The following is a 54,313-nucleotide window of genomic DNA, read 5'->3' on the forward strand; positions in this document are numbered from 1 at the left end:
GAACCACAAAGCGTTCGACTTGCATGTATTAGGCACGCCGCCAGCGTTCATCCTGAGCCAGGATCAAACTCTCAATTTGAAGTTTGAGTATAACTCAATTTTTGTTGTTTAACAGAAGTTAAACGAATTTACTAGCGAATTGACTTCGCAAATGTTTTTGCATCAAGCTTAGCTTGATGACCCTACACATTTGTTTCATCGAAACGATATTCAGTTTTCAATGACCTACGTCGTCGCCTTGACGACTTAATACATATTACAGAAGAAAGAATGAAATGTCAACAACTAATTTCAATCAATTTTCATATGTCGTTCATAAGTATCAAATACCCCGAAGCGACTTAATATATATTACAGAAGACTTAACCGATTGTCAACAACCAATTTCAACTTCTTTTTATGAATCACAACCCATTGATCGAATACATTTTGTACCGCTCATTTGAGTGCTTAAATAATATACCCCATCCACGAACGTTCGTCAACTACTTTGTTATATCGAATTTTTCCGAACAATCCAGAGATGCAAAAAAGCACCTCAGCAAGTGCTGAAGTGCTTTCGTACTATTGTTGTGCTGCGTCGTCAGTTGGTGTTTCTTCACTTGAAGATTCACTACTTGAAACAGCTTGTTGAATTGTTTGTGGTTGTCCACCTAATTCAGGCGCATCCGTCACATAGTCACTCATTGTAGACGTGTGGTTGTGCTGATCAATCAAAGTCGTATCGCTTTGCTTATCCATCTTCTTCAAGAGAGCAAGTCCATCGGCCTTCTTATATGAGTAGTCCTTCTTATTGACCTTCTTGAATCCGTCTGGTGTGTAGAAGCGTAGCAAGTCACCTGTTTGCACATCATCTGAGTACGTTAGCATCTTATCTACGTATGCTTGCGTCTCATCGATAATTTGCTTAGTACGTGGATCTTCCTTTGGCTTAATCTTTGTACCAGTCGTTGTAACGTAGTAATTACCACCATACTTCATGTATTCAGCGGATACCCAGTCACCGTTACGGAATGGCACAACTTGCTTGCAGTTAGGTGCTAACAAATCTTGACCAAATTGCACATTATCTGACGTTGAAACACCAAGCAAGTGCAAAATTGTTGGCATCACATCGATTTCACCACCATACGTGTGGTTAATACCGCCTTGCAAACCAGGTGCGTGCACAATGAATGGTACCTTTTGCCAGTTCGCCAAGTCGTATGAGTTAACAGAACTCTTCCCCATCAACTTTGCAATCGCTGCTGGGTGGTTCTCTGAAATACCATAGTGGTCACCGTACAAAACAATCATTGAGTTATCGTACAAACCTGACTTCTTCATCCAGGCTAAGAATTCACCGAAGGCTTGATCAAGATAACGTGCCGTTTGCACATAACCATCAACAGTCTTGTCGCCAGTCGTCGTCTTCTCAATTGAAATATTTTGCTTATCCAAGTCATATGGATAGTGGTTCGTCACTGTAATAATCTTTGAATAGAATGGTTGTGGCAGTTGCTCAAGATACTTAGCAGAATCCTGCAAGAAAATCTTATCCTTCATACCATAACCAATGTTGTAGTTCGCGTTATCCGCATCCTTGAAGTATGGCTTACTAAAGAAGTAATCATATCCCCAAGACTTATACGTGTTATCACGGTTCCAGAATGAGGCAACGTCACCGTGGAAGGCGGCCGTCGTGTAACCCTTCTGGTCCAAAATAGCTGGCACGGCTTGGTACGTATTAGATGTACCGTAGTTAACCATTGCTGAACCAGAAGCGGTACCAAACAATCCCGTCTCCAACATTGTTTCGGCATCGGCCGTCTTACCTTGACCAACTTCGTTATAGAAGTTATCAAAGGCCAATGTATTTTGATCGTGATAGAACGCATTCAAGTTTGGCGTTACTTCAACGTCATTTACTTTGTAATCAATCAAGAATTGTTGGAATGACTCCAAGTGGAACATAATAACGTTCTTACCCTTCTCCTTACCGAAGTAAACAGAGTTTTCCAACGTCTTGTTACCATCAACAAACTTCTTAATCTTATCAAGGTCTGATGCCTTAGCTTCTTTCTTAACATCCGCAGTCTGCTTCGTCTTGAAAATGTTATATGCTGCATACTCATTCAAACCAAGATACTTAACGATGTAGTTGTTATCAAACGTACGCGTCAAAAGTCCTGAACGGTCCTTAGAAGCAATACCATAACCAACAAACATCAACAAAACACCGAATACAGTCACCAAAGCAGCAAAGCGCTTTTGGGCCGCCGTCTTATCGACCTTAATAACCTTCGTTAGCAAAAGGACGATCAAGACAATAATATCAACAAAGACCAGGAAGTCAGATACGTGAATAATTCCCGCAATTGACTTACCCAAGTTATTTTCAACTGACCCACCAGACCCCATGATGTTCAATGACAAGAAATCAGAGAACTCACGGTAGTACAACATATTGGCGAATAGCCAAATTGATTGCACAAGGTTAATTAGCAACATCAACCAGTAAGCGATACGTCCACGGAAGTACAACGCAATTCCGAGCAAAATAATTGCCGTTGGAATTGGGTTCAAGAACAACAAGAACTCTTGTAACGTTCCTTGTACACCCAGTGAAAAGTTAGTCTTATATGCCCAATACGTCTTCAACCATACCAAGAAGACCGATAGCATAAAGAAGCCTACAGTTGAGTTGAAGTCTGGCCACCATTTCTTGATGACTGAAACTACTCGTTGCATTTTATTACGCTCCATTTTCTCTCTAGGTCCATTTGACCTTAAAAATTACAATATTCAGTATACCGCTCTTCCATTAAAGAAACATAAAATCGTCTTAAATAATCGCGCATGTGGGCAACTATTTAAAAGGTTTCCTTAAAGTCTTGTAGCGCCTCATAAATATCAATCGCGACTAAATCGGCATCGTCAAATGCAAAGCGCCGATTATTATCACGTAGACCTTCAACCGCAAAGACCTTTGATGGACGGTCGTAGACTACTGTCACCACCGTCACCCCAAACGCGTCAAAATGGCGGGTTTGGATTTCTTCACGATCGTCAATCATCATGGCACGAATGCGTTGTGCAATCTGTACCAAATCACTTTCTCGACTCATGTTTATTTCCTTCTCTTCGCTGCATTCAGATTAAAGGCAACGATACCTGCAAACATCCCCAGGTAGTAGGTAATCAAACGCCAAATCATCATGGCGAATAGCAATACAGATGCAGATGGCAAGAACTGTGAGAACAAGACTGCAAAGCCTGCTTCCGCTCCACCAGTCCCACCCGGGATTGGGAACAACGAAATTACCATCACAATTAGCACGTGTAATGCCGTCACCAAAACAACATTAATTGGCGATACCCCTAATCCCAACAAAATGAAGTACGGGATTAAGTAGTAAAACGCCATCTGGAAGAACGTGATCACAATCGCTTTGACCAGTGCTGGCCAATCATGACTCATGCGGACACTTTCACGATGAAAATTATCAATCTTCTCGTCAACAACGCCCTTCCACTTTTCAACTAACGCTGGTCGGAACCAGCTGATTGGTTTAAACACTAGCAAAACCATCGTGCGCGTCAATGTCGGCCAGTACATTACCAACAAAAGTCCCACAATCACTGCTAAATGAATCACAAAACCAATTAAAACCAAAATTGCCCACGCATGTAGTTTGTCGGCAATGTAGTGGTAACCAATTGTTAAGGCCATCAAAAAATTAACGACAATCATGCCTTGATAAACCACAAACTTCATTAACAAAATCGAACCCGCACGCCCAGGATCAATGCCCGCTTGTGCAAGGGTAATCATTTGCATAGGTTGCCCACCAGTAGCGAACGGTGTAATACCATTCCCTAATTGTTCAACCAAGGGTACTCGAATAGCATCACGCCAACTCAGCTTTTCATGAGCATCGTCAACAAATATTTTAATCACAACCGCTTCTAACAACAGATAGACGACCATCGCGCCAACCGCAACAATCAGCCACCACCAATTCGCGTTTTTAACTTCCGATGCAAATTGCGTCCAACTGATCTTACGGAAAGACCAGTAAAAAATCCCCAAACCAATTAGCATCATAATGGTAAAAACAATGCCATTCCGTCTCGTCATTGACTTACCCCTTGTTTTTCAAGCTCGCTTGCTCGGTATAGAATTGCTCCCAAATACCTGCTACATAATCAGCAGAGTAACGCTCAGACGCAGCCAACGCTTGCTTTGACAGTTGTTCACGTAGTTCAGGTTGGTCATGCAACGCTGTTAATTGCGCTTGCATTGCTTCACGGTCTGAACCCGCGAGGTAGTAGCCATCGATAATAGCGCGGTACAAGTCCAAATCACGCAAGACCGTTGGCGTTCCCGTGCTAAATGCCTCTAAAGCAGACATCGGGAACAACTCCGTATAACTTGGCAATAGGAAAACATCTGCCGCATTGTAATAACCGTTGATAACTGCACGATCAACAATTCCTGGGAATTTTAGGTTAGCTGGTGGATTTGCCAAAACCTTTTTTAGCTCGTCGTAACCAGCAGTGATTGACCCAAATGAGAACCCACCAACCCAAACAAACGTCCAGTCGGGGTTATCTTTTGCCATGGCAATGAAATCCCAGATACCTTTACGCTCTTGAATTTGACCAACCCCCAAGACAACAAACGCATCTTGGTCAATCCCAAATTGCTTTCGTAGTGCCACCTTTTGATCATCTGGCAGCGGATGGAATTGCGTCTTCGTGACAAAGTTTGGAATGTACGTGACTTTTTCACGCTTAACCCCTAACGCCACCAGTTTATCGATGAACGTTGGGTTAACGACAACAATGTGATCCATGCGCTTATAAAACGCCATCACATACCAATAAAAAATATTCTTAACCGGCCAGTGAAGATTAATCGACCCCTCTAGCGTCTCGGGAAGAAAGTGCACATAGCCAATGCGACGGCCACGGCCAGGCAAGAACGTGTTCAAATAGAACCAAAAATCAATCGTGTGGTAGTGACTGATATCAGCCGGTACCAAACTATTAATGCGCACCTGAAACTTATCTTTAAACCGCGCTGTCAACAAATTTATCAACTCACGATAAGCTGATCCAACACCTTGACCAGGCACCGTTTCAGCTGAAGAAAACATCGTAATTCTAATCATTAATCATCTCGTCGGAATGGATTCCGAAGCAGGAATGTCTTTGAGTACTCCACATCGTTTGCTTCGGCAGCTTCCGTATCCTCCTCTTCGTGATAAACAGCCAACGCTTCTGCATAGAAATCAATAACATGTTTACCAAATGTTCGTTCGTCAATCTCATGCAACACAGCTGCCCGCGTCTCAGGATTGCCAATCGTCTCACCCGTCGCCTTAGCCTTAAGATACATGACCATCGGCTCAATTAGTCCAAAACTATCATCAACCAACGTTCCAATGTTTTCATCAGTCACGATGGTATCAAGATATGGACTGTGAATAGCAACAACTGGTGTATCAGCGGTCATTGCTTCAATGAAGGTTAGACCTTGCGTTTCAGAAACTGAGGCTGAAACAAAGACATCCCCCATCTTATAGTAACCGTAGACATCGTTGTGATTGACCTCTCCAGTAAAAATAACATGGTCGTCAATCTCTAATGCTGAAACGTGCTCTTGCAAAGCTGACATTGCTGGGCCACCCCCAACGATGACAAACATCGCATCCGGCACCTCTTCCAAAGCTTCAGCAAATACTGATAGCGCATCATCAAGGTTCTTTTCAAAAGCAACGCGTCCCAATGATAATACCACTGGTGTCTCTGGCTTAAGACCTAATTTTTCACGTAGGGCAACACTCGTGTCTTCTGCCGGCGAGTGAAGCACATTAACACCGGTTGGAATAATCTCAATCGGCGCCTTCACCTTATACTTCATCAACGTATCGTATGTCTGACGTGATGGCGAAATAATACCGGTCATACCTGCCATAAAGTTGCGGGCAATCACAGCCACACTACCTGGGCGAATAATCTTACCGTTAGCAATGTAGTGCAAGTAGTCTTCATAATTCGTGTGGAACGTATGTACAACTGGAATCTTCAATTGACGTGCAACAAACTTTCCCATTACGCCGAGCGAAAACTCAGTTTGTGTGTGTACGATATCAAGTTGTAGTTTTTTAGCTAATTGTACGGCCTGAATCGCACCACGATATGTAATGCGTCGATCCTTAAATCCAACGAATGGCAAACTTGCAAAACGATAGATATTCGGTTCAAGCGTCCCCTTTTTTACCTTCGGATCGGTAGACGTAAAAATATAAACCTTATGTCCGTTAGCTTCCAATTGACGTCGCAACGTTTGAATCGATGTTGCGACCCCGGAAACCTGCGGGAAATAGGTATCCGTGAATAGTCCGATATTCATGATTTGTCACCTTTCACAATTTGTCTCATCTTACATTCTACCAACAATCATCCGGTTTTGGGATAGGTAGTCGTGATGGCTTTGTGAATTTTTATCACAGCAGCTGTTGGTCTACCCCCTGACTTTAGTCAGGCGCAAGACCAAAGACGCACCTGATAAGGGCGACTTGGTCACGTCGGAGGTCTAAACCTCCGACATTCCTAGTCTACTTTATCTTCTGAAATTTTCGCGCAAAAAACCGCCGGCACGTTGGCCCGCGGTAACTTTAGCTATGATTTGCGACACATAGCTAGGGAAGCGCTACTCCGCCACCCTGTATTCAATTGTAAAGGGACCACCTTAGAGAACTAATCTGCAGCTTTAGTCGTCTGTCGCTAAGGTATGGTCACAACCAAATCTATAGTCTCATCTCTACCGCAACCAAGCTATTTGAACTATTTCATCAAACCGTGTCGGGAGCGGCCTCCGATCTCTGAACAAGCTTACATCCATCACTGGATTATCGTCCGTCGTCGAAGTAACCGATGCTAATGATCGCAAGAGATATCAAATCATGACTACCGTGTTTTATCTCTTAAAAATGATACGTGTTGTTATCTTGCGTCATTACTGTGACACGCCCGCATGGATTGCGGTAGATGATGGCACTACTGTGGTTGAAATAATTGTTTCTCCCAAAGTTATCATCTACCTTTCTTCCTTTGGTACATGTTTATAATAACGCATCTTGTAAGCGGTTACAAATATAAACACTCGAAAATTCAAAAAGTTTTTTCCGGGTGCTTATCTATCCATTATCCGCGCGCTTCACCCCATGCCTTTGGGTCTTGGCGCCAGGCTTGTAGGGTCTCCAGATCAGCATCATCTACTTGACCTGACGCAATCGCTGCATCGATCAAAGCTGAGTAAGTCGTCAATGAAGCAAATGGTGTCTCAGCTGCTGCGAAGTTTTCATCAGCCGCTGGTAGTTCGTATGAGAAAATCGAGACAACGCCCAATACATCTCCACCTTCACGACGAGTTGCTTCAACGGCACCCAAAACTGATCCACCCGTTGAAATCAAATCATCGATAAGCACAACCTTTTGGCCAGCCGTTAGCTCACCTTCGATTTGCTTACCAGCACCGTGGTCCTTGGGCTTTGAACGGACATAAATCATTGGCAATTCTAATTCGGCTGCCACCCAGGCTGCGTGCGGAATGCCAGCTGTGGCAACGCCACCGATAACTTCAACTTCTGGGTACTCATGCTTAATCAAATTAGCCAATCCCTTCGCAATCAACTTGCGCACCTTTGGGAAAGCGATTGTCTTACGGTTATCCGTATAAATTGGACTCTTCAAACCTGATGCCCACGTGAAGGGATCATTTGGTTGTAGCTTAATGGCCTCGATATCCAACAAGGCTTGGGCAACTGCCGTTTTGTAATCTGTCATAAGTTTTCTCCGTCTTAAGCGTTAAATTCTGTTTCAATAAGTTGATATGCAGCAACTGGGTCCGTTGCCTGCGTAATTGAACGGCCAACCACAATACCATCGGCACCCATTTCGGCAGCTCGTGCTGGTGTGACAACACGGCTTTGATCACCAACCGCATCCCCAGCAAGTCTGATACCCGGCGTAATTGATAAGAAGCCAGCTGGCGTGTTCGCATGAATATCTGCTGATTCGAACGCCGATGAAATCGTTCCTGCGACACCAGCTTCGGCCGCTAGTTGGGCCAAGTGGATAACTGAGTCACGCATTGAAACCGTCACAAGTTGGGTTGTCTGCATTTCTTCCTCCGAAAATGAGGTCAGTTGTGTGATGGCCAACAACTTGGGCGCCATCACGCCAGCCGCGTCGGCCCCTTCTTGCGCACCGTTCTTAGCCGCTTGTAGCATACGCACACCACCAGCTGCGTGAACCGTCAAATAATCCACCCCCAGGCGGGCAACATTTTTCGCCGCCTGTTGCACTGTGTTAGGAATGTCATAGAGCTTCAAATCAAGAAAGACGGTGAAGCCTTGTTCCTTCAAAGCGGTAACCAAGGCTGGTCCCTCACGGTAGAACAACTCCATCCCCACTTTAACCGCTGGACGGACATTCGCTGGGAATCGATCCAAGAACGTCCACATTGTTTGGGCGTCTGGAAAATCTAAGGCAATAAATACTGGCTTTGTCATCGGTTAATTGTCTCCTGGGTGATTAGCTTCCCATGCCGTTAAAGGTGCTGGGAACTTTTGTAGCACCGTCGGAATCTCCCGAACTGACGCAAAGTTATATTTGTCTAAGGCTGCTGGCAGTTCATCAACAAGCTTGCTGATGAAGAGTGGGTCCTCGGCATTCATTGCCCCAACTTGCACGGCAGATGCACCAGCTAACATCAACTCTAGCGCATCGTCCATTGAACGGATACCACCAACGCCAATGATTGGAATATCAACAACTGATGCTGCTTCCCACACCATGCGGACGGCAATTGGGTGAACTGATGCGCCTGAGAGGCCACCCGTACCACGGTAAAGACGGACTTGGTGTGATGCAATGTCCAAACTCATTCCCACCACTGTGTTAATCAGCACTAGTCCATCAGCACCCGCGGTTTCGACAGCTTTTACAATTGGCTTAATGTCAGTAACATTTGGTGATAGCTTGGCGTAAAGTGGCTTATCCGTCACTTCACGAGCCGCAGCAACAACCTCAGCCACGCTATCTGGATCAACTCCGAATTCCATGCCACCCTTATCAACGTTTGGGCATGACGAGTTAAGCTCCAATGCCTTAATGTAATCGAACTTATCAAAGACCTTTGCCAAGGTACGATATTCAGCCACTGACTCACCAGCGATTGAAATCATCACTGGCAAGTCTGGCAATTGCGTTTCCAACTCAGGCAGAATTTCAGTTGCTACCTTATCCATCCCTGGATTAGCCAACCCAACTGAATTCATGATGCCGGCTTGTGTATTGATAATCCAAGGTTGCGGGTTACCACGACGTTCATCAACCGTTGTTGTCTTCAAAACCAACGCACCCATCTTGTTCAAATCAAAATCCTTCATGTGGTCAAGTCCGTAATAAAAGGAACCTGATGACGGCATGAATGGGTTCTTCAAATCCAAACCTGGTAGTTGTACTGCAAATCGATCTTCAGTCATGATAAATTCTCCCTCTTTCCTATATGTATCCCAGCCGTAGCCGGGTATTTTTTATCTGTTAGGCCATTGGCGTAACAGCGAATGATTGTGATTCCAAAACGCTCAACAAGGCCGCCACCGTATCGAATGCCGTGAACAATGGCACCGCATTTTCAATGGCTGCGTTACGAATCAAACGACCATCTGACATCGTCGTTCCGTCTTGACGCGTGGTGTTCACAACGATTTGTAGCTTACCTTCACGCATTGCCGTCACAGCATTGTTATCAGTTTCGCTAATCTTATCCAACACCTCAACACGCAAACCGTTCTGCGCGAAGAATGCGCCCGTTCCAGCCGTAGCAACCAGTTGGAAACCAAGGTCATCGAAGCGACGTGCCAAGGCCAAGGTTTCACCCTTGTCTTCGTCAGCGACCGTGAACAGCACGTTACCAAATGTTGGCACCTTAACATTTGATGCCACGAATGCCTTATACAACGCCTTTTCGAAAGTTGAATCCGATCCCATGACTTCACCAGTTGACTTCATTTCTGGTCCAAGCAATGAGTCAACATCTGGCAACTTCGTGAATGAGAAGATTGGTGCCTTCACGTGAACTGTCTTTGGCTCAGGAATGACACCCGTTTCAAAGCCCATGTCAGCCAATCGCTCTCCTAGCATGACGCGCGTTGCCAATTGCGCCAACTTCAAGTGCGTCACCTTTGAAATGAATGGCACTGTACGTGAGGCACGTAGATTAACTTCAATAACGTATGCCGTATCCTCATGAATAACAAATTGGACGTTCATCAAGCCGACCGTGTTCATTGCCTTAGCCAAGTCGATTGACGCAGCCACCATCTCATCCTTCACCTTTTGTGAAAGCGTTTGAGCTGGATAAACTGACATTGAGTCACCTGAGTGCACACCAGCACGCCCAATGTGTTCCATGACACCAGGAATAATCACCGTTTCACCGTCTGACAAAACATCGACTTCCGCTTCTGAACCCATCAAATATGAGTCAATCAAAACCGGGTGATCATTTGAGACTTGCACGGCACGTCCCATGTAATCCGTCAATTCGTCTGGGTTCGTCACAATTTCCATGGCGCGGCCACCCAAAACGTATGATGGACGTACTAGGACTGGATAACCAACTTCATCCGCTGCAGCCAATGTGCCAGCCACAGTTGTTGCCGTCTTACCAACTGGTTGTGGCAAACCAAGTTGCTTAATCACTTGGTCAAACTCTTCACGATCTTCAGCGCGGTCTAGGTCCGCAACCGTCGTTCCCAAAATTTGCACACCATGTTCAGCAAGTGGTGCGGCCAGGTTAATCGCCGTTTGACCACCGAATTGCACGACAACACCCTTTGGTTGCTCTAGCTCGATAACGTTCATCACATCTTCCAACGTCAATGGTTCGAAGTACAACTTATCTGAAACTGAGAAATCAGTTGATACCGTTTCAGGATTTGAATTCATGATAATGGCTTCGTAGCCCGCGGCTTGGATCGCCTTCACCGCATGCACCGTCGCATAATCGAATTCAACACCTTGTCCGATACGGATTGGTCCAGACCTCAATACAAGGACGCTTTCCTTATCCGTCACAACTGACTCATTTTGCTGTTCATAAGTTGAGTAGTAGTACGGCGTTTGTGATTCAAACTCAGCCGCCACCGTATCAACCATCTTGTAGACCGGTTGGAGCCCCATTGCTTGGCGCATTGCGCGCACTTCAGCGACTGTCTTGCCCCAGAATCCAGCAATCGTCTTATCTGCAAACCCGTTACGCTTGGCCAATTCAAGTGTGTCAGCATCCCCAACGTTTTGCTTCAACGCTTGTTCTAGCTCGACCAAGTGCAATACCTTATCCAAGAAGAAATAATCAATCTTCGTGCGGTTGTGGCCATCATCAATTGACACACCGCGGCGGAACAAATCTGCAATCATGAACAAACGATCATCACGTGCTGGCATCAACGCATCTAGCAAATCCGCATCCGTCGTGTTATCAAACGTAATGTCGCTCAAGCCTGTCGCACCAATTTCTAGTGAACGAACGGCCTTGTTCATAGCTTCCTCGATGTTACGACCGATGGCCATCACCTCACCAGTTGCCTTCATTTGCGTTCCCAAATGACGGTCAGCTGTCGCAAACTTATCGAATGGCCAGCGTGGAATCTTAACGATAACGTAGTCCAAAGCTGGCTCGAACTCAGCCATTGTCGTACCCGTTACTGGGTTAATGATTTCATCCAACGTCAATCCCACCGCAATCTTGGCTGCCATCTTGGCAATTGGATAACCCGTTGCCTTTGACGCCAAAGCAGATGAACGAGATACACGTGGGTTAACTTCGATAATGTAGTACTTAAATGACTCAGGATCCAAGGCCATTTGGATGTTAACCCCACCCTCAATCTTCAAGGCACGGATAATCTTCAAGGCCGCATCACGCATCATTTGTAACTCGCGGTCAGCCAACGTTTGTACCGGCGCAACCACGATTGAATCACCTGTGTGAATCCCAACTGGATCAAAGTTTTCCATCGAAGCCACAATCAAGGCGTTGTCAGCGGCATCACGCATCACTTCGAATTCAATTTCCTTGAAACCGGCGATTGAACGCTCAATCAACACTTGCGTAACCGGTGACAATTCCAAACCGTTCGCTGAAATTTCAACCAATTGTGCGTGGTCGTTGGCGATACCACCACCAGTTCCACCTAGCGTGTAGGCTGGACGCACGATCACTGGGTAACCGTGCTCGTCGGCAAACGCCACCGCTTCTTCAACTGTCGTCGCAATCGTTGATTCGGGCACCGGCTCATTTAAGCGATCCATCAAGTCCTTAAACTCTTCGCGATCTTCAGCCTCTTGAATGGCTGATAGCTTCGTTCCCAAAAGTTCGATGTTCAACTCGTCCAAGATGCCTGCTTCAGATAAATCCTTGGCCATATTCAAACCGGTTTGACCACCCAGCGTTGGCACGATGGCGTCAGGACGTTCCTTGCGCAAAATGCGTTCCAAGAATTCCAATGACAACGGCTCGATGTAAACCTTATCTGCCATCTCAGTGTCAGTCATGATTGTAGCTGGGTTTGAGTTAACCAAAACTACTTCATAACCTTCTTCTTTCAATGACATCGCCGCTTGCGTACCTGAGTAATCAAATTCAGCCGCTTGTCCAATGACAATTGGTCCTGAACCGATAACCAAAACCTTCTTAATGTCCTCGCGCTTAGGCATGTGCCGCCCCCTTCTTCTCTTCAGCAATCATATCCAAAAATTGGTCAAACAAGTATTCAGCATCGTGTGGACCAGGCGCAGCATCTGGGTGGAATTGCACTAAGAATGCTGGGTGGTTCTTCAAACGAACGCCTTCAACGGTGTGGTCGTTAATTTCTTCGTGTGTGATTTCAAGGTTCGTTCCAACAATTGATTCAGCTGAAACAGCGTATCCGTGATTTTGTGACGTGAAGTCAACGCGACCGTTCGTAAAGTTGCGCACCGCGTGGTTAAAGCCATGGTGACCAAACTTCAACTTGTACGTTTCTGCCCCGTTAGCGAGTGAGAATAGTTGGTGACCCAAGCAAATTCCCATCAATGGCAAGCGGTCTTGCAACGTACGAATGACATCTAAGACACCTTCAACTGATTCAGGATCACCAGGTCCGTTTGAAAGCAACACACCATCCGGATTCATATCCAAGATTGTCTTCGCATCAACGTCAGCCGGGAATACCATGACATTCACACCACGCTTAGACAACGCACGTAGAATTGAATTCTTCAAGCCAAAATCAATCATCGCAATTGAGACACCTTCTGTTGGATTCACATAAGTTGTCTTCGTCGTTACTTCGGCAACTTGTTGGTTTGAAAGTTGCGTTGCTTGCAAGTCAGCAACCGTTGTCTCCGTTACTTCGTCAACAATCGTCGCCTTCATAACACCGTAATCACGGAGTTCCTTCGTCAAAGCACGCGTATCAATACCCGTCAAGCCTGGCAAATCCATCGCTTCGGCCCATTCCGCAATTGACATTTGTGAACGCCAGTTCGATGGGCGACGCGCAATTTCGTGCGTGACAATCGCCGATGCAGCGGGCTTCAATGATTCAAAATCATCACGGTTAATCCCGTAATTACCAATCAATGGGTACGTAAACGTCAAAATTTGACCGTGATAAGACAAGTCAGTAATTGATTCTTGGTAGCCTGACATGCCTGTGTTAAAAACCAATTCTCCAATAACTGGCTTCAATGATCCGACCCCTTCGCCGGCATACACTGAACCATTTTCCAAAACCAGATAGCGCTTCATGTTCTTCCCCTTATGCTTCATAGACAACGTCGCCGGCAACTACCGTCAACACTGTTTGTCCGTAAATTGTTTTCCCGATAAATGGTGTATTCACACCCTTTGATACAAATTCATCTGCCGTAATTGTGTGGGCCGTCTCTAAATCAAACAGCGCCAAGTCCGCGATTTCGCCGACAGCTAGTGTCGTTGGCGCTGGCAAATTGAACACCTTGGCCGGTTGCGACACCATCCAGTTTAGTAGCTGTTCCAAGCTCGCAATTCCTGGCTTAACCAAGTGCGTGTATAGCAATTGGAAACTCGTTTCAATGCCAGTAATACCAAACGCAGCCTCAACAAATGAACGTTCCTTTTCTTCGACGCTGTGTGGCGCATGGTCAGTCGCAACCATATCAATCGTGCCGTCTAGCAATCCTGCGATTACAGCAGCGCGATCTTCTGGCGCACGTAGCGGTGGGTTCATCTTAAACAAGGCGTTGTCACCATTAATATCGTTTTCATCCAACAACAAGTGGTGTGGTGAAACTTCCGCTGTCACCTTCACGCCCATTTGCTTTCCCATACGTACCAAGGCAACTGATTCCTTCGTTGACAAGTGAGCGACGTGGTAATGCACCCCAGCAGCCTTGGCTAATACCAAGTCACGCGCTAGTTGTGATGATTCAGCCAATGGGTCAATCCCGGGTAGACCAAGTTCTTCAGAACGCTTGCCAAGGTTCATCACCCCACCGTTCATCAAAGATTCATCTTCCAAGTGCGCCACCAATGGACGGTTAACAGATGCAGCCGCCTTCATTGCCGTTAGCATTGTGGCTGCGGTTTGAACGCCCTTACCATCATTCGTGAAGGCAACCGCACCGGCATCGGCCAACGCTTGAATGTCGCTCACATCATCTGAGGTCAAGCCTTCCGAAATCGCAGCATATTGTTCAATGTGCACAACACCATCACTCGCATTCTTAGCTTGGACTTGTTGGAACGCCGAAACCGTTGCTGGTACTGGATTCAAGTTTGGCATTGCTGCTACTGTCGTAAATCCGCCACGCGCTGAGGCCTTTGACCCAGTTGCAATTGTTTCCTTATATTCAAACCCTGGCTCACGGAAGTGCACGTGAATGTCAACCAAACCTGGCGTTAGCAAAGTGCCCTTTGCATCAATCACGCGGTCAGCTTGTGCATCCAAAACCACGTCAATCGCTGCAATCTTACCATCCACAACCAATACGTCTTGGTTAATCAATTCATCATCATGTGACACAACTTGTGCATTCTTAATTAGCAAACTTGCCATGTTATTTCTCCTCAGTTAAAGCGTTCAAAATCGCCATGCGGGCATAGACACCGTTTGTCATTTGTTGGAAGATACGTGACTTACTTGCCTCAACCAATTGATCCGCAATTTCTACCCCGCGGTTAACTGGTGCTGGGTGCATCACGATTGCTGAATCCTTCAATGTGTTATAGCGTTCTTCTGTCAAACCGTATTCAAAGTGGTACGTAATTGGTGAAAAGTCTGCATTCTCAACGGTTGCAATGCGTTCGTGTTGCACACGTAGCAACATCACGACATCCAAGTCGGCTAAATCATCATCAAACGTCGTATACGTGCCGAACTGGTCAAAATCTGCTGGGTACCAGTCTTCCGGACCAGCAAATGAAACCGTTGCGCCTAGTCGTTGCAAAATTTCAGCATTCGAACGAGCCACGCGTGAGTGTGATAAGTCACCAACAATGCGGACCTTCAATCCTTCGAACTTACCAAACTCTTCATAGATAGTGACCAAATCCAACAGGCTTTGTGATGGGTGTTGGCCGTTACCGTCACCAGCGTTAACAAGCTGTGGCATGTAAGGTGTTGCTTCCTTAATCAGTGGCGCATACCAGTCATTGATCTTGTGGCGCAGCACCACAACGCTTACCCCGATGGCTCCCAGCGTCTTAAGCGTATCGCTCAAGCTCTCACCTTTTTGAGTTGAGCTGGTCTGTGGGTCAATCATGACCTGGTGCCAACCTAGGTTCGTTTCGGCAACTTGGAAGCTCGAATGTGTGCGCGTTGAATTTTCAAAAAAAGATTGGCGACCAATCGATTTGACTGTTCAACACCCTTTGATCCGTTCTTATAAGCCAACGCATCTGCAATCAAAGTCATAATCGTCTCGGTTGGTAAATCGTTCAAGTTAACAAAATGCCGCATGTGCCACTCCTTTTCTGCAATAAAAAAGCCTCGTGAATCCAGTGATTCACGAGGCTGTGCTTCTGATTAGTCTGGTGGTAGTCCTTCCCCATGCGAGTGTTGAATTTCCCCTGTACCCCTAATCAACGCAACCCTTTGTAGCCTCACGGGACTAAAAATTTAAAAGGTTATTTGTTGTTGAAAATACTATAGCACGGGCATTTCATGACGTAAATATGTGGCAGTAGCACTTAGCGGTTTTACCGCTTAGTGCTACAAGGGGTAAAGGTGTACGCGGCAAAGCCGTGGACTCCGCCCGCCACTATTTTGACACTCCTCGTTTAGCGGGCCAAAAGAAGCCCCCAGCCACTCCGGCCGACAGGACGGACACAAACCACCCACCAACGAAAAAACACCACAACCCGAAGATTGCAGTGCTTGTGATTAGCTAATTTGTGCTTCTTGTTCACGGGCCATAAAGACGTCGTCATTGACGCGGATCATGTGTCCACGCAATTGGAACTCTTCAACACCCTTTGAGATAAACTTGGTCAATTGCATCTTACCAACGTGGAGGTACGCAGCTAGTTCAGCTTGCGTGCGGAAACGGTGTTCACCGTCGACTTCATAACGCCACTCGTTGGCTGCTTTTTGCCATTGTTCATGTGCCCATGCCACTACTTCAGGGTGATCCAAATCACCACCGTACTCGGCCGCGCGCTTCATCATCTCAGGAATCCAATTCATGTCTCCACCTCTCACTTTCTATCTCTTCTTTTTTTCATTTGCCCCTTGGCTATGAACTAAGATTAAGACATAAGTGCGGGTATCTACCTAAAAGTGCCAGAATTGACACAAATATCGCAACTTTTTTTATTCGTCAAGCGAATCGTTTTGCATTTGTTCAATTCCGTTAATCAAATTGAAGTGATGACGAAGCGTATCGGCAATGAAATTCCGTTCGTTTTTAAAGAGTTGATTCCCCGTTAGGTGCTGATAGTCACAGACGAAATCCTCGAAAGCAGCTAAACCGACTTCGGGATAGTCGAAGAACATTTGATAAACCCGGTAATCATCTAGGCGCCAGCGCCAGGTTGCAAACGTGAAAATACGTGGGTCACGTTGGACCTCGCCTTCCGCGATTTTTAGAATGCGGTCAAAGGCTTCGCGATTGTCTTCAAGCAAATACTTCAACAATACAAACTCAGTGTTATTTAAAATCGAACTAATTGGTGCACGGAATACCTGGCGATTATGCATATACTCATCCGCAATCCCGAGTCGTTTGATGATGAGGTCGATATCATCCAAATCAACAAACGAATACGTCACCAGGCGATGTTCTGCTTCATGCCATTCGTCCAAATGTAGTAAGTAATCCGTAATGGTTTTGGCCAAGTCAATTTGGATAATGCTCGTTGGATCAAAATCGGACAGTTGCTGATTCACATAGACCTGGAACTCCAACGCCGTTTCATAATCGGCATGATTACCCGTGCGACCATACTCAGCGAGTGCCTGTTCAGCTACGGTTTGATAGTCGTACGGATTAACATCAAAGGCTGCAAAACGATTTTTAGCCTTGGGGTTTGGGTTCACCTGGAAAAACACTGTTAAATCCGCTGGCAACAATCTCAAGTACTTCATCATATCGAACAAGTCTTCCAAACGAATCGCCACTTCTTGGTGAATAATCCGGTACAACTTGGAACGCGTGACCCCATACTGCGTTAATTCACTACTATTGATATGTTTGCCCTTAATCAAATAACGCAGGGCGACCCCAAAACTATCTGGCATTTCCGCCTTGGGTAAGTCATCATACGTCGTTGAAAACATACTTGGTGCGTCGTGTTTCATGTGGTGTCGCTTCATCGTGAGCGCTTGCCAGAGTCCAGGGAATGACATCGTGTCATATGTCATTCGTACTTCCTGACTACCTCGCTTAACAGCCACTGCAATCCATTCCGCGAATTGGCGCTCAGCTGCCGGACTATTTTCAATGTAATACGACTTCAGCATCTTGGCGAATTGACGGACCATAAACAACTCAACGTTCGATGGTCGCGCTGGCTGGTTAATAATGGCATCCAACACAAACAGCATCGTCGGTAACGATTTCAGCGTTGGGCGCATCAAATGTACGAGCGCATAATAATGAATACGCAAAATCGTTAAGTAGATTGGTATTGGCATGTAGCCTGCGAATATCCCGATACTCTTAGTGAAGATTTCATACATTCGATAGAAACGCTTTGGGGTCAACTTATCCGCGATAATTGAAAACAGTTGAATTTCAAAGAACGTAAACAACTGATAATCTTTCAGTTCTTCATAGATAGCTGTCACAAACGGTTTGCAGTCTACGCCCTGCTTATGCGCAATCAGATATTGAAACGCCTGATTATATTGGAAATAAGCCACCAATTGCGTACGCTGGTATTTTTCCCACAAAGCTTTTTGGTAAACCTCTAATTCAGTTAACGTCAAATCACGGGCACGCAGTAAATTCAATGTAAACGGCGCCTGCACAACATCAGTATCCACAACTAGTTCGGCAAATGAAATCGTCAGCACATCCATTAAAATCTGCAGATCACTGATTGCCAAATCACGTTCGCCGCGAACAAAAGCAAAATATTTACTTTTCGAAATCCCGTTATCCACAATTGTTTGGACAGAAACGTTCTTGTTTTTACGAATTTCATTAATCCGTTCGGCAATCATCTGCGTCATGGTGGCTTCTCCTTTCATCATTTCCTTCATGATACCCACAAACTATGAAAAAAGCGGGCGATTTTGTCTCATTTTTGATACTTTCCGTTAAATGGGACTTACAGCTAGCTATACTAATAACATCAAGAGAAAAGAGATGAGGATTTTCATGAAGAATTTGATGCCAAACTGGATGTTGACACAAATGCCCGCCACTACGCGCGCAACATACGAAGCACACGTTGAGACGACTAAGAAAGCCTTGAAGAAGTAGCAAAAACGACCCGCACAATTTTGTGCGGGTCGTTTTTTTAGGCTAGACCATATATGTCATTGATGTCGTTAAGCAACACTTGGTATCGTGATGTGATGAATGCCTTGCCTGTTAACATCTGGTAATCCGTAAAGAAACGTTCTAGTTGGCGCATTGCCTCAACCGGATCATCGAAAAATGTCGCGCACAAATTATTCACTGCCATTCGTGTGCGCCAATTTGCCCACTGCATAATTTTACTGTCGCCAGCAGCGGCCCGGTTCATAACGGTCAAAATCTTCTCAAAACGTGTTTGATCTCGCTTGAGTAGCGCCTGAATCAAGACCGGCTCCAAGTCGTGGAGCACCACATTAAGCGGCGTCCGGAAGATGTCGCGATTTTCCACGTGACGACTTAAAAATAGTGCCCGGTAAATAACATCTTCAATATCCTCGCAATCCAGCATTGCCCAACGCGCAACACGGTGATCGGCTTCCTGCCAAACTTGTAGACTATCCAGATAGCCTTGTACGTCGCGCGCCAACTGGGCAGCATTATCGGATAGTAACCATTTATCCACTAGATGTTGCCCTGCTAGGCCTCGATAGGTAAAACTATTCAACAAGTGACGCGGATTTTCAGTACGTTCATACGCATCTTCTTCCGTTTGAATCATCGTTTTAAAATCATCGGCCGTGCAAGCGGCGAACGAGTCATTCCAGTCCACGCCAGGTGTCCGAACGGTTAGCTTGGCATATACCGTGATATCAGTCGGCTCAACTCGTAGAATATGCATCATCTTAAGCATTTCCGTCAACGTCATTAATTCCGGTTGGTCAACAATCGTATCCAATCGTTGCTTGGAAATACCGAAACTCAGCAATTCATCTTTAGAAATGCCCTTCACCTTGCAAATATCCGCCACACTATCACGAATATTTTCATTCAACGAGACAAACGTTTGATCTTCATACGGCTTGGTAAACAAACTCTTGCCATCATTTTTCAAGTGACGACGCTTAGACGTGACCACTTGCCAAATGCCAGCTAAATCAAATGTCATTTCACCAAATGACATTAACGCAACTTGTCGGCGTTGTGCCGCTTCAATGAATATCCGGAACTCATTTTCCGCATGAACCGGATTGCCAAAGAAATATTCTTCTAAGAGTTCAGCATAATGAGCCAGCATGCGTAATTCCAAGTTACCCGCGTTATTCGGTTGCTTGGAAATGGCATGCAAAACAAAACGCATTGTTTCAACCGAATTCACTGAGTCATGAATCAACAACACCAAGGCACGATAATGAACGCGCAGCACAAGCTCACCGACCCGTTGTGGAATGTAACTCGTGAATTCTGGAACGCTACGGATAAAAATTTCATACAGCGGGTAGAATTCAGACGCCCGCAACACTGGTGCGAGTTGTGAGAATACCTGCATTTCAAAATGAGTAAACATATGATAGCGCGACAGCTCAGCCAAAATAGCATCTAGTGGCTCACGATATGATTCCTGCACACGTCGCTTATACAAAATATCGAACGTCAAAGCAATCAAATGAAAGCCCTTATAACCAGTATTACGATACTCTTGTTCTGTCTTATCACGCTTTTGTGACAGTTCTTCAGCCGACATCGTTTGCGCGCCATCTAGCTGTACACCATGGGTGTCATCCCATTCATCCGTATCCATCCACAGCTCGGCAAATGACATCGTCAACAAATCAAGCATCGTTGTGATTTCCCCAAGCGTAATGTTGTCATTACTATGCACAAACTGGCGATAGCGATCAGCCGAAATACCATTTAGGGCAACAGTTTCAAGCGAAACGTGCTTGGCATTTCGAGCCGTATTTAATTTTTCAACAATTGTAGCCAAGTTACACCCCTCCCCAAGGTTTAAGTTCTTTAAGGATATGGTAACTATACAAAAAAAGCAACAATCGCACTGGATTGTTGCTTAGATGGTTAACTAACCTGATTTTCAGTGAGGATTTTCTGAATGACCTCATCCATTTCTGGTGTTTTCGTCCATTCAGTGTATTCCTTGATGGCTACCATCTCTGGAATTTCAAAATTCTCATTTACATACTTTTCATACTTTTCAACGTTTCCTGAGTGCGGAATATTAATCTTAAGAATGCGGACACTCTTAATCATCCCCTGCTCAGCCGCGTACTCAGCTTGACCATTATGCAATAGATTTCCAATTTCTTTGTAGGTCGAGCCATCATTACGCGTAATTTCTTCAATGATATCAAGCGTTTGATACTCTGCAGCCATTATTAGTCTACCCCAACTTCTTTACGTACAACCGCAACGATACGGTCAACGTACTCACCAACAAGTTCTTCAGTTTGTGCTTCGGCCATGACACGCAACAAGTCTTGCGTACCTGAAGGACGAACTAGAACACGACCATTGTCGCCCATCTCAGCTTCGACTTCAGCAATCACTTGCTTGATAGCTTCGTTTGCCAACGCAGCCTTCTTGTCTTGTACCTTCACGTTAACCAACTTTTGTGGGAATACCGTCATCTCAGCCGCAAGCTCTGACAACTTCTTACCCGTTGACTTCATGACGTGCAACAATTGCAACGCCGTCAACATACCGTCTCCAGTCGTTGACCAGTCCAAGAAGACCACGTGACCAGATTGCTCACCACCAAGGTTGTAACCTGACTTCAACATCTCTTCAACAACGTAACGATCACCAACCGCCGTCTTAACAGATGAAATGTTGTGCTCAGCCATCGCCTTGTACATCCCAATGTTTGACATAACGGTCGTCACAATTGTGTCTTGCTTCAAACGACCGTGCTCTGACAAGTACTTACCCGTGATAAACATCACCTTGTCACCGTCAACGATGTCACCGTTTTCGTCAACGGCAATCAAACGGTCACCGTCACCGTCAAAGGCCAACCCAACTTGGGCACCATTTTCAACCGTGAACTTAGCAATTGCTTCTGGGTGTGTTGAACCAACGCCCTTGTTGATGTTCAACCCATCTGGTGATGTTGCCATCGTAACGAAATCGGCACCCATATCAGCAAACAAGTTTGCGACAAGACCTGATGTTGCACCATTGGCAGCATCAATGGCAATATTCATGCCATCCAAGTTATCAGGAATCGTTGTTTGCAAGTACTCAAGGTACTTGGCAGCGCCTTCTGGGAAGTCTGAAACAGTTCCCAAACCTTCAGCAGCTGGACGAGGCAACGTATCCTCTGGTGCATCCAACAACGCTTCAATTTCAGCTTCCAATTCGTCTGACAACTTGAAACCATCAGCACCAAAGAACTTGATACCGTTATCTTCAGCAGGGTTGTGTGACGCTGTGATTTGTGCACCAGCATCAGCCTTTTGTGCACGAACCAAGTAAGCAACACCTGGCGTTGAAATAACGTTCAAACGCAAGATTTCAATTCCAACAGAAAGCAAACCAGCAATCAATGCATGTTCAAGCATTTGACCAGACATACGTGTATCACGTCCTACCAACACACGTGGGCGACGTCCTTCAGCGTGACGCGTCAATACCGCACCACCCATTCGTCCTAGTCGAAAAGCCAACTCAGGCGTTAGCTCCTTGTTCGCGATACCGCGAACCCCATCTGTTCCAAAGTAATGTAATTCAACCATGTCTTAATTTTGCTCCTTCGGCGTAATTGTAATCGTTACTGTCGTTGGATCAACGCTGTCTGTACCTTCTGGCGTGTTAACAGTAATCGTCTGTGATGACGCACTTGTAACGCCAGACAAATCAACAGTAACTGGAATTTCCTTTAATTTGTTTAATACATCAATCTTACCACGAACCGTGATTTCATTCACAGAGCCTGTAAGATCGAAATTATCGGCATTGCCGTTCTTTGTTTTAATTGCAATCGGCACTTGCTTCGTGCCTGTTCCAGCAGAAACTGGAATCTTCACCGTCGTCACTTGTGGTGAAATCGCCACGTCAACCACGTGACCATTCACATCAAGCGCTTGCAGATTAACTTCCTGTGAAATAGATTTCTTCGTATCACGTTGCAAATTAACCGCAGCGACAACGCTTGCAACTGAATCAATTGCACTTTGACGTCCCATCAATTGCACGTTATTCACTGAAGATGTCACCGTACCAACTGTGTAACCATCAGCAATCGCATCCTTATTGTAGTCCGTGTGGACCGTGTAATAAGCAGACGTACGCTTGTATATAGTAATCGTTAGTTTCTGCTTCGCTAGCTTATAAGTCAAATCGCGATTCAACCCTGAAACTTTCAAAGCAACTGTGTGCTCACCATCAGTCAACTTCTTCAAATCAGCATAGACTTGGAAGTTCTTAGTGTTCTTAGCGGCCGTTACTAACGCTGATGAACCCGTTAGCGTCACATCAACCGTATCCGGCACCCCGTTAATGTAATAGTCATCTGTATCAATCCCCGTCAATTGCACAGGTACTGCGACAGTTTCCGTTTTAGAGGATACCATCCCTTTGAGCAACCCCGTGGTAGACTCGCTCGTCGCAGTCTTCGTACGCGTTGTCCCATTAGATTGGCCGTCCGCGTAGGCCGACATTAAGATGGCAACAAGCAAAGTCGCAACAACATAGACAATTTTGTCATATCCTTTTTTCATGTTACTTCTCACCTCGCTTACCAAATGGCATCACGCGTGACCACCATGTCTGCTTGACATCCCCATCAGCTGGCACCAACTGACGTGTTAAGTACTTGCGATAGTCTTCGCGAGATAGTGATTGCATCAATTCCGCATTACGCGTGATTGAGACATCCCCTGTTTCTTCCGACACAACAATCGTTAGGGCATCCGTTACTTCCGAAATACCCACTGACGCACGGTGACGAGTTCCCAATTCCTTGGGAATCGTTGGATTATCAGACAAAGGCAAGTAAGCCGCAGCTGCTGCCAGTCGTGCGTCCTTAATGATAACCGCGCCATCGTGCAACGGCGTATTCGGGATAAACGTATTAATCAATAATTGACTTGAAACTTCAGCATCAATTTTAATACCCGTTTCAATGTATTCTTCCAAACCGGTTTCCATTTCAATTGAAATCAAGGCCCCGATATGACGCTTTGACATATATTGAATGGCATCATCCAGTTCATTAATCAAACGCGTTTCTTGTTGGTAAGCTTGCTTTTGCTTGAACAAAGCTGAGCGTCCCAAGTGTTCCAAACCACGACGAATTTCTGGCTGGAACACAACCACCAATGCAATAACTCCCCAATTAATGATTTGATCAGTCAACCAGGAAATGGTCGTCAAACCAACATACCAACTGATTAGCTTAACCGCGATAACGATACCAACACCACGTAGCAACGTGACGGCTTTCGTTCCGCGAATCAACATCATTAAGCGGTACAACAGCCACCAAACGATGACAATATCGATAATACGGACGACGCTAATAGTTTTTATGAGTGATTCAAAATCAATGTTCATAACGTCCCCCTATTCTTCTTCATCAGTCAACATACCAGCTTCAGCAAAGTTAATCATCTGACGAATATTCAACCCCGTCTCCGCTGAGATAAAGTGTGCGTCGTACAAATGTTGCGTCGCTTCACGTTGGGCATTCAAACCGGCAACTTCTAGGTCCATGCGAACCAAGGCTTCTTGTTGCGGACCACCATGGTCATGCTTGTCGTGCTCAAGGCGTGAACGGTACGTAATAATCAAATTGTAAGCTGCCGTTTGATCAGTCTTTGAAGCTTGACCAGCTTCACTCTCAAGATAATCCGAAATCGCAGCAATCGCTTCCTTAGCCGCCTCATGACGGGCGACCTTGTACTCGGCAATCAAGCGATCAGATGAATCATCACTCAACCAAACACGAATTGAACGTCGTGTCATGATAACAAACCGCTTCAACTGACGCCACGTGCGCTTGCGCTTATCGTGCGTCACCAAGTCGTCCAAGTCAGCTTCCATACGATCAATACGACGGTTTTCACTCGCAAAGACCAGTGGCGTAATACGCTCTTCAACTAATAGCTTTCGTAGCGCACTACGCTCAGCATCCAACGCAATTTCACGTAGGTTGATTTCAGCCTTCAAAATTGGGCTCAACTTATCCGCCTTCATAAAGCGCATCTGCAACTGACGAATTTGCATTTGGTAACGCAAAATAATTTCGTAGGCAATCGCTTGATTTGATTCACGACGACGTGTCTCAATTTCACGAACCGCTGACTGCAACACATAAACACGCGCACGTGCTTCAGACATGTGTTGGGCAACGACCGGATGCGCTTCTGTGTCACCAGGTGGCACCTGTGTCTTTGGCTTTTCAGCCAACAGTGGCAAGAAGACAACCGCAGCCAACAACGAAATGATAATCGCAATCGCAGCAATAAATAGCATCAGTGAACGTTGTGGGAATGGTAACCCTGAGTCTGTCATCAATGGCACAGACAACACACCGGCCATTGTCACGGCACCACGGACACCTGATAATCCTGACAACAACGCCACACGCCAAGAAGCGGTTTCGTTCTTGTGGTTCTTCAAGCGAACCCATTGGTTAATGTATGTCCAAATCACACGCATACCGAAGATGACCAGCCACGTAATGACAGCATATAGCAACGCCATTGGTAGTGAAACTGAATTTCCGAGGTTCGTCGCCAATGGCAATTCAATTCCCAAGATAACGAAAATATAGCCATTCAAAAGATAACCAAACACGTTCCAGGTATTGATACCAACCACGTGCAACTCACCAGAATAATCTGCGTCATTCTGCGTGTGCAAATTCTGGACAATAGCAGCCACCACGACTGCGATAACACCAGATGTGTGTAATTCTTCCGCCAAAAGGTAAACCAAGAATGGTGTGAACAGTTGTAACACCACGCGGAAGACAACATCAGTATTACCGTGAGCTGATAACCAGTCGCCCAAGGTGTTCAATGCAAATCCCAATACTAATCCAACAACCGTTCCCATCAAAGAGATGTATAGGAAGTTAGATGTTGCGGCAAAAAGTGAGAACGTTCCCGCTGAGGCAGCTGCGACAGCAAACTTGAATCCCACCAAACCACTGGCATCGTTAATCAAACTTTCACCAGCAACCAAGTGCATGATTGATGGTGGTAATTTAGCCTGCTTGGCAATCGCTGCCACGGCCACCGGATCAGTCGGCGACAAGATAGCCGCGATGGCCAAAGCGACCGGTAATGGTAGCTCCGGTACCAAAGCATAAATAATAAATCCGCCTAAGATTGTCGTAATAAATACCAATAAAATGGCTCCGCGAAGCTCCCAAAGTTCTTTCTTTGGAAAGCGCCAAGCATCGGAATACAAAAGCGGTGCAATAAACAGCAACAAGAACCATTCTGTCTCTAACTCAACGTGTAGATTAAAAAACAAAGCGGCCAGCAGACCCAAAGCGATTTGGATCAAGCTGACCGGCACACGTTTGAGGAAGTGAGACAAAATATTACTAATGACCACCAATGACGTTAATGCCACTATGGTTTGTAATAACTCCATAAATCCTCCCCTAATTCAATTACAAATTACAATCCCAAAATGCGCACTTCAGTTTCCAAATCAACGCCAAACTTTTCCTTGACGACTGATTGCACGTGCTTAATCACGTTGATGTAATCTGAACCGGTTGCATCCCCACGATTTACAATGAAGCCTGCGTGCTTTGTTGACACTTGTGCGCCCCCAATTTGGAAGCCTTGCAAGCCAGCATCCATAATCAATGTGCCAGCAAAGTAACCTTCTGGACGCTTGAACACAGAACCGCAAGATGGGAACTCCAAAGGTTGCTTACTTGCACGCTTTTGGTTGAAATCTTCCATCTTGGCTTCAATTTCAGCACCATCTCCTGGTTCCAACTTAAATGTTGCGGCCAAGATGACATCGCCGGTTTCTTGTACCAAACTGTGGCGGTAGGCAAATGCCAATTCTTCGTTTGTGTACGTCTTAATTTCACCAGTTGGCGTCATAACGTCAGCTGATTCAAGCCATTCATCAACCTGACCACCGTAAGCGCCTGCGTTCATGTAAACGGCACCACCAACGGAACCGGGGATACCTGCAGCCCACTCGATACCTGACAAATCATGTTCACGAGCTACTTGGGTCACATCAATAATGGCAGCTCCAGCATGGGCTTTAATGCGCGTACCAGATACTGCGATGTCAGTCATCTTAGTCAAGAAAATAACTAAGCCCACTAGACCAGCATCCGTAATAATCAAGTTAGACGCATTTCCAAGGACTGTCACCGGCATTTCATTGTCGTTGGCGTACAACAAGACATCACGTAACTCTTCGTCATCATGTGGCCAGAATGCCCATTCGGCATTTCCACCAACTCGTGTGTTTGTGTATGCTGACAAATCAACGTTTTGTTGAATTTCTAGCCCTGGAAAGGCTGTCTTTAGTTGTGTTGTCATCACTCTTTCTCCGCTAAATAACTTTTACTAATTGTTTCAATGGATCAACCCCGAATTGCTCAGCTTGTGTCACCAAGATGCGTGCTGCTGCAACCGTATCATCCAAAGCGTTGTGGTGGTGTTCCAAATCAATGTTCAACGCAGCTGCAACTGTGTTCAGCTTGTGATTTGGTAGTTGGGGATACAACTTGTGTGAGGTACGGACAGTGTCCAACGACAAATAATGTGGCGCTGAAATACCATAGTGTCCTAACGTCTCACGCAATACCCCATTATCAAATGGCGCATTGTGCGCAATCACTAATTGATTTGGTGTATAAAATTGCTTGATGTGATCCCATACTGCTGGAAACTTCGGTGCATCAGCAACATCCGCTTCCGTAATACCGTGAATTTTGGTATTGCGGGCATCGAAATATGATTCCGGCTTAATTAACGTATAAAATTCATCAACGAGTACATTGTCGCGCACCACCACAAGTGCCATTGAAACGGCACTATGACGCTGTGCACTCGCTGTTTCAAAGTCCATTGCGACAAAATTCATGTTATCTATTCCTCAATTGTTAGTTTCTAATGTCGAGCATCATATCAAAGGCTGCTACCGGCTTGCCTGCACCGTCAAGGACGATTGCATCAGAACCAGCTACGCGCTCAAAGCCAAACTTCTCATAAATATGAATAGCCGGCGCGTTATGTGCTTGCACCGTCAAACGGATGATATCGACTGAGCTATAATCAGTTGCCCAATCCAACATTTCCGCAATCAAGGCTTGGGCCAAGCCAAAGCCTTGATAAGCTTCAAGTACTGCCACACCTACTTCCACTTCGCGTGGTTGATTTGGTAACGCAGCCGCTGAAATAATGCCAAACAAGTCACCTTCGTCACTAGCTGCCAACAAAATAATGTTGTTGGTCGTTGATTGTAAGTAGCTGATATTATCGGCCTCGGTTACATCATCAACTTTGCCCAAATCCTGAGCCACCATGAAGGTCGTTGATTCTGATTGCAACTGATGCAACAACGCCAACATTGGCTTAGCATCTTGACCTTCAGCTGGTCTAATCATGACATCCATTACGCTTCTCCTTCGAAAGCTGCTAATAGTGCCTGGCTACGAGGGCCTTTTGCACTACCCGTAATTGTGCGTTGGTTACCTGTCGTGTCTGATGCGACACGATCCAAGTCAATCGTTAACACATCAGTTGGCAATTCAGATTGGATAAACTCTGACCATTCAATCAAAGCAACACCCTCACCGCCAAAATATTCAGCTAGGCCTAATTCTTCAGCCCCACCTTCTTCACCCAAACGATAAACGTCCAAGTGGTATAGTGGGAAATTTTCTGTTTGATATTCACGTACCAATGTAAATGTCGGACTCTTCAAAGGACGCTTAATACCAAGCGCCCTGGCAAATCCTTGGGTAAAGGTTGTTTTTCCGGCACCAAGGTCACCGTTCAATAAGATCGTGTCCCCTGGTTGGACATTGGCCGCTAGTTTAGCAGCCAATGCTTGTGTTTCTTCTACTGTATTCACTGCTAATCTCATAGCTATAAGTATACCATTTTTGACAGACAGATTACAGACGAAAAAGGAAGCCGTTTCCCATTAGCGGGACTACGTTTTTAGGCGTTTCTCTCGCCAATTTGGGAACAAAAAAACTCACGGACCAATCGATCCATGAGTTCATTTTCAATCTTTAATTAGGCCATTGCTTGGGCTGCCGTGATGATGGCTACCTTGTAGACATCTTCTTCGTTAGCACCACGTGACAAGTCTGAGATTGGCTTTGCCAAACCTTGCAAAACAGGTCCGATAGCTTCGAAACCACCCAAACGTTGTGCAATCTTGTAACCGATGTTACCTGATTGCAAGTCAGGGAATACGAAGACGTTAGCGTGACCAGCAACCTCTGATTCTGGCGCCTTAACGGCAGCAACTGACTCTACAAAGGCAGCGTCGAATTGCAATTCACCATCAATAGCCAACTCAGGAGCAGCCGTCTTAGCCAACAACGTTGCTTCAGCAACCTTATCAACTTGTGGCGCCTTAGCTGAACCCTTCGTTGAGAAGCTCAACATTGCAACCTTAGGATCGATTCCAAATACCTTAGCCGTGTTAGCTGATTGGATAGCAATTTCAGCCATCGTTTGTGCATCGATGTCGATGTTGATAGCAGCATCGGCAAAGATGTAACGCTCATCATCGCGTTGCATCACGAATGCACCTGAGATACGTGATGAACCTGGTGCCGTCTTGATGATTTGCAAAGCAGGACGTACAGTGTCACCAGTTGGGTGAGTTGCACCTGAAACCATACCGTCAGCAACACCAAGGTATACCAACATCGTTCCGAAGTAGTTTACGTCTTCCAACCACTTTGAAGCAGTAGCTGCGTCTGTCTTACCGTTACGACGCTCAACCAATGCATCAACCATCTTCTCACGGGCGTCAGCTGGATACTCAGCTGGGTCCACGATTTGAACACCTGACAAGTCGAAGTTGTTTGCTGCTGCAGTTGCTTCGATTTCAGCCTTGTTACCCAACAAAATTGGCTTTACCAATTCTTCGGCAGCCAAACGAATAGCTGCGCCTTGGATACGTACGTCTTCCCCTTCAGGGAATACCAAAGTCTTACCTTGACCCTTAATTTGTGATGACAATTGTTCAAAGAGTTCCATGATGGAAAACCTCCACATTTAAAATCGTTATTTATATTACAAAACCTATTATTACAAATAATCAGCCCATTTACTAGTGAAAAGGGGGAAATATTGTGATTTTTTTCACATCAAGCCCAATTAATTGGTTTAACGCCGTTTTCACGCAGAAAATCATTCGTTTGACTAAATGGCTTTGACCCGAAAAAGCCACGATAAGCTGACAACGGACTTGGATGCGGCGCTTCTAAAATCAAATTGTGTTCACCGACAATTAGCTTGCGCTTGGCCTGAGCCTGCTTGCCCCAAAGAATAAAGACAGTTGGCTGCGCTTGCTGGGCAACTAATGAAATAATGGCATCAGTTAGTGGTTCCCAAATTTGGCCAGCATGCCCACCTGCTTGATGGGCTGGCACAGTGAGCACAGTATTCAACAATAAGACACCCTGTTCTGCCCAACGATGCAAATCACCATCAGCTGGCACTGCACCTTGCAGATCATCCGCCAGTTCTCGATAAATATTGATTAAGGATTTAGGCAAGGCCATTTCAGCCGGTACCGAAAAACTTAACCCCTGCGCCTGACCTGGATTTGGATACGGATCTTGACCAAGGATCACAACTTTGACATCAGTTAGAGGTGTCGCAACAAGTGCTGCAAAAACATTTGGCAAGGCCGGATAGACCTCACCATGTGCATAAATATCCTTCAAAAATGTTGCCACACGTTCCCAATATTCGGGGCCCATAGCAGTTTGCAACGGTCCCCACCAATCTGTTTTTGATAATTTCTCCATGTTAATCACCGCTTTTCTTCTGTGAATTCTATATAATAGTCATAAGGAGGACTTTGGGATGCGTCAATTACGATTAACACAAGTTACCCACTCGGCAACTGGCATGAGTCTTGTAGCAGACGCTACCGGAGCCATCGCTTATTATATTACCGGAGAAATGGGTCAAAAGGGTAATACCCTTCGAATACTTAATCAAAGCGCAACGGTCTTAGCCGAACTCGAACAGGCTTCATTAGGTTTTCTGCCCCGTTTCACAATGACAGTTAACGGGCAGCAAGTAGGTTCAATCGGCCTATCATTGCAACTACACGAAATATCATTTGTGAGTGGTTTGAATTGGTTAATTCTGGGTAATCTGGACAAACAAAAATTTCAAATCACCCACCTACACCACCAACTGGCAATCACGCAGCCAAAGAACGATGGTCGTTTGGCCATCACCATTTATGATGAGCCAAATGAAGCGCAACTCGTTTTGATTGCTGCCTTCTTGGATCGTTGGCAATTTATCGCCAGTGGTCGCACAGCTCCTTGGCTGTCATTCTTCGCAACACCCCAGCGCATGCTCGGGTCGTCTTACGAATTGCATACCGAGTTGCCAGGTCAAACCCAGTCTGATAGACTGGAATCATCAATTAAATCGCATTAAAAAGTTTGCTAGGGTTCCGCACGTAGTGGTCTGGTCCAAGAGCAAACGCGTGCTTTGCACGTACACGGAAGGACAAAAGCCTGGGAGTTAACGACAAATGTGCCGCTAACTCCCAGGCTTTTCTTGTTTTAATGCGTCAAGGAGATTTATATGAAACTATCAAACCCCTGGCTAAAAGTCGCCGCAGCGGTTGTCTTAGAGCCCATGTGGGTGCTTGGTATGAAGCACTCTGAGACTTGGCCAATGTACCTGCTCACAGCCGCTTCACTGATTCTGTCATTCTTTATGATTTTGAAAGCCAGTGACGAGTTACCAGTCGGCACTGTTTATGCCATCTTCGTTGGCCTAGGGACAGCTGCCACAATTGTTGCAAACTGGATGTTCTACGGTGAGGCCATGAACGCCATTCAACTATCATTGATTGCCGTTTTGCTATTCGGCGTAATCGGTTTGAAGCTTATGGAGGATGCCTAATATGTCTTGGTTATTTATTATTATCGCTGGACTTGGTGAAACGAGTGGTGTTGTGATGATGAACGAATGTCACCGTCGCCGTCACTGGGGTGCTATTGTCGGATTGTTACTTAGCTTCGGCTTTAGTCTGTCATTCCTATCGCTCGGTATCCGCGACATTCCATTGGGAACCGCCTATGCTGTTTGGACGGGAATCGGAACAGTTGGTGGTACCCTAGTCGGTATGCTCTTCTACGGCGAATCCCGCGACTGGAAGCGCATCTTGTTCATCGCTTTGATTCTAGCAGCTGCTGTTGGCTTGAAGTTGACAGAGTAACCCCATTTAAAACTAAAAACCGCGTACCCACCAAATCAGTGGATACGCGGTTTTCATTTGCGCTTAAACATTCAAGACCTTGTCCAAGAATTCCTTCGTGCGGTCATCTTGTGGGTCGTTGAATACTTCTTCTGGTGTGCCTTCTTCACGAATGTAACCATCCGCAAAGAATACAACACGATCTGCAACTTGCTTGGCAAAGCCCATTTCGTGGGTTACGACAATCATCGTCATCCCCTCTTCAGCAAGTTCCTTCATAACACCCAAGACATCCCCAACCATTTCTGGGTCAAGGGCTGACGTTGGTTCGTCAAACAACATAATCTTAGGATTCATGGCCAACGCACGCGCAATGGCGACACGTTGCTTTTGTCCACCTGACAAAGTGTTTGGCTTAACATCTGCCTTGTCTGCCAAGCCAACGCGGGCCAACAACGCACGCGCTGTTTCTTCTGCTTCAGCCTTCGTTTGACCAGCCACTTCGACCGGTGCCAACATCATGTTTTGCAAAACCGTCAAGTGTGAGAATAGGTTAAAGTGTTGGAACACCATCCCAATCGTTTCGCGGGTCTTATCAATGTTGTTCTTTGGATCAACCAAGTCCCAACCATTAATCTTGATTTGACCAGAATTAATTTCTTCTAGCTTGTTTAGTGAACGCAAGAAAGTTGACTTACCTGAACCAGAAGGCCCAATCATAACGACAACTTCGCCTTCTTCAACGTCCAAACTAATGCCCTTTAGGACTTCGTTTTTACCGTAACTCTTGTGGACATCTTTAACTTCAACAATCGCTGCCATTAGTTAATCCTCTTTTCTACCAAGTTAGATAACCACGTCAACAACGTGATGACAATCAAGTACAAAACGGCAATCATCAACCAAACCTTGAATCCTTGCAAGTTACGCGCAATGATCAATGTTCCAGTTTGCGTCAATTCGATAATACCGATTGCTGACAAGATTGACGTATCCTTCAACGTAATGATGAATTGGTTAATGAAACTTGGAATCGTCAAGCGAATTCCTTGTGGCATCACAACCTTACGCATCGCCTTACCGTATGGCATTCCCAATGAACGAGCAGCTTCCAATTGACCAGGGTCAACTGACTTAAATCCACCACGCACGAACGCACCAATGTAGGCACCTTCATTCAAAATCAACGTGATCACACCAGCCGTAAATGCTGGAATCTTTTGACCCGTTAAGTTAGGAATTCCGATGTAAATAAAGAACGCCAAAACTAGCATTGGTAGACCACGAAAGATGTAAATAATCGTTGATGAGATACCACGAACCAACTTACTTGGCGCAACACCCATCACACCCAACAAAACACCCCAAATGGCGGCCAAAACGATACCAACAACCGTTAGTTGCAACGTCTTAATCAAACCATCCAACAAGGCGGCCTTGTTTTCTTGAATCAATGACCAAATTGATTGGTCGGCAGCTGACTTAGCAGCCGCGTTTTCCTTGTAGTTGTAACCACCTTCACCAAGGTAACGGTTAACAATCTTATCGTAGGTTCCGTCCTTAACAATCTTGGCATAACCTGCGTTGAACTTCTTCAACAGCTCAGCGTTATCACCCTTCTTAACACCAAAACCGTACCAGTTTCCATCAGCCGGATCCGTCACGATTTTCATCTTCGTACCTTGTTGAATGGCATAGGCCATAACCGGTTGATCTTCAAACGCCGCTACTGTGTTACCAATGATAACGTCATTGTACATCGTGTTTGAGTCATTGAAGTACGTAATCTTAAAGTCGTACTTCTTAGCCATGCGTTGCGCATACATTGCACCGGAACTACCCGTCTTGGCCGCAACCGTCTTCCCCTTCAAGTCATCCAATGAATCGACCTTAGACTTGTTAGCAACAGCCATGACAATACCACTCTTGTAGTATGGCGTTCCGAAATCAAACGTTTGCTTACGTTCATCAGTAATTGACATACCGGCCAAAATACCATCGACTTGACCAGCTTGCACCGCCTGCACACCAGCGTTGAAACTCATTGGCTTCAACGTGTAAGTGAAGTCCTCGCGCTTCGCAATTTCCTTCAGCATGTCCATATCGATACCACGGTAGTCACCACCTTGAGTTTGGAACTCAAATGGCGGGAATGTCGTATCAGTTGTAATGGTGTAGTGTGATGCAGCCTGTGCGTTTGGTGCCCCAGCTACTAACCCCATGATTGTCGCAGCTAGTACTACCAAACCTGTCAGCCATTTATGCATGACGTATTCCTCCTAAATCACCCTAGTTCTTCTATATGCTAGTATCTTACTATCATTCCCCAAAAAGATGTTGTGTGATGTCATGTTTCCTCACATTACCGATTTACTGGCCGCTGTTCGCCACACATTTACGATAAGTGCGACAAGTGATGCAAACACTGCCACATAAAAGACGACGCGACTCGCATGCAAATAGGTCGCTCCTAATCCGCGGGTAATGTGCTTTACACCAGGAAGTTGCGCATATAAGAAATTTGTTGCAAAACTAATTCCAACAGCCATCCCAATTGTGCGGAACAAAGAATTCATTGACCCAGCAACACCGGCCAGTTTTGGCGAAACTAATCCCATTGTGATTGAATTATTCGGCGTCAATGTAAATGCCATCCCAATCCCATTCACAATAATGGGCCACAGGATGTACCCTAACTCAACTTGGCCACCGTAAAACGCATAACCAATTTGCGACACTAGCAACATAATCAAGCCAATCGTGACCAAACGTGGGCGCCTTGCAGGGTTTGCAGCCAAGCGACCAACAAACGGCGACAGCATGAGCATTACCACTGATTGGACAGCGACAATCAGACCACTTTGGCCAGGTGAAAATGGCAAATAATCTTGTAGGTAGAACGGCAGTAAAATGTTTGAAAACGAATTAACAAACATCGCTAAGAACAGCACACTAGTCGACGTTAAGAACGTCACGTTTCGTAGCACCTGCGGATCAATCCAGGGCGATGGTGCAAAGTCATCCTGTAGGAACGACAACGCTGTGACGATACCACCACCAATGAGGAAGACCATTAGATTTGTAAATTGATCCAAGCCTGGAATTTTAATCCAGCTACTGCTAAACATGAGTACAATACCGATTGAAAAAATCACTTGGCCAACCCAGTTCACACGCGACGCTTGTTCACGAATCGCAGCAAGTGATACTTTGGGGCGTGGAAAAGCATTCTTTGCCCACACCATAATCAAGATGGCTACGGGAACGTTCAGCAAAAATATCCAACGCCACGACAAGATTGACGTAATTAACCCACCAACTGCTGGTCCAGAAATTGATCCAACCGAAATAAACATCGAGTTATACGCGAGGGCTTTTGAGCGTTCTTTGTCTGAAAAGTGCTCATTAGCATTCGCCATAACCATCGCCGAACCAATCGCTTGAATAAAACGACCGACTAACACACCCATAAAACTAGGTGCTAATCCCGTTAGTAACGAACCGATGATAAACACCCATCCCCCAGCACGATAAACGGCATTTTTAGAAAAAACATCCCCTGCATGACCAAACATAACCAGGAAGATGACCGTCGTAATCAGCCCCACTTGCACAACTTGTGTACTCAATGTCGCGCTGACATCAAACGCTTGCGCCATTCTGGGCAATGCTAGTGTGACACTGGCACCAGATAAAGCCGTCACGAAGGAAAACGCCCCTAGAGAAGCCGTAATTGACTGCGTCTTTTGTCCATCTGCCATCACTAATCACCTAATTCTAGAACGCGAGTGACAAAGGCAATTGAAGCTGGCAAGGCATCATCCATATAGCCTTCACCATGACGACTACCAGGTAGCACCATTGTTTCGACGCCCACTCCTAAAGTAATCAGGCGATTCATCAACGTCGCTACTTCTCCAACTGGTACGAGCTCATTCATCGAATTCGCAATAAAGACCGGCTTTGTTGCCGTCGTTAGCCGGTCATAAATTGTCGCATCGGCATATGCTACTTGACCATTCGCGGTTAAATTATCGACCAACCACTTGTAATAAGCTTGATTGTCGCCATCTTGATCAATGTCTTTTGACTTCACGTCCGCACCGATAATCAGCTTCTTGCCAACAACGTTAGGATGGTTTGCCATAAAACCGGCCAAATCATTGAGACCAGACCAAGACACAGTCGGTACGTTTAAGATTTGTGCTGCTTCAAGTGCAATGTTCCCACCTGAAGAAGCGCCCCACATGACCAATTTATCGAGTCGGAATCCAGCATTCTCAACCAACCAATTAACCGCCATCACTGCATCTTCACGTTGCGTTGGAAAAATATTCTCGGCCTTCTCGCCATCCGCCAATCGGTAGTTAATGGCTGCGACGCGAAAATTAGCTGCAACCAATTTTCCAGCTAATTCATCTTCTTTGCGCTTATCACCTTGCCACCAGCCACCACCGTGCACGAGTACGATATCCGCAATCGCATTATCAGGCGCATAAATATCAAGCTGGTGCATAGCGTCTGTACCATAGCTCAAGTCCTTCTGAATTTTCATAATCATTTACCCCCAGATATACAGTCATTATATCCCTTTGAATACCGATTACATGCAAAAACGAGCCGATATTTGTCATATCAGCTCGTTTTCATTATCGGACCTTTAGGCTGCGACGCAAATCGCGGTCTTGATCACGCTTTTTAATTGTTTCACGCTTATCGTAGTTGTGCTTACCAGTCGCAACGCCAATCAATACCTTGGCGAAACCGTGCTTCAAGTAAACGCGCAATGGCACAATTGTTTTACCTTGTTGTGCCGTTGCTTCACCTAGCGCTTTGATTTCTTTTTTGTGCAACAACAATCGACGACTACGCAAGGGTTCGTGATTGAAACGGTTACCTTGCTCAAATGGACTAATGTGAACATTGTCCAACCAAGCTTGGCCGTCACGAATTTGAATGAACCCATCCGCAATTGTAATCTTGCTGGCACGAACTGACTTGATTTCTGTTCCTGTCAGTTCAATACCGGCTTCATACGTTTCGCCGATAAAGTAGTTGTACTTTGCTTTATTGTTTGTTGCCAATGCACCATCTGCATTTGACTTCTTCTTGGCCATCTTTAACGACCTCCTAAAGCTTTCTGTTGTAAACTCCTGCCACAACTTTGGACACCACTACGTTAAGTCAAAAATTTTCTGCACGCTTGCAGCGTACCGAGAAATTTTCGTCTTAACTCCGGGTACCCAATTTTCTCGTTTCACGAGAAAAACGTTGCTCTATGCTCTTGTTTAGTGACGTCCCTTGCGGTTAGTATTCTGGTGCTTTGATTCAGGCTTGCGGTCTGACTTTGCACCGAATGGCTTTCCACCGTTGTGAGTCTTACCACCCTTGCTTGAGCGGTTGTTCTTGTCGTTGCTACGGCGCTCACCGCGGTTGCGACCACCAAAGGCACCGCGACGGTCCTCTGGCACCTTAATGTCAGTGATTGGAGCAGCATCTGGATCAACCAAAACGAAGTCCAAAGCTGATTGTTCCTTATCAACACGAATCAAACGTACCTTAACCGGTTGTCCGATTTGGTAGATGTGGTGGAAACGGCGGCCAATCAAAGCCATGTGCGCTTCATCGTAGACATATTGGTCATCTGTGAAGTTTGACGTGTGAATCAAACCTTCAACCGTGTTCTCCAATGAAACGAACATACCAAACTTCAAGACACCGTTTACCACTGCCTCGAATTCGTCGCCAACCTTGTCCTCCATGAACTCGGCCTTCTTCATGGCATCCGTATCACGTTCAGTATCAACGGCACGACGCTCACGAACCGACGTATCCTCACCAATTTGAGCCAACTTATCACGGTACTTGGCTTGTGCCTCTTCACCCAAACCGTTCTTCTCGTACCACTTAATCAAACGATGAACCGTCAAATCAGGGTAACGACGAATTGGTGACGTGAAGTGTGTGTAGTATTCAGCACCAATACCAAAGTGTCCCAATGGTTGGTCTGAGTACTTGGCTTGCTTCATCGTACGCAACATCATGGTTGAAACCATTTGTTCTTCTGGACGACCCAAGAAGAAGTTGTGGATGGCTTGCAAGTCAGTTGACTTAATGTTTTCTGGGTCAATCTTAACCGGTGCACCAAGGGCCTTCACAAAGTCAACGAAGTTTTGAACACGGTCAGCATCTGGTGACTCGTGAATACGGTACAAGAATGGCACGTTTGCTTGATCAAAGTGCATAGCAACCGTTTCGTTGGCTGCCAACATGAATGACTCAATCATACGTTCTGACAAACCACGCTCACGCAATTCGATATCCGTTGGCTTACCCGTTTCATCAACGATAATCTTTGCCTCAGGCGCATCAAATTCGATTGCACCACGTTCCGTACGCTTAGCGGCCAACGCGTTGTGCAATTGTTCCATTTCCTCAAACATTGGCACAAGGTCACTGTACTCTGAACGCGTTTCTTCATCACCAGCCAAGATAGCATTAACTGCCTTGTACGTCATACGAGCGTGTGAACGCATAACTGAGGTGTGCAAACGGTGGTTCACCAAATCACCAGCTGGTGTGAATTCCATTTCGGCAGACATGGCCAAACGGTCAACACCAGGGTTCAATGACGCAATTCCGTTAGAGATGTTACGTGGCAACATTGGAATGACACGGTCCGTCAAGTAAACTGACGTACCACGATTGTAAGCTTCCTCATCCAATGGTGTGCCTTCAACAACGTAGTGTGACACGTCGGCAATGTGAACACCCAAGTGGAAGTTTCCATTTGGCAACTTCCAAACAACAACGGCGTCGTCCAAGTCCTTAGACTCAATGGCGTCAATCGTTACAAGTGGTTGGTCTGTGATATCTTCACGGCCCTCACGCTCGAAATCTTGCACTTCATCAGGAATCTTGTTTGCTTGTTCCAACACAGCTTCTGGGAAGACGTGTGGCACATCGTGGTTGTACACGATTTGTAGAATGTCGACACCAGGATCATCCTTGTATCCGACCTTCTCCGTAATCGCACCCGTGAAGCGCTTTGGTGCAACGGCTGAAGGGTATTGGTCAATTGAGGCCACAACCACTTCGCCGTCGGTAGCTGAAACGCCACCTTCCTTAACCAAGAATTCGAATGACGCAAACTTCTTATCCGTCAAACGAATACTTCCAACGTAGCCCTTGTATTCTGAACCAAATGTGAACTCACCAACCACGTGCTCACGAGCGTGGGTAATGATTTCAGCAACCTTACCTTCAGGTCCACGACTAGTGTTTGCATCACCCTTCGTCAATAACTTCACACGAACTTCATCACCTTGAACGGCAAACATCGTGTTATCAGGATTAATAAAGACGTCTTCTTCCTTGTCGTCATAGTGAACAAAGCCGAAGCCCTTGTCATTAGACTTGAAGACACCAATAATCCCTTCCTTTTCGGCGTCATATTGGAATGCGCCTTCATCATTAACCTTTACCTTACCACCACGTTCCAAAGCAGCTAGTGCTTGAACGACCTTCGTAAAGGCGTTGGCATCATCCAAGCGCAAACCATCAGCCAGCGTTTGTGCTGGATAGGCTTGCGTTGGATTCGCCTTCAAGAACCCAAATAATTGGTCCTGCAAATTTTGTGCGTCCATTTAAATCTCACTCTTCTTAAATAATCAAAGACCCCTCGTAACAAGTCACGAGAGGTCATAGCGCTGTTAGTGTTTAGTGTGAAGAAAGGTAAACTAGTGCCAATCCCAAAATAAACCAGATAGCTCCAAGAATAGCCGTGATTCGTTGCATCACTGCCTCGAACCCACGTGCCTTTTGCGTTGCGAACAAATCTCCGCCGCCACCTGACAAGGCTGACAAAGCATCTTGTTGCTTCGATGGTTGCATCAACACTGCCAAAATAATCAACACACCAACGACAATCATCGCTGTCAACAATACGTTGTACATGTGGGCGCCCTCCTCTTCATTTTCGTTTAAACGAATTACCCCAGCCCTGGGGTTTTATACCTAACTAGCATACCATAGGAACCGGCCACTCTCAACAAAAAACGAGATATTCGAATTTCGAACATCTCGTGAATTTTTTTAAAATTACTTCGTCGCACGACGCATCAAGACACGATAGAACGTAATGATGAATGCGATGACCAACAAAACGCCGGCAACCGCAAAGGCAACGTGCATTCCGAAGACAAAGACTTCAGGGTTGTGCGTTGGATACGTTGTGATTGACTTGCCCAACTTAGCACTCATTGCTGCGTACAAAACTGACGTAACCAATGTTGTACCAGTAATCATTCCCAAGTTACGTGACAATGCATTCAATGATCCGGCAACACCCAACTTATCTTGGGGTGCGTTTGACATAATCAACGCATTATTTGGTGATTGGAAGAAGGCCATTCCAAATCCTGAACCAGCCAACAACAAACCAATCAACAACATTGGTGACTCACCATCAACGAAGAACCACGTAAACATTACAATCGCCAATACCGTCAAACCAAACAAGGTCACGTACTCACGATCCATCTTGTCAGCCAACGTACCTGACAAAGCGGAGAACACCAGCATAGCTACCGGCCATAGCAACATGTACATGCCTGATGTACCAGTGCTCAAGCCACGCAAATTCTCAAGGTAGAATGGCATCAAAACATTAATAAAGAAGTTTGTGACGAACACTAGGAACGCCGTAATCAAACTGATTGTAAATAGCTTTGATGAGAAAATCGTCAAATCAAGCAATGGCTTCTCAGCATGCAATTCGTGACGAATAAACAAGATAAACAGAATGATGGCAATGACAATCAAAGCCAATGGCCAAGCTGCCAAGAACCCTTGCACTTGTGCCACATTTAATCCAAGGAACAAAACGGCAACGAACAAGAACAATGACACAGCACCGAACCAATCAATTTGAGGCGTTACACCCTTCTTTGATGACTTTGGTAGCAAGAACGCACCTGCTACGATAGCAATGATACCGATTGGCACGTTAATCCAGAAGATGTATGACCATGACAAGTGTTGTAGCAACAGCCCACCAAGCGCTGGGCCAAGGATTGAACCAAGTGATACCCAAGCAGCGATGAATGACATCGCACGACCACGTAGGTTTTGTGGTGCAAGTGTCGTCGTAATTCCAAATGAATTACTCATCGTCATTGATGCACCAACGGCTTGTACAAAACGGGCAAACAACAAAAATGGCAAATCTAAATCAATTCCCGCCAGTACAGAACCGAGTGTGAAAACAATCGTTCCAATTCTAAAAATCTTAATCTTACCGAGTTGATCACCCAAGTTACCAAACAAAGCCAACAATCCAGAAATAACAATCAAATAAATTGAGACCGTCCACGTTGCTTGATTCATTGGGATATTCATCTCTTTTGACATAACAGGCAATGCAATATTAACAATTGACGCGTCCAAGGTGCTCATAAATGTGAACAACCCAACTGCTGTCATTGATAACCATAGCTTCAAACCGTTTTGACTCTCTTGCATGATATCCTTACTTCCTTATCTTTTATCAACAGTTAGTATAGCACCCTGACAAATCAATGGCAGAATTTAGGACTCCAAAACAAAAAAGACGAAACCAAATCTTGCGAATTGGTTTCGTCTTTAATTAATCTATCAAATTGACAGATGCTAGTGATTAGCGCACGTAGTTAACGATTGCTTCACGAGCTGACTTGTCAATGTTGTAGAAGCTGTTGATACCCTTGTATTCAGCAACCTTTTCAGTCAACAAGTCTTCGATGCGCATCAATTGGTTGTACTTTGCAATACGGTCAGTACGTGACATTGAACCAGTCTTGATTTGACCTGCGTTCGTAGCAACAACCAAGTCAGCGATCGTCGTGTCTTCAGTTTCACCTGAACGGTGTGAAACGATAGCCGTGTAACCAGCTTCCTTAGCCATTTCGATAGCTTCCATCGTCTCAGTCAAAGTACCGATTTGGTTAACCTTGATCAAGATTGAGTTAGCGGCACCCTTTTCGATACCCTTAGCCAAGAACTTCGTGTTCGTAACGAAGAAGTCGTCACCAACCAATTGAACCTTCTTGCCCAAACGGTCAGTCAACTTTACCCAGTTATCCCATTGCTCTTCATCGTTCAAGTCCTCAGCTTCTGCTAGAGGGTCTTCGATTGATACAACAGGGTACTTGTTTACCAAGTTCTCCAAGTAGTCGATGAACTCGTCAGTCGTGTATTCCTTCTTATCAGGCTCACCTGCCAACGTGTAGATCTTCTTCTCGTGGTCGTAGAATTCTGATGAGGCAACGTCAAAGGCAATTGCGATGTCCTTACCAGGCTTGTAACCAGCACGCTCGATAGCGTTCAACAAGAACTCGAATGGCTCTGCGTTTGAAGCGAAGTTAGGTGCAAATCCACCTTCGTCACCAACAGCAGTTGAGTGACCTGACTCCTTCAACAATGCTTGCAATGCGTGGAAAGTTTCTGAACCCATACGGATAGCTTCAGCAACAGTCTTTGCACCAACTGGCATGATCATGAATTCTTGGAAGTCAACAGAGTTGTCCGCGTGGGCACCACCGTTAACGACGTTCATCATTGGCGTAGGCAAAACCTTTGAGTTGAAACCACCAAGGTAGTTGTACAAAGGCGTTCCCAACTCGTCAGCAGCTGCACGAGCAGCGGCGATTGAAACACCAAGGATAGCGTTGGCACCCAACTTACCCTTGTTTGGCGTTCCGTCCAATTCGATCATCGTACGGTCCAACAAAACTTGGTCAGTTACATCCATACCAACCAACTTGTCCTTGATAACCTTGTTAACGTTTTCAACGGCCTTCAAAGTTCCCTTACCCAAGAAACGACCCTTGTCACCGTCACGCAATTCAACGGCTTCGTTAACACCAGTAGAAGCTCCTGAAGGAACGATTCCGCGACCGAAACCACCCAATTCAGTGTAAACTTCAACTTCAACAGTCGGGTTACCACGTGAGTCCAAGACTTCGCGTGCGTAAATATCAGTAATTGCAGACATGTTGTCTTCTCCTTACTTATTTTAAAAGTATAGTTATCTGGGAATATCCCTTGTCATATATTGTAACATAATTCACACGTTATGTTGCATTTAATCGGCTTTCTTGCGTTTTGTTTGAACCGTCTGTGAAACGCTATCTTGCCGGAACAACAAAAAGCACGCCCCACATGAGACGTGCTTTTAGATTTTACCAGTGTTCACGAACAGCTGCGATTTCTGATTCGTTCACCGCATAACGGACCTTGCGACCACCAGCATTGTGTGATCCCAAAATCATACCTTCTGCTTCCCCGTTAATTTCATTCAAAATGAATGACTCCCCTGACGTTAGGTAGACCTTTACAAAGCTACCATCAGACAAAATCTTTTCCATGAACTTAAACATGTGTCGATATCCCCCTATTACATATACTATTATCAACTCTACTCTGATAGTATATCGGGCAACTTCGACAAAACTACGATGCTTTTATGCGTCTTTTCGCAATGTTCTTTTAGCTTGTTGTGCAAGACTAACTAGCTCAATAAACGTTGACGCATCTAAAGCTGCATCCCCAACCAAAACACCATCAATATCCGGTTGTGACAAGATATCATACACATTCGTCGGCTTCACAGACCCACCGTACAAAATTCGCAAGTTATCTGCCACGGCTTGATTAAACATATCCGCAACCGTTTGACGAATAATCCACAAACTCTTTTGTGCGATTTCTGGACTCATCGCCTGACCTGAACCAATTGCAGCTGTTGGTTCATATGCCAGCATAACATTCGCCATATCGGCTTCTGTCACACCTTTTAATGACTCAACGACTTGATTAACGATCCAGTGGGCATGGTCGTTACTTGATTCTAGTTGCACTGCTTCATCAATCGCAATAATTGGCATCAAGCCATTTCGCAAAGCCGCCAACGTTTTCAAGTTAACCATTTCATCAGTCTCTCGGAAATAGTTACGTCGTTCAGAGTGGCCGATGATGACCATTTTGATACCCAAATCAGCCAATGCCGCTGGGCTAGTTTCGCCTGTATAGGCACCACGATCTTCCCAGTACACGTTTTCAGCACCAATACAGATTGGCGTGCTTCGTGCTGCGTAAACCATTGCATCCAACAGGACGTCTTGCCCAGCAAGCACAGTGTCGACCCCCTCGTACTGCACTAGCATTGGGCCAACTTCCTTAATATACGCAGCTGCTTCGCTGGGTAATTTATTCATTTTCCAGTTTCCAACTACAATTGGTCGTCTGCTCATAGCTTCCCCAAAAAAATTTAATTACAAAAGGCGTGCCACCGAGCGGTCGCACGCCTTTATTATTCGTTACTCAGCTGGAACAGCTTCTTGAACCAACTTGATAACTTCTTCGTTTGTCTCAGCATCCAAGGCCTTGTCAGCCAATTCAGCCATCTTCGTCGTATCCAAACGCTTCATCAATGAGCGCGTTTGCAAAACTGACGTTGCAGACATTGAGAATTCATCCAATCCCATACCGACCAAAACTGGTACGGCAATTGGGTCACCCGCCATTTCACCACACATCGCAGCAAACTTGCCGTACTTGTGTGCTGAATCAATCACGTTCTTAATCAAACGCAAAATTGATGGGTTGTATGGTTGGTACAAGTATGAAATCTTATCGTTTCCACGGTCAGCGGCCATTGAGTAACCAATCAAGTCGTTCGTTCCGATTGAGAAGAAGTCAACTTCTTGTGCAAACTTGTCAGCCAATACGGCTGCAGCTGGCACTTCAATCATGATTCCCAACTTAATGTCATCAGCTACTGGTACACCAGCTTCTTGCAACTTAGCCTTCTCTTCGTTGAAGATATCGCGAGCTGCACGGAATTCTGGCAACGTTGCCACCATTGGGAACATAATCCACAAATCACCGTAAACTGATGCACGCAACAAGGCACGCAATTGTGTACGGAAGATGTCATCACGATCCAATGAGATACGGATAGCACGGTAACCCAAGAATGGGTTTTCCTCTTCAGGAAGCGGCAAGTAAGGCAAGTACTTGTCACCACCAATGTCCATCGTACGAACCGTAACTGGCTTACCATTCATACCCTCAAGAACCTTCTTGTAGGCTTCAAATTGCTCGTCTTCAGTAGGCAATTCCTTTGAATCCATGTACAAGAATTCCGTACGGTACAAACCAATTCCTTCTGAACCGTTATCAACAACACCTTCCAAGTCCTTAGGTGTACCAATGTTGGCACCAACCAAGAACTCCTTACCATCAGCAGAAACAGACTTTTCGTTCTTCAGCGTTGCCCATTCTGCCTTTTGAGCGGCGTACTTGTCACCCTTGGCACGGTATGTTGTGATTTGGTCTTCAGATGGATCAACGATTGCAACACCGTCAAGACCATCCAAGATAACCATGTCGCCATCTTGAATTTCTTCAGTGGCAACCTTTGAACCTACGATAGCTGGGATTTCCAACGTACGAGCCATGATAGCTGCGTGCGCTGTGCGTCCACCAACGTTGGTGATGAATCCCTTAACGTATTGACGATCCAATTGTGCTGTATCTGAAGGCGTCATGTCCTTCGCAACAATCATAACTTCTTCCTTGATCAATGCTGGGTTTGGCAATTCCTTACCCAACAAGTGACTCAAGACACGCTTCGTCACGTCACGAATATCCGCTGCACGCTCTGCCATGTATGGGTTGTCATCAGCCATTGCCTCAAACATACCAATGTACATGTCCGTCGTTTCTTTCAAGGCGGCTTCCGCGTTTACGCTGTCACTGTCAATCTTGCCAGTGATACCACCCAAAAGTTCTGGATCTTCCAAAACCATGATGTGTGCCGTAAACACTTCAGCTTCTTCTTTCCCCATTGAAGTCGCTGCTTTGTCTCGAATTTGCTCCAAATCTGTCTTAGATGCTAAAAAGGCCGCTGCTACGCGGTCCTTCTCAGCTTGAACATCGTCTACTGTACGAGTATCAAAAGACAAATCAGGATCAACGAGCTTGTATGCTTTTGCAATTGCAACACCGTTTGATGCCGCAATTCCCTTAATTTCTTTTGCCATCGCCGTCTTATCCCTCAAAGTAAATGTTCAAAATATTAATTGTTAACTAAAATTAGTCAGTCAAACCTTCAGCTGACATCGTGTCTGCGATTGCAGCCAATGCTTCAGCTTCGTCATCACCTTCAGCTGAAATCTTAACGTCGGCGTTTTGACCAACACCCAATGACATAACACCCATGATTGACTTCAAGTTAACGTCCTTGCCTTGGTATGACAAAGTCACGTTTGATGAAAACTTTGAAGCTGCTTGTACCAACAAAGTTGCTGGACGTGCGTGGATACCAGTTTCTGCTACAATGTGAAATTCGCGTGATTCCATGGTGATAATCTCCTCTAGATTAAATAATTTCTTTAATACGGAATAGCTGAGTTAAAAACGCTTTCAAAACATCTTTCAACTAACCTTATGTAGTTAATTCTAGCAGGTATAACAAATATAAGCAAGCGCTTACATTACCTTTTTCATAAGCCTTTCGTGAAGAATTCGTGAACTCTAAAAACCGGCGATGGTTCTACTCAGCAGTATTTTTAGCCGTATAGGTTACGACACCACCACGGTCTGCGATGCCACGAATAGCATTCTGATAAGGGTAATTGCGCCAAACTTCGTAGAACTCTTTAAAATCCTTTGCTTCAAGAACGAACTGGTCAAGTTCACCCGTACGTAACTGCTCGAGTAATTCTTCATAGTTCATGTTTGTCCCCTCCTGTTCTAAATCAACTGTTACTATTTTAACAAACTTTCATGCAAACGGTGACATTTTTCAAATAAAAAAAGAACATGTGTGTTGCAACAACGCACATGTTCCATAACATTTATATGCAAACTAGAATTCAAGCAACAGACTTCCGTATGTAAATCCGGCACCGAAGCCCGTCAACAAAACGCGCTTTCCAGTCAAATCAGTTGCCTTATTCAATTCATCCAAACCAATCCCAATACCAGCTGAAGACGTGTTACCGTACTTTGTAATATTCGTTGCAAACTTGTCCATTGGTTGATCAATTGCCTCAGCAATCGCCTCGATAATACGCAAGTTTGCTTGGTGGGTAATGAAGTAATCAACATCATTTGGTGTCAAATCACGATCAGCCAAGAAGTTAGTAATGTGATCAGGAATCAAACGCACAACTTCTTCAAATACTTGGCGTCCTTCTTGGTGGAAGGCGTCTGTCTTTGGATAGTTGTCCGCTGCAATACGTGACAACGGTTGAATGCGTCCTGAGTGAACGACTTCTGCATCACCAATCGTGTGCATCTCTTCGCCCTTCACAATGCCTTTGTCTTCTTCTGTCGCAACAAGGACCATTGCGGCCGCTCCGTCACCAAAGAATACGGTTGATGTACGATCCGTGAAGTCCATCATCTTAGAGTTAACTTCGGCTGAAATCACCAAAGCATTCTTATAAACTCCTGAACGAATAAACTTGTCGGCTGTACTCATACCAAAGACAAATCCTGAGCACGCAGTTGAAATGTCGTATGCCCAAGCCCCTTCGGCTTTCAAATTACGTTGCACCAACGCTGCCGTTGATGGTGCAAGACCATCTGGCGTAAACGTCGTCACAATAATCAATTCAATATCTTCAGGGTTCAAGTCGGTTTGTGCCAACGCCATGCGAGCTGCTTGCGTGGCCAAATCAGACGTATTCTCACCTTGCAATGAGATGCGTCGTTCCTTGATACCCGTGTGTGCTTGAATCCACTCGTCGTTCGTATCCATGATTGCCGCCAAGTCATCGTTCGTGATGATATCACTTGGAACGTAGTGAGATGAGGCAATAATCTTAGTTCCTTGCGTCATGTGTGGACCCCTTTCTTTCGTATCAGCAAAAACGCTCTTGTATATTTTACGCTATCTTCTGACATTTTGGTAATAAATTAGGAAAGACTAATAAAGAGTCAACCGCATAGACGACTGACTCTTGTTTGATAGCTAATTATTCAGTTACTTCAGATGCACGCATCTTAAAGTTTTCGTTGTATGAAAAGGCGTTTTGACCAGCAACCGCTGCATCCCCGACCGCCGTTGTAATTTGGCGAAGTTCCTTTTCACGAACATCCCCAATGGCAAAGATTCCTGGTTGTGACGTTTCCATGCGGTCATTCGTCATAATCCAACCATTAGCATCCGTAATCCCCAAATCTTGCACTGGGTCAGATACTGGCAACAAGCCAACATAGATGAACACACCCGCTGCATCAATCTCTGATGTCTCGTCGGTTTGATTGTTACGAACGCGGACGCCAGTTACCTTCTTGTCATCACCCAAGATTTCTTCGACTTCAGAGTTCCAAACAAATGAAATCTTTTCATTCGCGAAAGCGCGGTCTTGCAAAATTTGTTGGGCACGCAACTTATCGCGACGGTGAACAATCGTTACGTGATCAGCCAAACCGGCCAAGTATGTTGCTTCTTCGACGGCTGAATCACCACCACCGACAACAATCACGTGTTGGCCACGGAAGAATGCCCCATCACACACCGCACAGTAAGAAACACCACGGCCAGCGAAGGCTTCTTCACCTGGCACATCAAGCTTCTTGTAGGCAGCACCAGTGGCAACAATCACCGTGTTAGCACTGTATTCGTCCATATCTGTTACAACGCGCCAGCTACCATCTGCTTGTGCTTCGACGTGAAGCACTGTACCAAAGGCATACTCAGCCCCAAATTGCGTTGATGATGCGTACATCTTCTCAGCCAACTCAGGTCCCAAAATTGAAGGGAACCCTGGGTAGTTTTCGATTTCTGCCGTGTTGTTCATTTGACCACCATAGATACCGCGGTCAATCATCAATACTGACATGTTAGCACGTGAAGCGTACGTTGCGGCCGTCATACCGCCAGGTCCAGCGCCTAAAATAATTGTGTCATACTGTTGTGCCATGATTGCTCCCCCTCGTCGAACTTTCATTATTTTTTAATTTAATTCGTGGTTCTATTCTAACTGGTTTTCGTCCCAAATTAAAGGGTACAAAAAATGGCCTAAACGAAATTCGTCTAGGCCACTTAAGTTAATTACTTATTATCCTTGTTTTCATCACGCCATTGAGACTTCAATTGTTCAACATCACTAAACAATTTGCTGTCCTCATCCGTGACTTGGCTTTCATCTTCGCGATCCTTACGACGACGACTGAATAGCAAGAAGAAGAAGCCCATTACAACACCAACAATAGATGCAATCAAACGTGAGTACCACGTTGTATCGTTCGTGTCCGCAATTTGTCGTTGCGCTGCCGATGTAATTTGATCATCGTTAACAACCGTATCACGTACTCGTGCTCCTGCTGTACCATCGCTAGCGGGGGTTGCTGTAGTGCCAGTTGCTGAAGCAGACGTAGTCGTTGCAGCTGACGTCGTGACGGACGTACCAACTGCTTGCCCAGCATTGAAGGCTGCCACCGCACCACTGGTTGGCGCGTTTGATGTGTTCGTGTTAGGCGTTGCAGTAGGGTTTGCTACCGCAGCTACCGCAGCAACTGTACCACCATTAGCGCCGGCGTTCGCCGTGGTTGCGTTGTCCGACGTATTCGTTGACGAACCATTTTCAGCTGGTGATTCAGAAATCGTATTCGAATCACCGGCCACTGGTGAAACTTCATCTGTGACGTCACTATCAGAGGTAGTTGCTGAAGTATTTGCCTCACCTTGTGACTCTGATGTTGCATTTGAGTCACTCGTTACTGAACTTGCTGAACTTTCCGACACATCACTTGGCGCTGACGAGCCTTCACTTGATGCACTACTATCAGATCCGCTTGTTGGCGTTTCTGGCGTCACGTTTGAATCACTTGCAACCGAACTATTTGGCACTTCAGAAGATCACTCGTAGCCGCACTGTCTGATGCAGTTGCTGATGAATTTGCCTCTCCTTGAGAATCTGACGTTGCCACCGAATCACTCGTTGCTGAACTAACTGAACTTTCGGCAGAATCACTAACTGCCGATGATGCCTCGCTTGTTGCGTCACTCGCTGAGGATTCCGAAGCAACATTTGAATCACTAGCAACTGAACTATTCGCTACTTCAGATGATTCACTTGCTGCAGTGCTGTCCGAGACAGTTGCTGATGAGCTAGTTGCATCTTGTGACTCTGAGCTCGCATTTGAATCATCTGCTACTGATGTTTCTTCACTCGTAGCAGCACTATCTGACGCTACTGCTGATGAATTGGTGTCATCTTGTGACTCTGATGAAGCGCTCGAGTCGCTCGGTGCAGAACTAGCTGAACTCTCAGTTGCGTCACTCGCCACTGATGATTCTCCACTCGTAACAATGCTATCTGACGCCACTGATGATGAATTGCTGTCATCACTTGCGCTTGAATCATCGGTTGCTGAGCTTGTTACGTCACTCGCTGACGATTCTGATACGACGTTTGATTCGCTGGCGACTAATGAACCTTCACTCGTAGCAACACTATCTGACGCTACCACTGATGATTCGTTCTCGCTTTGTGTGTCTGATGCTGATGTCGCACTCGACTCACTCGTCGCTGAACTATCACTAACTGGTGCATCTACCACTGCACTAGAACTGTCAGTTGGTGGCGTCACTAGGCTGTTACCATCACTTGCGTTTTCCGAATTCGATGTAGCGGCTGAACTTGACTGCGCTGCCAAAATCGAATTGATGATGCTACTCTTCATCGAGTTAGCCAAACTTGCTTGTGAACTAGCCACAACAAGTGCTGAAGAAGCTTGCTTGTAGTAACTATCCGTACTGATAGCATCAGAGTTGGCCCCGTTAGCCGCTGAGGTCATTTGACTACGTGCAACCGAGGCAACGCTTGATGTGTTCAATGTGTTTCCGTTACCGAAAACGTTATCGATATAACTCATACCAGCATTTGATGTGACAGCTGCTAAGCTCTTTGTCGCATCAGCCGCTGATGACGCTTGATCAGTATAACTTTGTGCAACCGAGATTGCTTTGCTTGCACGTGACTCAATGCTTGCCAATGAAGATGCTGTTGCTGCATCCAATGAGCCAAGGTAGTCACTGCTCAAACTGCTCATATCGTTCAGCACTGACTTAGCCGATGACACTAGACTCGAAGCGACTGCTGCAGAGCTTTGTGCAACCGTGGCAATGCTATTTACAAATGAAACCGTATTGGCATCATCCACCATTTGTGACCCCAATGACGCAGCACTTGATGCATTTCGTAATTGTTCGTCAGCTGTTGATTGTGTTGCGCTCGCTGACTTAATTGCATTAGCAGCTGAGTTGTACAAGCTTTCTGCTGAATTAAACAAATCATTTGCTGATGACGCATTACCAGCTGTCGCATACGATTCGCCTGCTGACAATGCAGATGATGCCAACGCCATATTACTCTTGGCATTCGACGAGTAACTCGCAGCACTCGATGCACCACGGTCAGCCAACGCCGAAGCGGTCGCCGCCGTATCTGCTTGATAATCGGCTTGTGGATCCGCATTCGCGATTGAAGCGGCTGCCGTTGCCGCACTTGATGCAACAGCGATGATACTTGAAAGAGCCAACTCATATGAGCTTAAGTCCAGATTTGAGTTAAGCGAACTTAAATCACGAGCAATTGAGGCACCCTTTTCAGTAGCAGCACTCATTTCTGCATCGTTTGTCGCCTCACTGCCTGGCTGTTGCGCTTCGCTTGATGTGGCGTCATTTTCTTGGGCTTCCTTATTGTCTGCCGTCACTGTATCCAAAGCCGTCTTCAACTTATCGCGCACCAAATCCATCGCTGACTTAGCATGGAAAATGGTCGAGAAGTTAGCTGCCTGGTCAGTCAGATTCGTCATATTAGGCAACATTTGCCATACCTGCTGCAAGGCAATCATATCTGTCGCATATCGTTGTGCAAGTTGCTGATCAGCAGGATTATCTGACTTAGCTAACTCAGCAGCTTTATCGGCCAATGACGCAAGTTCTTTCATCACGCCACTCTGCAAACTCGTATATTCGTCCTGCAATGACTGGGCTTCTTGTGTCGCATAGCACCGTTTTGACCAGTAATCGCAACCGCTTGACCATTATCACCTTGATATGAGGCACTACCACCATTCATCGTCAACACAAAATCAGGGTTATCCGTCATGATTTTCTGCAACCACTTCATGCCATTATCATTCAACGGATTGTTATCCAAATTCAATGAATCTAGTTGGTAGAACACACTCTGGACACCCGATGTTAGGTAGTTAATGTGGTTGTCCGCCAAATTCAAATTCAACAGGTTTGGCAAGTTTGAAAGTGAACCGGATCCCAGTCCAGAAATATTATTATTAGCCAAGTTCAGCGTCGTCAGTGATGATGAGCTAATATTCAACGAATTAACATCAATTGCACCAGCGCTATTTGACAAATCCAGCGTCGTTAGCTTGGTCAACTTTGGTAAATTAATCGCCTGCATAAACGCCGTAATGACTGACATATCAGAAGCACCAGCCATTAGCCCAGACATATTCAACGTCGTAATACCAGTCATGATGCCGAATAGGTTCTGGAAGTTACGCAACTCAGCCCCATTCTTTTGCCCTGGATTGTAGGTTGCACCACTAATATTTTGACCCATCCACTGCTTCAAAGCAGCATTATCTGACAAATTCAACTCGGTAATGCTCCGCAATGATGCTAGCGTCACGTTGCTATAATCAGCTTCCGACGTGATGTGCAATTGTTCAGCCAACGTCTGACCACTGGCAGTCGTTGAACCCAATAATGCTTCGATCAAACCTGCTGGTAGGTCGAGTTCTGTAATCGGTGTCGTTAGTGGCACTGATTGACGGACGGGATTACCATTTTGCGTCGTATTATTTGTAAATGTCGTAGCAACTGGTGAAGCCGTCACAATCGCCTTATAGCCAGATGCTTCGATGTAATTCAAAACCGCCAACACAGTTGCAACGGGTGTGCCTGCGGCAACCGTTACTGCCAATTGATTGTTCACCAAGCTAATGCCTGTTACCGCAGGATTAGTGCTAAACATAAATTCAGCTGCTGCTAAATCGCGACGCGTTGCATCCGTCGTACCAGTTGTCGCAGCACTTTGGCTACCCGTTGCAGCCAAGGCATACTTGCTGGCCAACGAGTTTTCATCTTGTAATGCCTTCGTTAAGGCTAAATTCGTTGTTGATTGTGTCGTATCATCTGCAAACACACTACCAGCCATTTGGATAATTGGTAGCACAGGTGAAGAAGCTGCCAATACAGTTGATAGGATTGCCGCCCCTTGGGTTAGCCACTTTTGGCTAGATTTCTTATCACGTGCTTGATATAGTTCATAATCTTTCATCTCTTCGTTCCCCCAGGAAGTAAGATTGGTCGCCCGAGTTTTCGGACTATAGCTGTATTATAGTACACGTTTTGACCTTTTTCTCGGAATAAGGAACTGGCGGATAGCAAAAAAAGGCAGACCCACCTGCAATGGATCTGCCTCTCAAATAACAACCTAAATTTTCAACCTTCTCATGCGTTCGCCATTTGCTTAACAAATGAGTAAACTGTTGCCAACAATTCACCAATCACAAAGAAGCAAGCGATGTGAAGAATCAACGGTAAGAACGGTACAAAGCCCATTTTGTAAACGAAAAACGTTGATAAACAATACTCAATAACCAGTAGGGCTAAAAATAACAAAGATAACCCAATAATCTTAAAATCACTCTTCAAAGTAACCAACTTCAAAAAATCCTCTCTCCAAACCTACTCCGACAAAAAGAGAGTAGCCTCTGCGTGTGGCTACCCTCTTTTCAATCAGATTAATCCAACGTAGCTGCCAAATCCTTGATGTATTGCTTCAAGGATTCGCCAGTTTGTGGGTGGTTCAAACCGTATTCAATGTTAGTCGTCAAGAAACCAATCTTTGAACCGATGTCGTAACGCTTACCCTTGAATTCGTGGGCGTAAACGTGTTGACGCTTGTTCAATGAA

The 54,313-nt window shown here is 45.5% G+C and carries 48 protein-coding genes, 1 rRNA gene, 2 pseudogenes and 1 riboswitch; of the genes and pseudogenes, 3 read left to right on the plus strand and 48 right to left on the minus strand.

The genetic code is table 11. From position 1 onward, the window contains the following. The 27 genes and pseudogenes from C6P11_RS11095 to C6P11_RS08195 form a co-directional block, all read right to left on the minus strand. A 16S ribosomal RNA gene (locus C6P11_RS11095) occupies window positions 1–79 on the minus strand; the annotation flags it as partial. A 485-nt stretch (window positions 80–564) separates the two neighbouring features. Continuing rightward, a complete protein-coding gene (locus tag C6P11_RS08070) occupies window positions 565–2,730 on the minus strand; it encodes an LTA synthase family protein (RefSeq protein WP_135520180.1) in 2,166 nt (721 codons plus the stop codon). 122 nt (window positions 2,731–2,852) lie between these two features. Then, window positions 2,853–3,107 carry a DUF1797 family protein gene (locus C6P11_RS08075; protein WP_135520182.1) on the minus strand — a complete coding sequence of 85 codons (255 nt, stop codon included), beginning with the start codon at window positions 3,105–3,107 and terminating at the stop codon, window positions 2,853–2,855. 2 nt (window positions 3,108–3,109) lie between these two features. Beyond that, a complete protein-coding gene (locus C6P11_RS08080) occupies window positions 3,110–4,120 on the minus strand; it encodes a lysylphosphatidylglycerol synthase transmembrane domain-containing protein (protein WP_135520184.1) in 1,011 nt (336 codons plus the stop codon). 4 nt (window positions 4,121–4,124) lie between these two features. Then, the gene (locus C6P11_RS08085) at window positions 4,125–5,156 is read right to left on the minus strand and encodes a glycosyltransferase family 4 protein (RefSeq protein WP_135520186.1); all 1,032 of its coding nucleotides are present in this window, start codon (window positions 5,154–5,156) and stop codon (window positions 4,125–4,127) included. Beyond that, the gene (locus tag C6P11_RS08090; protein ID WP_135520188.1) at window positions 5,156–6,400 is read right to left on the minus strand and encodes a glycosyltransferase; all 1,245 of its coding nucleotides are present in this window, start codon (window positions 6,398–6,400) and stop codon (window positions 5,156–5,158) included. Before C6P11_RS08090 ends, C6P11_RS08085 begins: the two co-directional genes overlap by 1 nt. Window positions 6,401–7,194: 794 nt before the next feature. After that, the gene (pyrE, locus tag C6P11_RS08095; protein WP_135520190.1) at window positions 7,195–7,836 is read right to left on the minus strand and encodes an orotate phosphoribosyltransferase; all 642 of its coding nucleotides are present in this window, start codon (window positions 7,834–7,836) and stop codon (window positions 7,195–7,197) included. Window positions 7,837–7,850: 14 nt separating this feature from the next. Next, the gene (pyrF, locus tag C6P11_RS08100) at window positions 7,851–8,564 is read right to left on the minus strand and encodes an orotidine-5'-phosphate decarboxylase (RefSeq protein ID WP_135520192.1); all 714 of its coding nucleotides are present in this window, start codon (window positions 8,562–8,564) and stop codon (window positions 7,851–7,853) included. Window positions 8,565–8,567: 3 nt separating this feature from the next. Continuing rightward, window positions 8,568–9,539, minus strand: coding sequence for a dihydroorotate dehydrogenase (locus C6P11_RS08105; RefSeq protein ID WP_135520194.1), 972 nt, complete (start codon window positions 9,537–9,539; stop codon window positions 8,568–8,570). A gap of 58 nt (window positions 9,540–9,597) precedes the next feature. Continuing rightward, entirely contained in the window at window positions 9,598–12,777 is a 3,180-nt protein-coding gene (gene carB, locus C6P11_RS08110; protein WP_135520196.1) for a carbamoyl-phosphate synthase large subunit, read from the minus strand. After that, window positions 12,770–13,852, minus strand: a complete 1,083-nt coding sequence (locus C6P11_RS08115; RefSeq protein ID WP_135520199.1) for a carbamoyl phosphate synthase small subunit — start codon at window positions 13,850–13,852, stop codon at window positions 12,770–12,772. The genes carB and C6P11_RS08115 overlap by 8 nt, the downstream gene beginning before the upstream one ends. 10 nt (window positions 13,853–13,862) lie before the next feature. Beyond that, window positions 13,863–15,140 (minus strand): dihydroorotase, encoded by a 1,278-nt coding sequence (locus tag C6P11_RS08120; RefSeq protein WP_135520201.1) that lies wholly within the window; start codon window positions 15,138–15,140, stop codon window positions 13,863–13,865. Window position 15,141: 1 nt separating this feature from the next. Then, a pseudogene (locus C6P11_RS08125) lies at window positions 15,142–16,043 on the minus strand (aspartate carbamoyltransferase catalytic subunit). A gap of 423 nt (window positions 16,044–16,466) precedes the next feature. Continuing rightward, window positions 16,467–16,769 (minus strand): hypothetical protein, encoded by a 303-nt coding sequence (locus C6P11_RS08130; RefSeq protein WP_135520203.1) that lies wholly within the window; start codon window positions 16,767–16,769, stop codon window positions 16,467–16,469. A 126-nt stretch (window positions 16,770–16,895) separates the two neighbouring features. Continuing rightward, window positions 16,896–18,758 carry a helix-turn-helix domain-containing protein gene (locus C6P11_RS08135; protein WP_135520205.1) on the minus strand — a complete coding sequence of 621 codons (1,863 nt, stop codon included), beginning with the start codon at window positions 18,756–18,758 and terminating at the stop codon, window positions 16,896–16,898. A gap of 290 nt (window positions 18,759–19,048) precedes the next feature. After that, window positions 19,049–20,872, minus strand: coding sequence for a hypothetical protein (locus C6P11_RS08140; RefSeq protein WP_135520208.1), 1,824 nt, complete (start codon window positions 20,870–20,872; stop codon window positions 19,049–19,051). Window positions 20,873–20,961: 89 nt separating this feature from the next. Next, on the minus strand, window positions 20,962–21,276 hold the full coding sequence (locus tag C6P11_RS08145) for a hypothetical protein (RefSeq protein WP_135520210.1): 315 nt from the start codon (window positions 21,274–21,276) through the stop codon (window positions 20,962–20,964). Between the two features lie 2 nt (window positions 21,277–21,278). Continuing rightward, window positions 21,279–22,637: a phosphoglucosamine mutase gene (gene glmM / locus C6P11_RS08150; RefSeq protein WP_135520212.1), complete on the minus strand. Its 1,359-nt coding sequence runs from the start codon at window positions 22,635–22,637 to the stop codon at window positions 21,279–21,281. 3 nt (window positions 22,638–22,640) lie between these two features. Beyond that, window positions 22,641–23,621 carry a CdaR family protein gene (locus C6P11_RS08155; protein WP_135520215.1) on the minus strand — a complete coding sequence of 327 codons (981 nt, stop codon included), beginning with the start codon at window positions 23,619–23,621 and terminating at the stop codon, window positions 22,641–22,643. Between the two features lies 1 nt (window position 23,622). Further along, window positions 23,623–24,456, minus strand: coding sequence for a diadenylate cyclase CdaA (cdaA, locus tag C6P11_RS08160; protein WP_003608049.1), 834 nt, complete (start codon window positions 24,454–24,456; stop codon window positions 23,623–23,625). Between the two features lie 9 nt (window positions 24,457–24,465). Beyond that, entirely contained in the window at window positions 24,466–26,508 is a 2,043-nt protein-coding gene (locus C6P11_RS08165) for a Na+/H+ antiporter (protein WP_135520217.1), read from the minus strand. Between the two features lie 26 nt (window positions 26,509–26,534). After that, a complete protein-coding gene (gene murB / locus C6P11_RS08170; RefSeq protein ID WP_135520220.1) occupies window positions 26,535–27,428 on the minus strand; it encodes a UDP-N-acetylmuramate dehydrogenase in 894 nt (297 codons plus the stop codon). A 13-nt stretch (window positions 27,429–27,441) separates the two neighbouring features. Continuing rightward, the gene (locus C6P11_RS08175; protein ID WP_135520222.1) at window positions 27,442–27,975 is read right to left on the minus strand and encodes a 3'-5' exonuclease; all 534 of its coding nucleotides are present in this window, start codon (window positions 27,973–27,975) and stop codon (window positions 27,442–27,444) included. A 19-nt stretch (window positions 27,976–27,994) separates the two neighbouring features. Beyond that, complete coding sequence (locus C6P11_RS08180; RefSeq protein WP_135520224.1) at window positions 27,995–28,507, minus strand: GNAT family N-acetyltransferase; 513 nt, start codon at window positions 28,505–28,507, stop codon at window positions 27,995–27,997. Then, window positions 28,507–28,980: a tRNA (adenosine(37)-N6)-threonylcarbamoyltransferase complex ATPase subunit type 1 TsaE gene (gene tsaE, locus C6P11_RS08185; protein ID WP_135520226.1), complete on the minus strand. Its 474-nt coding sequence runs from the start codon at window positions 28,978–28,980 to the stop codon at window positions 28,507–28,509. The genes C6P11_RS08180 and tsaE overlap by 1 nt, the downstream gene beginning before the upstream one ends. A gap of 155 nt (window positions 28,981–29,135) precedes the next feature. Continuing rightward, on the minus strand, window positions 29,136–30,113 hold the full coding sequence (gene pta / locus C6P11_RS08190; RefSeq protein ID WP_135520228.1) for a phosphate acetyltransferase: 978 nt from the start codon (window positions 30,111–30,113) through the stop codon (window positions 29,136–29,138). Between the two features lie 110 nt (window positions 30,114–30,223). Continuing rightward, window positions 30,224–30,889: a uracil-DNA glycosylase gene (locus C6P11_RS08195; protein ID WP_135520230.1), complete on the minus strand. Its 666-nt coding sequence runs from the start codon at window positions 30,887–30,889 to the stop codon at window positions 30,224–30,226. Between the two features lie 58 nt (window positions 30,890–30,947). Here C6P11_RS08195 and C6P11_RS08200 point away from each other — a divergent pair, with 58 nt between their 5' ends. The 3 genes from C6P11_RS08200 (at window position 30,948) to C6P11_RS08210 (ending at window position 32,328) form a co-directional block, all read left to right on the plus strand. After that, the gene (locus tag C6P11_RS08200; RefSeq protein ID WP_135520232.1) at window positions 30,948–31,538 is read left to right on the plus strand and encodes a hypothetical protein; all 591 of its coding nucleotides are present in this window, start codon (window positions 30,948–30,950) and stop codon (window positions 31,536–31,538) included. Then, a riboswitch (guanidine-I (ykkC/yxkD leader) is annotated at window positions 31,536–31,627 on the plus strand. It overlaps the preceding gene by 3 nt. 61 nt (window positions 31,628–31,688) lie before the next feature. Continuing rightward, the gene (locus tag C6P11_RS08205) at window positions 31,689–32,012 is read left to right on the plus strand and encodes a DMT family transporter (RefSeq protein ID WP_135520234.1); all 324 of its coding nucleotides are present in this window, start codon (window positions 31,689–31,691) and stop codon (window positions 32,010–32,012) included. A 1-nt stretch (window position 32,013) separates the two neighbouring features. Next, on the plus strand, window positions 32,014–32,328 hold the full coding sequence (locus C6P11_RS08210) for a DMT family transporter (protein ID WP_135520236.1): 315 nt from the start codon (window positions 32,014–32,016) through the stop codon (window positions 32,326–32,328). Between the two features lie 63 nt (window positions 32,329–32,391). Here C6P11_RS08210 and C6P11_RS08215 read toward each other — a convergent pair whose 3' ends face one another. The 21 genes and pseudogenes from C6P11_RS08215 to C6P11_RS08315 all read right to left on the minus strand — a co-directional run. Then, window positions 32,392–33,129, minus strand: a complete 738-nt coding sequence (locus C6P11_RS08215) for an amino acid ABC transporter ATP-binding protein (protein ID WP_135520239.1) — start codon at window positions 33,127–33,129, stop codon at window positions 32,392–32,394. Then, a complete protein-coding gene (locus C6P11_RS08220; protein WP_135520241.1) occupies window positions 33,129–34,574 on the minus strand; it encodes an ABC transporter substrate-binding protein/permease in 1,446 nt (481 codons plus the stop codon). Before C6P11_RS08220 ends, C6P11_RS08215 begins: the two co-directional genes overlap by 1 nt. A gap of 90 nt (window positions 34,575–34,664) precedes the next feature. Continuing rightward, on the minus strand, window positions 34,665–36,068 hold the full coding sequence (locus tag C6P11_RS08225; protein WP_135520243.1) for an MFS transporter: 1,404 nt from the start codon (window positions 36,066–36,068) through the stop codon (window positions 34,665–34,667). Window positions 36,069–36,070: 2 nt separating this feature from the next. Next, the gene (locus C6P11_RS08230; RefSeq protein WP_167849552.1) at window positions 36,071–36,862 is read right to left on the minus strand and encodes an alpha/beta hydrolase; all 792 of its coding nucleotides are present in this window, start codon (window positions 36,860–36,862) and stop codon (window positions 36,071–36,073) included. Between the two features lie 94 nt (window positions 36,863–36,956). Beyond that, window positions 36,957–37,424, minus strand: a complete 468-nt coding sequence (smpB, locus tag C6P11_RS08235) for an SsrA-binding protein SmpB (RefSeq protein ID WP_003608065.1) — start codon at window positions 37,422–37,424, stop codon at window positions 36,957–36,959. Window positions 37,425–37,595: 171 nt separating this feature from the next. After that, on the minus strand, window positions 37,596–39,953 hold the full coding sequence (gene rnr / locus C6P11_RS08240; protein ID WP_135520247.1) for a ribonuclease R: 2,358 nt from the start codon (window positions 39,951–39,953) through the stop codon (window positions 37,596–37,598). Window positions 39,954–40,026: 73 nt separating this feature from the next. After that, complete coding sequence (secG, locus tag C6P11_RS08245) at window positions 40,027–40,263, minus strand: preprotein translocase subunit SecG (RefSeq protein WP_003608067.1); 237 nt, start codon at window positions 40,261–40,263, stop codon at window positions 40,027–40,029. Between the two features lie 144 nt (window positions 40,264–40,407). Further along, entirely contained in the window at window positions 40,408–41,829 is a 1,422-nt protein-coding gene (locus C6P11_RS08250) for an MFS transporter (protein WP_135520249.1), read from the minus strand. 154 nt (window positions 41,830–41,983) lie between these two features. Beyond that, on the minus strand, window positions 41,984–43,339 hold the full coding sequence (gene eno / locus C6P11_RS08255) for a phosphopyruvate hydratase (protein ID WP_003608069.1): 1,356 nt from the start codon (window positions 43,337–43,339) through the stop codon (window positions 41,984–41,986). Window positions 43,340–43,526: 187 nt separating this feature from the next. Next, window positions 43,527–43,724: a hypothetical protein gene (locus C6P11_RS08260; protein WP_003608071.1), complete on the minus strand. Its 198-nt coding sequence runs from the start codon at window positions 43,722–43,724 to the stop codon at window positions 43,527–43,529. An 84-nt stretch (window positions 43,725–43,808) separates the two neighbouring features. After that, entirely contained in the window at window positions 43,809–44,597 is a 789-nt protein-coding gene (tpiA, locus tag C6P11_RS08265; RefSeq protein ID WP_135520251.1) for a triose-phosphate isomerase, read from the minus strand. Window positions 44,598–44,663: 66 nt separating this feature from the next. Further along, entirely contained in the window at window positions 44,664–46,391 is a 1,728-nt protein-coding gene (gene ptsP, locus C6P11_RS08270; protein ID WP_135520253.1) for a phosphoenolpyruvate--protein phosphotransferase, read from the minus strand. 52 nt (window positions 46,392–46,443) lie between these two features. Then, window positions 46,444–46,710, minus strand: a complete 267-nt coding sequence (locus C6P11_RS08275; RefSeq protein ID WP_003608075.1) for a phosphocarrier protein HPr — start codon at window positions 46,708–46,710, stop codon at window positions 46,444–46,446. 193 nt (window positions 46,711–46,903) lie between these two features. Then, window positions 46,904–47,086, minus strand: coding sequence for a hypothetical protein (locus C6P11_RS08280; protein WP_135520255.1), 183 nt, complete (start codon window positions 47,084–47,086; stop codon window positions 46,904–46,906). A 132-nt stretch (window positions 47,087–47,218) separates the two neighbouring features. Further along, the gene (locus C6P11_RS08285) at window positions 47,219–48,196 is read right to left on the minus strand and encodes a beta-ketoacyl-ACP synthase III (RefSeq protein WP_135520257.1); all 978 of its coding nucleotides are present in this window, start codon (window positions 48,194–48,196) and stop codon (window positions 47,219–47,221) included. A 136-nt stretch (window positions 48,197–48,332) separates the two neighbouring features. After that, on the minus strand, window positions 48,333–49,283 hold the full coding sequence (gene trxB / locus C6P11_RS08290) for a thioredoxin-disulfide reductase (RefSeq protein WP_003608078.1): 951 nt from the start codon (window positions 49,281–49,283) through the stop codon (window positions 48,333–48,335). 131 nt (window positions 49,284–49,414) lie between these two features. Then, complete coding sequence (locus C6P11_RS08295; protein ID WP_135520259.1) at window positions 49,415–50,212, minus strand: hypothetical protein; 798 nt, start codon at window positions 50,210–50,212, stop codon at window positions 49,415–49,417. Then, on the minus strand, window positions 50,176–52,317 hold the full coding sequence (locus C6P11_RS08300) for a hypothetical protein (RefSeq protein WP_135520261.1): 2,142 nt from the start codon (window positions 52,315–52,317) through the stop codon (window positions 50,176–50,178). Before C6P11_RS08300 ends, C6P11_RS08295 begins: the two co-directional genes overlap by 37 nt. Further along, window positions 52,317–53,675, minus strand: a complete 1,359-nt coding sequence (locus C6P11_RS08305; protein WP_135520263.1) for a hypothetical protein — start codon at window positions 53,673–53,675, stop codon at window positions 52,317–52,319. Before C6P11_RS08305 ends, C6P11_RS08300 begins: the two co-directional genes overlap by 1 nt. A 173-nt stretch (window positions 53,676–53,848) precedes the next feature. Then, window positions 53,849–54,067: a hypothetical protein gene (locus C6P11_RS08310; RefSeq protein WP_135520265.1), complete on the minus strand. Its 219-nt coding sequence runs from the start codon at window positions 54,065–54,067 to the stop codon at window positions 53,849–53,851. Window positions 54,068–54,141: 74 nt separating this feature from the next. After that, window positions 54,142–54,313 (minus strand): annotated as a pseudogene (locus C6P11_RS08315) (UTP--glucose-1-phosphate uridylyltransferase); the annotation flags it as partial.

The sequence above is a fragment of the Weissella confusa genome (genome assembly GCF_004766315.1).
GTDB lineage: Bacteria > Bacillota > Bacilli > Lactobacillales > Lactobacillaceae > Weissella > Weissella confusa_A.

What these genes read in the sequence shown, in the direction of transcription:
- C6P11_RS08305 (WP_135520263.1), bottom strand. Translation starts at nt 53,675, where the DNA reads ATGAAAGATTATGAACTATATCAAGCACGTGATAAGAAATCTAGCCAA.
- cdaA (WP_003608049.1), bottom strand. Translation starts at nt 24,456, where the DNA reads ATGAACATTGATTTTGAATCACTCATAAAAACTATTAGCGTCGTCCGT.
- secG (WP_003608067.1), bottom strand. Translation starts at nt 40,263, where the DNA reads ATGTACAACGTATTGTTGACAGCGATGATTGTCGTTGGTGTGTTGATT.
- C6P11_RS08220 (WP_135520241.1), bottom strand. Translation starts at nt 34,574, where the DNA reads ATGCATAAATGGCTGACAGGTTTGGTAGTACTAGCTGCGACAATCATG.
- trxB (WP_003608078.1), bottom strand. Translation starts at nt 49,283, where the DNA reads ATGGCACAACAGTATGACACAATTATTTTAGGCGCTGGACCTGGCGGT.
- pyrF (WP_135520192.1), bottom strand. Translation starts at nt 8,564, where the DNA reads ATGACAAAGCCAGTATTTATTGCCTTAGATTTTCCAGACGCCCAAACA.
- C6P11_RS08180 (WP_135520224.1), bottom strand. Translation starts at nt 28,507, where the DNA reads ATGGATGTCATGATTAGACCAGCTGAAGGTCAAGATGCTAAGCCAATG.
- smpB (WP_003608065.1), bottom strand. Translation starts at nt 37,424, where the DNA reads ATGGCCAAGAAGAAGTCAAATGCAGATGGTGCATTGGCAACAAACAAT.
- tsaE (WP_135520226.1), bottom strand. Translation starts at nt 28,980, where the DNA reads ATGAGATTAGCAGTGAATACAGTAGAAGAAACACAAGCATTGGCTGCT.
- murB (WP_135520220.1), bottom strand. Translation starts at nt 27,428, where the DNA reads ATGACAACACAACTAAAGACAGCCTTTCCAGGGCTAGAAATTCAACAA.
- C6P11_RS08200 (WP_135520232.1), top strand. Translation starts at nt 30,948, where the DNA reads ATGCGTCAATTACGATTAACACAAGTTACCCACTCGGCAACTGGCATG.
- C6P11_RS08130 (WP_135520203.1), bottom strand. Translation starts at nt 16,769, where the DNA reads ATGAATTGGATTCCTGAGATGATGAAGCGCGCGGCCGAGTACGGTGGT.
- C6P11_RS08070 (WP_135520180.1), bottom strand. Translation starts at nt 2,730, where the DNA reads ATGCAACGAGTAGTTTCAGTCATCAAGAAATGGTGGCCAGACTTCAAC.
- C6P11_RS08080 (WP_135520184.1), bottom strand. Translation starts at nt 4,120, where the DNA reads ATGACGAGACGGAATGGCATTGTTTTTACCATTATGATGCTAATTGGT.
- C6P11_RS08205 (WP_135520234.1), top strand. Translation starts at nt 31,689, where the DNA reads ATGAAACTATCAAACCCCTGGCTAAAAGTCGCCGCAGCGGTTGTCTTA.
- C6P11_RS08260 (WP_003608071.1), bottom strand. Translation starts at nt 43,724, where the DNA reads ATGTTTAAGTTCATGGAAAAGATTTTGTCTGATGGTAGCTTTGTAAAG.
- pyrE (WP_135520190.1), bottom strand. Translation starts at nt 7,836, where the DNA reads ATGACAGATTACAAAACGGCAGTTGCCCAAGCCTTGTTGGATATCGAG.
- C6P11_RS08210 (WP_135520236.1), top strand. Translation starts at nt 32,014, where the DNA reads ATGTCTTGGTTATTTATTATTATCGCTGGACTTGGTGAAACGAGTGGT.
- C6P11_RS08120 (WP_135520201.1), bottom strand. Translation starts at nt 15,140, where the DNA reads ATGGCAAGTTTGCTAATTAAGAATGCACAAGTTGTGTCACATGATGAT.
- glmM (WP_135520212.1), bottom strand. Translation starts at nt 22,637, where the DNA reads ATGGTTGAATTACATTACTTTGGAACAGATGGGGTTCGCGGTATCGCG.
- C6P11_RS08195 (WP_135520230.1), bottom strand. Translation starts at nt 30,889, where the DNA reads ATGGAGAAATTATCAAAAACAGATTGGTGGGGACCGTTGCAAACTGCT.
- C6P11_RS08165 (WP_135520217.1), bottom strand. Translation starts at nt 26,508, where the DNA reads ATGGAGTTATTACAAACCATAGTGGCATTAACGTCATTGGTGGTCATT.
- ptsP (WP_135520253.1), bottom strand. Translation starts at nt 46,391, where the DNA reads ATGGCAAAAGAAATTAAGGGAATTGCGGCATCAAACGGTGTTGCAATT.
- C6P11_RS08300 (WP_135520261.1), bottom strand. Translation starts at nt 52,317, where the DNA reads ATGAAAGAACTTGCGTCATTGGCCGATAAAGCTGCTGAGTTAGCTAAG.
- C6P11_RS08155 (WP_135520215.1), bottom strand. Translation starts at nt 23,621, where the DNA reads ATGAAAAAAGGATATGACAAAATTGTCTATGTTGTTGCGACTTTGCTT.
- carB (WP_135520196.1), bottom strand. Translation starts at nt 12,777, where the DNA reads ATGCCTAAGCGCGAGGACATTAAGAAGGTTTTGGTTATCGGTTCAGGA.
- C6P11_RS08215 (WP_135520239.1), bottom strand. Translation starts at nt 33,129, where the DNA reads ATGGCAGCGATTGTTGAAGTTAAAGATGTCCACAAGAGTTACGGTAAA.
- C6P11_RS08115 (WP_135520199.1), bottom strand. Translation starts at nt 13,852, where the DNA reads ATGAAGCGCTATCTGGTTTTGGAAAATGGTTCAGTGTATGCCGGCGAA.
- tpiA (WP_135520251.1), bottom strand. Translation starts at nt 44,597, where the DNA reads ATGAGCAGACGACCAATTGTAGTTGGAAACTGGAAAATGAATAAATTA.
- C6P11_RS08105 (WP_135520194.1), bottom strand. Translation starts at nt 9,539, where the DNA reads ATGACTGAAGATCGATTTGCAGTACAACTACCAGGTTTGGATTTGAAG.
- C6P11_RS08225 (WP_135520243.1), bottom strand. Translation starts at nt 36,068, where the DNA reads ATGGCAGATGGACAAAAGACGCAGTCAATTACGGCTTCTCTAGGGGCG.
- C6P11_RS08275 (WP_003608075.1), bottom strand. Translation starts at nt 46,710, where the DNA reads ATGGAATCACGCGAATTTCACATTGTAGCAGAAACTGGTATCCACGCA.
- C6P11_RS08135 (WP_135520205.1), bottom strand. Translation starts at nt 18,758, where the DNA reads ATGACGCAGATGATTGCCGAACGGATTAATGAAATTCGTAAAAACAAG.
- rnr (WP_135520247.1), bottom strand. Translation starts at nt 39,953, where the DNA reads ATGGACGCACAAAATTTGCAGGACCAATTATTTGGGTTCTTGAAGGCG.
- C6P11_RS08085 (WP_135520186.1), bottom strand. Translation starts at nt 5,156, where the DNA reads ATGATTAGAATTACGATGTTTTCTTCAGCTGAAACGGTGCCTGGTCAA.
- C6P11_RS08145 (WP_135520210.1), bottom strand. Translation starts at nt 21,276, where the DNA reads ATGGCTGCAGAGTATCAAACGCTTGATATCATTGAAGAAATTACGCGT.
- pta (WP_135520228.1), bottom strand. Translation starts at nt 30,113, where the DNA reads ATGGAACTCTTTGAACAATTGTCATCACAAATTAAGGGTCAAGGTAAG.
- C6P11_RS08175 (WP_135520222.1), bottom strand. Translation starts at nt 27,975, where the DNA reads ATGAATTTTGTCGCAATGGACTTTGAAACAGCGAGTGCACAGCGTCAT.
- C6P11_RS08090 (WP_135520188.1), bottom strand. Translation starts at nt 6,400, where the DNA reads ATGAATATCGGACTATTCACGGATACCTATTTCCCGCAGGTTTCCGGG.
- C6P11_RS08230 (WP_167849552.1), bottom strand. Translation starts at nt 36,862, where the DNA reads ATGAAAATTCAGAAGGACTTGAGCTATGGTACAGACGCTATGCACCAG.
- C6P11_RS08285 (WP_135520257.1), bottom strand. Translation starts at nt 48,196, where the DNA reads ATGACGCAAGGAACTAAGATTATTGCCTCATCTCACTACGTTCCAAGT.
- C6P11_RS08075 (WP_135520182.1), bottom strand. Translation starts at nt 3,107, where the DNA reads ATGAGTCGAGAAAGTGATTTGGTACAGATTGCACAACGCATTCGTGCC.
- C6P11_RS08250 (WP_135520249.1), bottom strand. Translation starts at nt 41,829, where the DNA reads ATGCAAGAGAGTCAAAACGGTTTGAAGCTATGGTTATCAATGACAGCA.
- C6P11_RS08280 (WP_135520255.1), bottom strand. Translation starts at nt 47,086, where the DNA reads ATGAACTATGAAGAATTACTCGAGCAGTTACGTACGGGTGAACTTGAC.
- eno (WP_003608069.1), bottom strand. Translation starts at nt 43,339, where the DNA reads ATGTCTGCAATTACTGATATTTACGCACGCGAAGTCTTGGACTCACGT.